The organism is Mesorhizobium sp. P2_A8 (assembly GCF_056404935.1).
The window spans coordinates 1-56,321 of sequence record NZ_JBFUDB010000009.1 but is presented as its reverse complement, the minus strand read 5'-3'; the positions used below and the strand labels follow the sequence as shown (position 1 = coordinate 56,321).

The 56,321-nt window shown below is 61.0% G+C and carries 55 protein-coding genes and 1 tRNA gene (1 of these 56 running past the window's edge); 30 read left to right on the top strand and 26 right to left on the bottom strand.

What is annotated here, in order from left to right:
* The 6 genes from pcsA to AC1D10_RS25350 form a co-directional block, all read left to right on the top strand.
* On the top strand, positions 1-613 hold the 3' portion of the coding sequence (pcsA, locus tag AC1D10_RS25375; RefSeq protein ID WP_477276749.1) for a phosphatidylcholine synthase. The gene continues 209 nt to the left of window position 1, outside the view; the window shows 613 of its 822 coding nt (coding positions 210-822); its start codon lies off the left edge, out of view; the stop codon is at positions 611-613.
* Positions 614-640: 27 nt separating this feature from the next.
* Positions 641-1,618 carry a quinone oxidoreductase family protein gene (locus AC1D10_RS25370; protein ID WP_477276747.1) on the top strand — a complete coding sequence of 326 codons (978 nt, stop codon included), beginning with the start codon at positions 641-643 and terminating at the stop codon, positions 1,616-1,618.
* A 277-nt stretch (positions 1,619-1,895) separates the two neighbouring features.
* Positions 1,896-3,473, top strand: coding sequence for an ABC transporter ATP-binding protein (locus AC1D10_RS25365; RefSeq protein ID WP_477276745.1), 1,578 nt, complete (start codon positions 1,896-1,898; stop codon positions 3,471-3,473).
* Positions 3,470-4,600: an ABC transporter permease gene (locus AC1D10_RS25360; protein WP_477276743.1), complete on the top strand. Its 1,131-nt coding sequence runs from the start codon at positions 3,470-3,472 to the stop codon at positions 4,598-4,600. Before AC1D10_RS25365 ends, AC1D10_RS25360 begins: the two co-directional genes overlap by 4 nt.
* Complete coding sequence (locus AC1D10_RS25355) at positions 4,600-5,520, top strand: ABC transporter permease (RefSeq protein WP_477276741.1); 921 nt, start codon at positions 4,600-4,602, stop codon at positions 5,518-5,520. The genes AC1D10_RS25360 and AC1D10_RS25355 overlap by 1 nt, the downstream gene beginning before the upstream one ends.
* A gap of 50 nt (positions 5,521-5,570) precedes the next feature.
* On the top strand, positions 5,571-6,638 hold the full coding sequence (locus tag AC1D10_RS25350) for a BMP family ABC transporter substrate-binding protein (protein ID WP_477276739.1): 1,068 nt from the start codon (positions 5,571-5,573) through the stop codon (positions 6,636-6,638).
* 47 nt (positions 6,639-6,685) lie between these two features.
* On the opposite strand, the gene AC1D10_RS25345 is transcribed toward AC1D10_RS25350, so the two are convergent.
* From AC1D10_RS25345 to AC1D10_RS25315, 7 genes are all read right to left on the bottom strand, one after another.
* Entirely contained in the window at positions 6,686-7,795 is a 1,110-nt protein-coding gene (locus tag AC1D10_RS25345; protein ID WP_477276737.1) for an acyltransferase family protein, read from the bottom strand.
* A gap of 100 nt (positions 7,796-7,895) precedes the next feature.
* Positions 7,896-9,209, bottom strand: coding sequence for a 30S ribosomal protein S12 methylthiotransferase RimO (rimO, locus tag AC1D10_RS25340; RefSeq protein WP_477276735.1), 1,314 nt, complete (start codon positions 9,207-9,209; stop codon positions 7,896-7,898).
* Between the two features lie 148 nt (positions 9,210-9,357).
* Positions 9,358-10,017 (bottom strand): TerC family protein, encoded by a 660-nt coding sequence (locus AC1D10_RS25335; RefSeq protein WP_379098011.1) that lies wholly within the window; start codon positions 10,015-10,017, stop codon positions 9,358-9,360.
* A 185-nt stretch (positions 10,018-10,202) separates the two neighbouring features.
* Positions 10,203-10,610 carry a DUF930 domain-containing protein gene (locus tag AC1D10_RS25330; protein WP_379098008.1) on the bottom strand — a complete coding sequence of 136 codons (408 nt, stop codon included), beginning with the start codon at positions 10,608-10,610 and terminating at the stop codon, positions 10,203-10,205.
* A 56-nt stretch (positions 10,611-10,666) separates the two neighbouring features.
* Positions 10,667-11,365 (bottom strand): DUF2161 domain-containing phosphodiesterase, encoded by a 699-nt coding sequence (locus tag AC1D10_RS25325; RefSeq protein WP_477276732.1) that lies wholly within the window; start codon positions 11,363-11,365, stop codon positions 10,667-10,669.
* A gap of 136 nt (positions 11,366-11,501) precedes the next feature.
* Positions 11,502-12,296 (bottom strand): sterol desaturase family protein, encoded by a 795-nt coding sequence (locus AC1D10_RS25320; RefSeq protein WP_477276730.1) that lies wholly within the window; start codon positions 12,294-12,296, stop codon positions 11,502-11,504.
* A 105-nt stretch (positions 12,297-12,401) separates the two neighbouring features.
* A complete protein-coding gene (locus AC1D10_RS25315; RefSeq protein ID WP_477276728.1) occupies positions 12,402-13,325 on the bottom strand; it encodes a hypothetical protein in 924 nt (307 codons plus the stop codon).
* Between the two features lie 215 nt (positions 13,326-13,540).
* Here AC1D10_RS25315 and AC1D10_RS25310 point away from each other — a divergent pair, with 215 nt between their 5' ends.
* Genes AC1D10_RS25310 through AC1D10_RS25300 form a run of 3 tightly spaced genes read left to right on the top strand, consistent with a single transcriptional unit; the run spans position 13,541 to position 16,919 of the window.
* Complete coding sequence (locus AC1D10_RS25310) at positions 13,541-14,227, top strand: TylF/MycF/NovP-related O-methyltransferase (RefSeq protein ID WP_477277372.1); 687 nt, start codon at positions 13,541-13,543, stop codon at positions 14,225-14,227.
* A 14-nt stretch (positions 14,228-14,241) separates the two neighbouring features.
* Complete coding sequence (locus AC1D10_RS25305) at positions 14,242-16,269, top strand: glycosyltransferase (protein ID WP_477276726.1); 2,028 nt, start codon at positions 14,242-14,244, stop codon at positions 16,267-16,269.
* Positions 16,269-16,919 carry a class I SAM-dependent methyltransferase gene (locus tag AC1D10_RS25300; protein ID WP_477276724.1) on the top strand — a complete coding sequence of 217 codons (651 nt, stop codon included), beginning with the start codon at positions 16,269-16,271 and terminating at the stop codon, positions 16,917-16,919. Before AC1D10_RS25305 ends, AC1D10_RS25300 begins: the two co-directional genes overlap by 1 nt.
* A 73-nt stretch (positions 16,920-16,992) precedes the next feature.
* Here AC1D10_RS25300 and AC1D10_RS25295 read toward each other — a convergent pair whose 3' ends face one another.
* From AC1D10_RS25295 to AC1D10_RS25230, 14 genes are all read right to left on the bottom strand, one after another.
* Entirely contained in the window at positions 16,993-18,333 is a 1,341-nt protein-coding gene (locus AC1D10_RS25295) for an HlyD family type I secretion periplasmic adaptor subunit (protein WP_477276722.1), read from the bottom strand.
* Positions 18,333-20,126 carry a type I secretion system permease/ATPase gene (locus tag AC1D10_RS25290; protein ID WP_477276720.1) on the bottom strand — a complete coding sequence of 598 codons (1,794 nt, stop codon included), beginning with the start codon at positions 20,124-20,126 and terminating at the stop codon, positions 18,333-18,335. The genes AC1D10_RS25295 and AC1D10_RS25290 overlap by 1 nt, the downstream gene beginning before the upstream one ends.
* A gap of 17 nt (positions 20,127-20,143) precedes the next feature.
* On the bottom strand, positions 20,144-21,634 hold the full coding sequence (locus AC1D10_RS25285; protein WP_477276718.1) for a calcium-binding protein: 1,491 nt from the start codon (positions 21,632-21,634) through the stop codon (positions 20,144-20,146).
* 171 nt (positions 21,635-21,805) lie between these two features.
* Positions 21,806-24,499: a M10 family metallopeptidase C-terminal domain-containing protein gene (locus AC1D10_RS25280; protein ID WP_477276716.1), complete on the bottom strand. Its 2,694-nt coding sequence runs from the start codon at positions 24,497-24,499 to the stop codon at positions 21,806-21,808.
* A gap of 684 nt (positions 24,500-25,183) precedes the next feature.
* Entirely contained in the window at positions 25,184-27,694 is a 2,511-nt protein-coding gene (locus tag AC1D10_RS25275) for a CAP domain-containing protein (protein WP_477276714.1), read from the bottom strand.
* 487 nt (positions 27,695-28,181) lie between these two features.
* Positions 28,182-28,529, bottom strand: coding sequence for a c-type cytochrome (locus tag AC1D10_RS25270; RefSeq protein WP_477276712.1), 348 nt, complete (start codon positions 28,527-28,529; stop codon positions 28,182-28,184).
* A gap of 61 nt (positions 28,530-28,590) precedes the next feature.
* Complete coding sequence (locus AC1D10_RS25265; protein WP_477276710.1) at positions 28,591-28,893, bottom strand: hypothetical protein; 303 nt, start codon at positions 28,891-28,893, stop codon at positions 28,591-28,593.
* Between the two features lie 381 nt (positions 28,894-29,274).
* Positions 29,275-29,490: a hypothetical protein gene (locus tag AC1D10_RS25260; protein WP_477276708.1), complete on the bottom strand. Its 216-nt coding sequence runs from the start codon at positions 29,488-29,490 to the stop codon at positions 29,275-29,277.
* A 167-nt stretch (positions 29,491-29,657) separates the two neighbouring features.
* Positions 29,658-30,368 carry a pentapeptide repeat-containing protein gene (locus tag AC1D10_RS25255; protein WP_477276706.1) on the bottom strand — a complete coding sequence of 237 codons (711 nt, stop codon included), beginning with the start codon at positions 30,366-30,368 and terminating at the stop codon, positions 29,658-29,660.
* Positions 30,369-30,528: 160 nt separating this feature from the next.
* Entirely contained in the window at positions 30,529-30,996 is a 468-nt protein-coding gene (locus tag AC1D10_RS25250) for a hypothetical protein (protein WP_477276704.1), read from the bottom strand.
* Positions 30,993-31,151 carry a hypothetical protein gene (locus tag AC1D10_RS25245; RefSeq protein ID WP_477276702.1) on the bottom strand — a complete coding sequence of 53 codons (159 nt, stop codon included), beginning with the start codon at positions 31,149-31,151 and terminating at the stop codon, positions 30,993-30,995. Before AC1D10_RS25245 ends, AC1D10_RS25250 begins: the two co-directional genes overlap by 4 nt.
* A 103-nt stretch (positions 31,152-31,254) precedes the next feature.
* Positions 31,255-31,344, bottom strand: a tRNA-Ser gene (locus AC1D10_RS25240).
* A gap of 97 nt (positions 31,345-31,441) precedes the next feature.
* Positions 31,442-32,599: a tyrosine-type recombinase/integrase gene (locus AC1D10_RS25235; RefSeq protein ID WP_477276700.1), complete on the bottom strand. Its 1,158-nt coding sequence runs from the start codon at positions 32,597-32,599 to the stop codon at positions 31,442-31,444.
* On the bottom strand, positions 32,589-33,104 hold the full coding sequence (locus AC1D10_RS25230) for a hypothetical protein (RefSeq protein ID WP_477276698.1): 516 nt from the start codon (positions 33,102-33,104) through the stop codon (positions 32,589-32,591). Before AC1D10_RS25230 ends, AC1D10_RS25235 begins: the two co-directional genes overlap by 11 nt.
* Positions 33,105-33,267: 163 nt before the next feature.
* On the opposite strand from AC1D10_RS25230, the gene AC1D10_RS25225 reads away from it, so the two are divergent.
* The 11 genes from AC1D10_RS25225 (at position 33,268) to AC1D10_RS25175 (ending at position 42,349) form a co-directional block, all read left to right on the top strand.
* Positions 33,268-33,456: a helix-turn-helix domain-containing protein gene (locus AC1D10_RS25225; protein ID WP_477276696.1), complete on the top strand. Its 189-nt coding sequence runs from the start codon at positions 33,268-33,270 to the stop codon at positions 33,454-33,456.
* A complete protein-coding gene (locus tag AC1D10_RS25220; RefSeq protein ID WP_477276694.1) occupies positions 33,456-33,656 on the top strand; it encodes a hypothetical protein in 201 nt (66 codons plus the stop codon). The genes AC1D10_RS25225 and AC1D10_RS25220 overlap by 1 nt, the downstream gene beginning before the upstream one ends.
* 309 nt (positions 33,657-33,965) lie before the next feature.
* The gene (locus tag AC1D10_RS25215; RefSeq protein WP_477276692.1) at positions 33,966-34,844 is read left to right on the top strand and encodes a hypothetical protein; all 879 of its coding nucleotides are present in this window, start codon (positions 33,966-33,968) and stop codon (positions 34,842-34,844) included.
* Positions 34,841-35,350 carry a hypothetical protein gene (locus AC1D10_RS25210; protein WP_477276690.1) on the top strand — a complete coding sequence of 170 codons (510 nt, stop codon included), beginning with the start codon at positions 34,841-34,843 and terminating at the stop codon, positions 35,348-35,350. The genes AC1D10_RS25215 and AC1D10_RS25210 overlap by 4 nt, the downstream gene beginning before the upstream one ends.
* Complete coding sequence (locus tag AC1D10_RS25205) at positions 35,347-35,745, top strand: hypothetical protein (RefSeq protein WP_477276688.1); 399 nt, start codon at positions 35,347-35,349, stop codon at positions 35,743-35,745. Before AC1D10_RS25210 ends, AC1D10_RS25205 begins: the two co-directional genes overlap by 4 nt.
* Positions 35,746-35,836: 91 nt before the next feature.
* Positions 35,837-36,934, top strand: coding sequence for a hypothetical protein (locus tag AC1D10_RS25200; protein WP_477276686.1), 1,098 nt, complete (start codon positions 35,837-35,839; stop codon positions 36,932-36,934).
* Positions 36,935-37,108: 174 nt separating this feature from the next.
* Positions 37,109-37,552: a hypothetical protein gene (locus tag AC1D10_RS25195; RefSeq protein ID WP_477276684.1), complete on the top strand. Its 444-nt coding sequence runs from the start codon at positions 37,109-37,111 to the stop codon at positions 37,550-37,552.
* Positions 37,553-37,761: 209 nt separating this feature from the next.
* On the top strand, positions 37,762-38,358 hold the full coding sequence (locus tag AC1D10_RS25190) for a hypothetical protein (protein ID WP_477276682.1): 597 nt from the start codon (positions 37,762-37,764) through the stop codon (positions 38,356-38,358).
* A gap of 38 nt (positions 38,359-38,396) precedes the next feature.
* Positions 38,397-40,628, top strand: a complete 2,232-nt coding sequence (locus AC1D10_RS25185; protein WP_477276680.1) for a phage tail protein — start codon at positions 38,397-38,399, stop codon at positions 40,626-40,628.
* Positions 40,625-40,927: a hypothetical protein gene (locus AC1D10_RS25180; protein ID WP_477276678.1), complete on the top strand. Its 303-nt coding sequence runs from the start codon at positions 40,625-40,627 to the stop codon at positions 40,925-40,927. The genes AC1D10_RS25185 and AC1D10_RS25180 overlap by 4 nt, the downstream gene beginning before the upstream one ends.
* A gap of 72 nt (positions 40,928-40,999) precedes the next feature.
* Positions 41,000-42,349 carry a hypothetical protein gene (locus tag AC1D10_RS25175; RefSeq protein ID WP_477276676.1) on the top strand — a complete coding sequence of 450 codons (1,350 nt, stop codon included), beginning with the start codon at positions 41,000-41,002 and terminating at the stop codon, positions 42,347-42,349.
* Between the two features lie 520 nt (positions 42,350-42,869).
* Here AC1D10_RS25175 and AC1D10_RS25170 read toward each other — a convergent pair.
* Positions 42,870-43,142 (bottom strand): hypothetical protein, encoded by a 273-nt coding sequence (locus AC1D10_RS25170; RefSeq protein WP_477276673.1) that lies wholly within the window; start codon positions 43,140-43,142, stop codon positions 42,870-42,872.
* 82 nt (positions 43,143-43,224) lie between these two features.
* Here AC1D10_RS25170 and AC1D10_RS25165 point away from each other — a divergent pair, with 82 nt between their 5' ends.
* Together AC1D10_RS25165 and AC1D10_RS25160 are read left to right on the top strand one after the other, a co-directional pair.
* Complete coding sequence (locus AC1D10_RS25165) at positions 43,225-43,884, top strand: hypothetical protein (protein WP_477276671.1); 660 nt, start codon at positions 43,225-43,227, stop codon at positions 43,882-43,884.
* Positions 43,878-44,162, top strand: coding sequence for a hypothetical protein (locus AC1D10_RS25160; protein WP_477276669.1), 285 nt, complete (start codon positions 43,878-43,880; stop codon positions 44,160-44,162). Before AC1D10_RS25165 ends, AC1D10_RS25160 begins: the two co-directional genes overlap by 7 nt.
* A gap of 100 nt (positions 44,163-44,262) precedes the next feature.
* Here the strand turns inward: AC1D10_RS25160 and AC1D10_RS25155 are convergent, their stop codons facing one another.
* The gene (locus tag AC1D10_RS25155) at positions 44,263-44,649 is read right to left on the bottom strand and encodes a hypothetical protein (RefSeq protein ID WP_477276667.1); all 387 of its coding nucleotides are present in this window, start codon (positions 44,647-44,649) and stop codon (positions 44,263-44,265) included.
* Positions 44,650-45,221: 572 nt separating this feature from the next.
* Here AC1D10_RS25155 and AC1D10_RS25150 point away from each other — a divergent pair.
* The 4 genes from AC1D10_RS25150 (at position 45,222) to AC1D10_RS25135 (ending at position 49,543) form a co-directional block, all read left to right on the top strand.
* Positions 45,222-46,466 (top strand): septal ring lytic transglycosylase RlpA family protein, encoded by a 1,245-nt coding sequence (locus AC1D10_RS25150; protein ID WP_477276663.1) that lies wholly within the window; start codon positions 45,222-45,224, stop codon positions 46,464-46,466.
* Between the two features lie 103 nt (positions 46,467-46,569).
* On the top strand, positions 46,570-47,736 hold the full coding sequence (locus tag AC1D10_RS25145) for a D-alanyl-D-alanine carboxypeptidase family protein (protein ID WP_477276661.1): 1,167 nt from the start codon (positions 46,570-46,572) through the stop codon (positions 47,734-47,736).
* Between the two features lie 80 nt (positions 47,737-47,816).
* Positions 47,817-48,491: a dTMP kinase gene (tmk, locus tag AC1D10_RS25140; protein ID WP_477276659.1), complete on the top strand. Its 675-nt coding sequence runs from the start codon at positions 47,817-47,819 to the stop codon at positions 48,489-48,491.
* On the top strand, positions 48,488-49,543 hold the full coding sequence (locus AC1D10_RS25135; RefSeq protein ID WP_477276657.1) for a DNA polymerase III subunit delta': 1,056 nt from the start codon (positions 48,488-48,490) through the stop codon (positions 49,541-49,543). Before tmk ends, AC1D10_RS25135 begins: the two co-directional genes overlap by 4 nt.
* Positions 49,544-49,698: 155 nt before the next feature.
* Here the strand turns inward: AC1D10_RS25135 and AC1D10_RS25130 are convergent, their stop codons facing one another.
* Positions 49,699-50,565 (bottom strand): hypothetical protein, encoded by an 867-nt coding sequence (locus AC1D10_RS25130; protein WP_477276655.1) that lies wholly within the window; start codon positions 50,563-50,565, stop codon positions 49,699-49,701.
* Positions 50,562-51,662 carry an aminotransferase class I/II-fold pyridoxal phosphate-dependent enzyme gene (locus AC1D10_RS25125; protein ID WP_477276653.1) on the bottom strand — a complete coding sequence of 367 codons (1,101 nt, stop codon included), beginning with the start codon at positions 51,660-51,662 and terminating at the stop codon, positions 50,562-50,564. The genes AC1D10_RS25130 and AC1D10_RS25125 overlap by 4 nt, the downstream gene beginning before the upstream one ends.
* A 331-nt stretch (positions 51,663-51,993) precedes the next feature.
* Between AC1D10_RS25125 and metG the strand changes: the two genes are divergently transcribed.
* From metG to AC1D10_RS25110, 3 genes are read left to right on the top strand one after another with little or no spacing between them, the layout of a single operon-like run.
* Positions 51,994-53,547 (top strand): methionine--tRNA ligase, encoded by a 1,554-nt coding sequence (gene metG, locus AC1D10_RS25120; RefSeq protein WP_477276651.1) that lies wholly within the window; start codon positions 51,994-51,996, stop codon positions 53,545-53,547.
* Complete coding sequence (locus AC1D10_RS25115; RefSeq protein WP_477276649.1) at positions 53,547-54,341, top strand: TatD family hydrolase; 795 nt, start codon at positions 53,547-53,549, stop codon at positions 54,339-54,341. The genes metG and AC1D10_RS25115 overlap by 1 nt, the downstream gene beginning before the upstream one ends.
* A gap of 3 nt (positions 54,342-54,344) precedes the next feature.
* The gene (locus AC1D10_RS25110) at positions 54,345-55,163 is read left to right on the top strand and encodes an MBL fold metallo-hydrolase (RefSeq protein WP_477276647.1); all 819 of its coding nucleotides are present in this window, start codon (positions 54,345-54,347) and stop codon (positions 55,161-55,163) included.
* Between the two features lie 16 nt (positions 55,164-55,179).
* Here the strand turns inward: AC1D10_RS25110 and AC1D10_RS25105 are convergent, their stop codons facing one another.
* Complete coding sequence (locus AC1D10_RS25105; RefSeq protein WP_477276645.1) at positions 55,180-55,941, bottom strand: GNAT family N-acetyltransferase; 762 nt, start codon at positions 55,939-55,941, stop codon at positions 55,180-55,182.
* Between the two features lie 212 nt (positions 55,942-56,153).
* Between AC1D10_RS25105 and AC1D10_RS25100 the strand changes: the two genes are divergently transcribed.
* On the top strand, positions 56,154-56,321 hold a 168-nt coding region (locus AC1D10_RS25100; RefSeq protein WP_477277370.1), incomplete at its 3' end, for a helix-turn-helix domain-containing protein.

The window sequence follows — 56,321 nt, the reverse complement described above, 5'->3', positions numbered from 1 at the left end:
GTTCGTCGACGGCATCGATGGGCCGATCGCCAGAAAGCTGGAGGTGAAGGAGATCCTGCCGACCTGGTCGGGCGAACTGCTCGACAACATCATCGACTACGTGACCTACGTGTTGATCCCGGCCTTCGCGCTTTACCAGCGCGGCTTCATGGGCGAGGGACTGTCATTCCTGTCGGCGGCGATCATCGTCGTCTCCAGCGCCATCTATTATGCCGACACCGGCATGAAGACGAAGGAGAATTTCTTCAAGGGATTCCCCGTGGTCTGGAACATGGTGGTGTTCACGCTGTTCGTCATCGAACCGGGACAGTGGGTTTCGTTCGCGGTGGTGGTGGTGGCCGGTATTCTGACTTTCGTGCCGATCAATTTCATCCATCCGGTGCGGGTGGTGCGGCTGCGGCGCATCAATCTGGCGATGACCCTTTTGTGGTGCGCTTTCGGCGCGCTTGCCCTGGCGCAGGCGGCACTCGCTGCCTTCTACGACCAGATCGGCGTGCTGGGCGAGCAGGTCAGCACTTTCACCAAGATCGGCATCACCATCACCGGGCTCTATCTTGCCTGTATCGGTGGCATCATGCAGTTCTTTCCAAATCTCGGTGCCAAAAAGGCCTGATCAGCCACTCCTTGAGGAAGCCCAATCATGTCCAAAGCGATCCGCATCCACGCCCATGGTGGCCCAGAAGTTCTGACCTATGAGGACACCGATCCCGGCAAGCCGGGATCGGGGCAGATCCTGATCCGGCATACGGCGATCGGCCTCAATTTCATCGACGTCTATCACCGCACGGGCCTTTATCCGCCGCCTGGCGGATTTCCGCTGATCCCAGGCAGCGAGGCTGCCGGCGTCGTGCTGGAGGTTGGCCAGGGCGTCGACTGGCTGAAGCCGGGCGACCGGGTCGCCTATTCGACGAATGTCGGCGCCTATGCCGAACAACGCGTCATTGCCGCCGACAGGGTGGTGAAGATTCCGGACGGCATAAGCGACGAACAGGCGGCCGCGATGATGCTGAAAGGCATGACCGCCGAATACCTGCTGCGCCGAACTTTCAAAGTGAAAGCAGGCGACACGATCCTGTTTCATGCTGCCGCCGGCGGCGTCGGGCTTATTCTCGGGCAATGGGCTAAACATCTCGGCGCGACCGTCATCGGCACCGCCAGCTCGACCGACAAGATCGAGCTCGCCAAGGAGCATGGCTTCGATCATGTCATCAACTACAAGGAACAGGATTTCGTCGCGGGCGTCGCCGCGATCACTGGCGGCCGCAAATGCGACGTCGTCTACGATTCGGTCGGCAACGACACGTTTCCGGCTTCGCTCGACTGCCTGAGGCCGCTCGGCATGTTCGTCAGCTTCGGCCAGTCCTCGGGACCTATCCCACCGTTCAGCATGTCGTTGCTGGCCCAGAAGGGCTCCCTGTTCGCCACAAGGCCGACCTTGTTCGTCTACAATGCAAAACGCGAGGACCTCGACGCCTCAGCAGCCGCCTTGTTCGAGGTCGTGCTCAGTGGCGCCGTCAAGGTCAAGATCAATCAGCGCTATGCGCTCAAGGACGTCGGCAAGGCGCATTCCGACCTTGAAGGCCGCAGGACAACAGGGACGACCATTCTCATCCCTTAGACTATGTTGAGATTCAGGTGACACCGGCCTGCAAATGGCGGCTTCCTGCGCTTCCGGTGCTCACGTACTTCAAATGCGCTCCGCTCCGGTGCTCGGAAACCAGCATTTTCGGCTCGGCCTGACCTGCATCTCAACACAGCTTCGTCCCTTCTGCCTTGCTATCCCTTGAATTTCCGCTGAAATTCTTGAAGCTCTTTCAAGACGCGTGCCGCTTTCCGATGGGAGCAGGCCGCGCCTACCATGCTTGCGGGAACACAGAACATATCTGGCTAACCAGATGGGAGGCACTGTGAGTGCAAATCAGGACGGTACGAACCTGCTCGAGGTCCGTGGCCTCACCAAGATATTCGGTACGCTGACCGCGTGCGATCATATCGATCTCGACATCGCCAGGGGTGAAATCCACGCTCTGCTTGGCGAAAACGGCGCCGGCAAGTCGACGCTGGTCAAGATGCTGTTCGGCTCTCTGGAGCCCAATTCCGGCGAGATCTTCTGGAACGGCCAGGCGGTCAGGATTTCCAGCCCGGGCTTCGCCAAAAAGCTCGGCATCGGCATGGTGTTCCAGCACTTCTCGCTGTTCGAGGCGCTGACCGCGGCCGAGAACATCGCGCTGTCGCTGGATGACGGTTCGCCGATCAGCAGCATCGCGGCGAAGGCGAGAGCGCTTTCCTACAGCTACGGCCTGCCCCTCGATCCTGAATCGATGGTCGGCGACCTGTCGGTCGGCGAGCGCCAGCGCATCGAGATCATCCGCTGCCTGCTGCAGACACCGCAGCTCATCATTTTGGACGAGCCGACCTCGGTGCTGACGCCCCAGGAGGCCGACAAGCTGTTCGAGACGCTGGAGCGTCTGCGCTCGGAAGGCAAATCCATCCTCTACATTTCGCACCGGCTTGAAGAGGTCAAACGCATCTGCGACCGCGCCACCGTGTTGCGACATGGCAAGGTGGTCGGCCACTGCAATCCGCGCGAGGAAACAGCCTCTTCGCTGGCCCGCATGATGGTCGGCAACGAGGTCCAGGCCGTGGTGCGTGCGCCGGTCGAGGGGATCGACAAGGCGCAGCCGCTTCTCGAAATCCGCAACCTCAGCCGCAAACCGGCAACGCCGTTCTCTATACCGCTCAAGAACATCAGCCTGAACGTCCGCGCCGGCGAGGTGATTGGCATCGCGGGTGTCGCCGGCAACGGCCAGGGAGAGTTCTTCGAATCCGTCTCCGGCGAGGTGTTGCAGCAGGATGCCGCTTCCGTGCGCATTCGCGGCAAGGATGCGGGCGGCCTCACCATCACCGGACGCCGCTTGCTGGGCGCCGCCTTCGTGCCGGAAGAACGCCTCGGCCACGGTGCCGCGCCGCGCATGAAGCTTTCCGAAAACCTGCTGCTGTCGCGCCATGCCACTGACGGCAAGGCGTTTGTCGGCTCCGGCGGAATGGTCAAGAGCGGCGCCATCTACGCCGCCGCCCAACGCATCATTGAGGCGATGGACGTGCGCAAGAGCGCGCCCGATCCGGAGGCCGCGGCACTTTCCGGCGGCAATCTGCAGAAATTCATCGTCGGCCGTGAACTCGACCGCCGGCCAAGCGTCATGGTGGTCAACCAGCCGACCTGGGGCGTCGACGCGGGCGCTGCCGCCCACATCCGGCAGGCCCTGATCGAATTGTCGCGCAGCGGATCGGCGGTGCTGGTGATCAGCCAGGATCTCGACGAGCTGTTCGAGATATCGGATGCGATCGCGGTCATGCACAATGGCGAGCTGTCCAGGCCGCTGCCGATCGCCGAGGCGACCTTCGAGAAGGTCGGCTTGCTGATGGGCGGCGCTGAACCCGGCCACGCCGAACACACGCTGGAGACGGCATGATGCGCCTCGAACTCGTCAAACGCCCGCAGCGCTCCGCGCTGTTCTCGGCCCTGTCGCCATTCATCGCCTTCGCGCTGACGATCATCGCGGGCGCCATCATGTTCGCGCTGCTCGGCGTCAATCCGTTGACCGCGTTCCGGATCTACTTCATCGAGCCGGTGAGCCAGGTCTGGCAGCTGCATGAATTGGCGATCAAGGCGGCGCCGCTCATCCTGATCGCTGTCGGCCTGTCGGTCTGCTACAAGGCCAACATCTGGAACATTGGCGCCGAAGGCCAGTTCATCCTGGGCGGCATCGCCGGTTCGATCATTCCGGTGCTGTTTCCGCAGTTCGAAGGTCCGCTTGTGTTGCCGCTGATGCTGTTGCTCGGCATGGTTGGCGGTGCCGCCTATGCGGCGATCCCTGCTCTGCTCAAGACGCGCTTCGGCACCAACGAGATCCTGACCAGCCTGATGCTGGTCTATGTCGCCCAGCTTTTCCTCGACTGGCTGGTGCGCGGACCGTGGCGCGATCCGCAGGGTCATGGTTTCCCGCAAACGATTCAGTTCAACGACTCGGCCGTGCTGCCGGAGCTGCTGCCGGATGCCGGGCGGGCAAACTGGGGTTTTGTGTTCGCGCTGGTCGCCGCCGTGCTGGTCTGGATCCTGATGAGCCGGATGCTGAAGGGTTTTGAAGTTCGCGTGCTGGGCTCAAGCCCGCGGGCAGGGCGTTTCGCCGGCTTCGGCCTCAACCGCATGGTGTTCTTCGCCTTCCTGCTGTCGGGTGCCTTGGCAGGCCTTGCCGGCATCTCGGAAGTCTCCGGCGCCATCGGCCAGCTGCAGCCCGTCATTTCGCCCGGCTACGGCTTCACCGCCATCATCGTGGCGTTCCTTGGCCGCCTCAACCCGCTCGGCATCGTTGCCGCCGGCCTGGTGCTGGCGCTGACCTATCTCGGCGGTGAGGCGGTGCAAAGCGCGCTCGGCATCTCCGACAAGGTGGCGCGGGTGTTCCAGGGCATGCTGCTGTTCTTCGTGCTCGGCTGCGACACGCTCATTCACTACCGCATCCGCCTGATTGGCCTGGCACTGACCAAACCGGAAGGTGCCGCGAAACTCGAAGCCGCGCCAAAGTTGAAGGAAGCCCGTTGATGGACATCACCATAAACATCCTTCTGACCATAGCCACCGCGGCAACGCCGCTGTTGATCGCGGCGATCGGCGAACTGGTGGTCGAGCGCTCCGGCGTGCTCAATCTCGGCGTCGAGGGCATGATGATCATGGGCGCCGTCGGCGGCTTCGGCGCCAGCTATCTCACAGGATCACCCTGGATCGGCTTGTTGGCGGCAATCGCCATGGGCGCGGTTTTCTCGCTGCTGTTTGCCGTGATGACGCTGTCGCTGGCCACCAACCAGGTGGCGACCGGCCTGTCGCTGACCCTGCTCGGCCTCGGCCTCTCCGGCATGATGGGGACGAGCTTTGTCGGCCAGCCCGGCGAAAGGCTGCCCAACCTCGACATCCCCGGCCTGACTTCGATCCCTGTCATTGGCAGATTGCTGTTCGGTCAGGACCCTATCTTCTACATCTCGATCGCCCTGACCGCCGCCGTGATGTGGTTCCTGTTTAAGACCCGGACCGGACTGACGCTGCGCTCGATCGGCGACAGCCATTCGTCAGCCCATGCACTGGGCATCCAGGTGATCCGCTACCGCTATCTCGCGGTGATCTTCGGCGGCGCCTGTGCCGGTCTCGCCGGCGGCCATCTGTCGCTGGTCTACACGCCGCAATGGGTCGAGAACATGAGCGCTGGCCGCGGCTGGATCGCGCTGGCGCTGGTGGTGTTCGCGTCGTGGCGGCCATGGCGGGTGCTGGCCGGCGCCTACATCTTCGGCGCGGTGTGGATCGGCCAGCTTCATGCACAGGCTTTTGGCATTCCAGTGCCTTCACAGTTTCTTTCTTCGCTACCCTATCTGGCAACCGTCGTGGTTCTCGTTCTAATCTCGCGCAACAAGCGTCTGACGATGATGAACACGCCGGCTTCCTTGGGGCAGCCATTCGTTCCGGATCGTTGACAATAAAAACAAACGGGAAGCTCCAAGGCTTAACACAGAGAGGTAACACAATGAAAAAACTGCTTATTGCCCTGATGACCACGACAGCGGCATTGTCGCTGGCGGCGTCCGCAGAGGCAGCCGACAAATTGAAAGCCTGTTGGGTCTACACCGGCCCGATCGGCGATTTCGGCTATTCCTACCAGCACGATCAGGGCCGTCTCGAGGTGGAGAAGGCGCTCGGCGACAAGGTCGAAACCGCCTATCTCGAAAACGTCTCCGAGGGCCCCGATGCCGACCGCGCTTTCGAGCGCTTGGCGCGCGAAGGCTGCAAGATCATCTTCGGCACCTCCTTTGGCTTCATGGACCCGGAAGTGAAGGTGGCCAAGAAATTCCCCAAGGTGATGTTCGAGCACGCAACCGGCTACAAGACCGGTGACAATCTCGGCATCTACAACGCGCGTTTCTATGAAGGCCGCTATGTGCTCGGCCAGATCGCCGCCAAGGAATCGAAGGCCGGCGTCGCCGGTTACATCGTTTCCTTCCCGATCCCCGAAGTGGTGATGGGCATCAATTCCTTCATGCTCGGCGCGCAGTCGATCAACCCGAACTTCAAGGCCAAGATCGTCTGGGTGAACTCGTGGTTCGATCCGGGCAAGGAAGCCGACGCCGCCAAGGCGTTGTTCGACCAGGGCGCCGACATCATCGTCCAGCACACCGATTCGACCGCCGCCCTGCAGGTGGCGGAAGAGCGCAAGCTGCACGGCTTCGGCCAGTCCTCCGACATGATCAAGTTCGCGCCGAACGCGCAGCTGACCTCGCTTACCGACGAATGGGGGCCGTACTACATCAGCCGGGTCCAGGCTGCCCTCGACGGCACCTGGAAGCCGGACAATGTCTGGCTTGGCATCAAGGACGGCGCGGTCAAGCTCGCGCCCTACACCAACATGCCCGACGACGTGAAGGCGATGGCCGAAGCCACCGCAAAGAAGATCGCCGGCGGCTGGAATCCCTTCACCGGACCGATCGCCAAGCAGGACGGTACGCCGTGGCTGAAGGATGGCGAGGTCGCCGATGACGGCACGCTGCTCGGCATGAATTTCTATGTGAAGGGTGTCGACGACAAGCTGCCGCAGTAAACGGCACAGGATACCAAAAAGAAAAGGGCGCCGTGTGGCGCCCTTTTTCATTCGGCGGCTTGCGTCCCGGCTTGGGTGCGGCGAAATCTCGCCGAGCTGCCGACATCGACCGCGCGGCCGAGCCAAATCCTGAGCAGCCGCTGCGCCGGTTGTTCGCAGCAGCGCCAGATCGCCCACGAAACAATGAGCATGAGTGCGATGCAGCCAAAGGCAGCAAGCCATTTGCCGACCAGAGGAGCTGCGGCATTGATGGCGAGATAGCCGATGTTCTGGTGCAGCAGATAGAGCGGATAGGTCAGCCCGCCGAGAGCCAGGGTGAGGGCCGATGACTGGACACGATGGCGCAACAGCACCGCGCCGATGAGCGCGCCATGCATGACGACATTGGCGACGACGAGATTGGCCGACGAAACAGCAAGGCCGTAGTGGTCCAGCATCCAGTGCTGCGTCACGGATAGCGTGCCGCATGAGATCAGGAACGCGGCTGCAAGCAGCAGCAAGGCGGGCAGGGAACGGCCATGCGCATGGAGGTGGTGGACCAGCACGCCGGCGGCGAAGAACGGCCCGAACTCGGTGATGAACAGCAACCTTGCCGCGCCGCTGCCGAGGAAGAATTCGTTGAAAGCCGAGATCGCCAGCCAGATGAAGATCAGCTCCAGCTTGCGTCTCTGGAAGAGCCCGGTGAACAGGGCCAGCGTCACCCAACCGTAGAAAACCAGTTCAAGAACGATCGACCAGTAGACGCCATCCATGAAAGGCTGGCCGAAGGCCGGCGCGAACATCGACAGATTGGCGGCATATTGGACAAAAGAGGCCGGAAGCAGCGGTGTGCCGGAAAGGATGACGATCGCGAAAGTGATCGTCATGCAGAACAGGAAGCCCGGATAGAGGCGAACGAAACGCGCCATCGCGAACTGGTCCCAGCTGCGGTTTTCCGCAGACCAGGCAATGACGAAGCCGCTGATCAGAAAGAACAGATTGACGCCGAGATAGCCATGGATGGCGATCGGTGCGGCAAGCGGATATCCCTCCGAGAGAAAGCCTTCGGCGGCCGCACCACGAAAGAAATAGTGAAAGAGCACGACAGCCAGCGCCGCAGCCAGCCTGAGCAGGTCCAGCGTGGCGATGTAGTCCTGCCTGGCGGGGCTGACGTCCATCCGAATTTTCCGCATTCCCGGTCGGGAAGCCATACTGCGGATCGTGGCGGAGTGGGTTAAAAGGCCGAACTATTGCTGAATGTAGTAAATGCGCGGAGCGTCAGACCGCCGAGCCGTAGAGGTCATAGGCATCGGCGCGGTCGATCTTGACGGTGACGATGTCGCCGGCACGCAGCGGACGGCGCGACTGGATGTGCACCGAGCCGTCGATTTCGGGCGCATCGTATTTGGTGCGGCCTTTTGCCGATGTGCCATGCGCTTCATCGATCAGCACCGGCAGGCGCTTGCCGACCTTCTTGGCCAGTTGCGTCGCCGAGATCTTCTGCTGGCGCTGCATGAAGCGATGCCAGCGCGCTTCCTTGATCTCCTGCGGAACCTGTTCGAGACCGAGGTCGTTGGAGCGGGCGCCACGCACCGGCTCGTATTTGAAGCAGCCGGCGCGATCGATCCTGGCCTCGTCCAGCCAGTCGAGCAGCATTTCGAAATCCTCGTCCGTCTCGCCGGGGAAGCCGACGATGAACGTCGAGCGAATGGCCAGATCCGGGCAGACCTCGCGCCAGCCGCGAATGCGTTCGAGCGTCTTTTCGCCATGGGCGGGCCGGCGCATGTTCTTCAGCACCTGCGGCGAGGCGTGCTGGAACGGAATGTCGAGATAGGGAAGGATCTTGCCCTCGGCCATCAGCGGGATCACGTCCGCGACATGCGGATAGGGGTAGACATAGTGCATGCGCACCCAGATGCCGAGCTTGCCCAGTTCCTCGGAAAGATCGAGGAATTTCGCCCGCACTTCGCGATCGCCGAACATGCTGGTCTGGTACTTGATGTCGATGCCGTAGGCGCTGGTGTCCTGCGAGATGACGAGGATCTCCTTGACGCCGGCCTTGGCCAGTTTCTCGGCCTCGCGCAGCACATCGGCCGCGGGGCGCGAGACGAGGTCGCCACGAAGTGCTGGAATGATGCAGAAGGTGCACCGGTTGTTGCAGCCTTCGGAAATCTTGAGATAGGCGTAGTGGCGCGGGGTCAGCTTGACGCCTTGTGGCGGCAGCAGGTCGATATAGGGATCGTGCGACGGTGGCGCCGCTTCGTGAACGGCAGCCATCACGCTCTCATAGGCCTGCGGCCCGGTGATCGCCAGCACATTGGGGTGCCTCTCGCGAATGACGTCCGGCTCGGCACCAAGGCAGCCGGTGACGATGACCCTGCCGTTTTCCGAAAGCGCGGAACCGATGGCGTTGAGCGACTCGTCGCGGGCGGAATCGAGAAAGCCGCAGGTGTTGACCACGACCAGGTCGGCGCCGTCATGCTTGCGTGCTATCTCGTAGCCCTCGGCGCGCAGGCGCGTGATGATGCGTTCCGAATCCACAAGGGCCTTCGGGCATCCAAGACTGACAAAACTCACGCGAGGAGCGGACATATAGCGTTTCCGGGCTTTTCAGGATTGCCGGCGCAGTACCACACTTATTGCGGCATTGGTATGGGCACGCCTTCGATGCGGCAAAACGCACGGCGATTGCGCTGCGGAACATACTTTTCCGGATCGAAGAAGCGGCAGGAGGGGGGCCTCAGCCGACCGCGCCGTTTACATGCGGCCAGACTTCCACTGCGCCACGATAGACCATGTCCACCGCCACATAGAGAATGATCAGCAGACCGATATAGGCGATCCAGCGGTGGCGATGCAGCAGCTTGGCAATGAAAGTCGCCGCGAGCCCCATCAGTGCAATCGACAACACCAGGCCGATGACCAGCACCGGGAAATGATCGCGCGCAGCACCCGCGACGGCCAGCACGTTGTCGAGCGACATCGACACGTCAGCGACGACGATCTGCAACGCTGCCTGGCCGAGCGTCTTACGTTTCGTCTTGCCGGCCACCATCTTGTCGCTGTCGAGATCGGAGTTCGACAGCGCTTCGGTCGCTTCCAGCTCGTCGGCATGGGACGTGCGCAGCTCGCGGTACATCTTCCAGCAGACCCACAGCAGCAAGATACCGCCGGCCAGCAGCAGGCCGACGATCGCCAGGAGCTTGACGGTAACCGCGGCAAAGCCGATGCGTAGCACCGTTGCCGCCAGCACACCGATGAGGATCGCCTTCTTGCGCTGTTCGGTCGGCAGGCCGGCGGCAGCCAGCCCGATGACGATCGCATTGTCTCCCGCGAGCACGAGGTCGATGGCGATGACCTGGAGCAGGGCGGTCAGGCTGGCAGCGCTGAAAATGTCCATCGACCGGAAGCCCTTGCTGATTTGCCGAGTGTTCGTCGATTATCCAGACGGCCCTAACTTGGTGGTCCCTTGACGTCAAGGGATCACTCGTTACGACGTGCCCGAACCATCTTTGCGCCGAAGCCGGATTGAGGATCGGCGGCGCTCGCCTGCAGCCGGGCAAAACCACCACTGCCGATCAAAAATCAGTCGTAGAGATTGTACTTTGCCCAATCGGCTTCCGGAATCTCGTCGCCGATCCGATAGCGGAGCTGCAAGACTTCCATATGATCCGGCGCCGTCTGACACTTGAATTTCAGCCGGTACCATTGCCCCTTGCTGCGAAATGCGGCACCCGGGCTCCTGATTGCATCAGCGCCCATCTCGGGTGTCGCGAAGGCGTAGGCGACGACGCGATCGGCCTTGAACTTGCGATCGTCGTGGGTGATCCGGTCGAGCACTTCGGCGTCGCAACGCTGTTCGAGCCGGGTTTGGGGATCGAGTTTCAACAACCCGGCACGCAATGCACTGTCCATTGCGTTGGCTGGAAAACTCAGTGTCACGGACGCCAGGGCGGTCATGCAGAGCTTCTTCATGGGCGGGAGAAGCAGCATATTTTGTCGGAGAAATCAACCAAGGGGATCACCTCGGACCCGGCATGCATCCTCAATTAGATGGCCGGAGCGTTCAACATTACGTGTCGAGATTCATCGTGCGATGCCTGCGGCCAACGGACCAGCGAGGCGCGGCCGGCATCCGTGAGATCATAGAGGCCGCGGTCGACGCGCGCGAACCAGCCATAGACATTGTGCCGCAGAATTTTCGGCGCGATCGGCGTCAGCGCCTTCAGATCGCGCGGGCGCTTGGGTCCATCCACCATGGCGGCGGCGCAGGCGAGGGCGCTCTGGCGATAGGCGGTCATGATCGGATTGCGCGATCCTCCTCCCGCGACAGGATCGCCGCGACGGCGCTGGTGCTCGTCGACCAGGCGAGAGCGACGGTGCGTATTCTTGCGCGGCGCCACGGCGATCGGGCTGAGAAGCACCTCGACCCGGTCATTGGCGGTAACGCCAAGCAGGCCGAAGCCAAGCCGGCGGCAGAGATTGCGAAACCGCGCATCGCCTTCGCGTCCCTTGCCCCGGGCCGACAGGCGCGCGGCCAGCCACACCTCGTCGCAGGCCGTCGCGCGATCGACACCTTGCAGCACCAGTTCAAGATTGAACTGCAGCTTCAGCTCGCAGATGACGACGATGGGCGGCTCTCCGTCGCGCAGCGCGACGATGTCGCAGCCGCCGATCTCGCCCTTGACGACAAAGTCGAGGGTTTCGAGGAACCGCTTCACCGGCGCATAGAGTGAGGTCTCGTTCATGCCTCAAGGCTTAGCCGATTCGGTGCAAAAAGCCTTCCAGCTGTGCGGCGTCTTGCGACCTGCCGAAAGCAGGTTGGTATGAAGCGCCGCGTATTGCGTTCTCAGGAATGACCCAGGTGCCCGTCGATGTTGGCCATCAGGCTTCGGTGCTCGGCGCTGTTCGGTTCGACAGCTTCCTGCGCAGCAGCGGATAGCCGGTCTGACCAAAGTAGGTAGAGGGGATCGGATCATCGACGCCGTACTTCTCCGGCACCTTGTTGCCGGTGGCATTGTAGGTGCCGAACACCACGTCCAGCAGAGGCAACTGACCGGCGAAGTTCTTGTCGTAGGCTTCGCGCTGGTTGGCATGGTGCCAGCGATGGAATTGCGGGCTGGCGACCAGCCATTTCAAGGGTCCAAACGAAATCCGCACATTCGAATGAACAAGCAGCGTGTGCCAGAAGTAGATGCCCGAAAAGACGGCGATCGAGGCTTCGGAGAAGCCAAGGAAAAAGATCGGTGTCAGCGATATTGCCTTCGTGAGGATGGCGTCGATCGGATGGGAATGGAAAGCCCCGAGCCAGTCCAGTTCGTCAATGCCGTGATGAACTGCATGGAACTTCCAGAGCGCAGGGATTTCGTGGAAGGCCCTATGCGTCCAATAGACGCCGATGTCTGTGATCAGGATGATTTCGGCAACCTGCAGCCATATGGGCTGACCACTGACGGCCTGGGTTATCGATTGCGGGACAAGGATTGCAGCGGCGCCGAGGGCACTGGCCGCCATCATGATGATGGCTGCCTTTATGATGAAGCCGTTGAACAGCACATAAATCAGATCGACAGCCAAGCCCTTGCGGAAGATCTTCTGCGGCCGCTCGGCAAACAGATGTTCGAACGGAATGAAGATCAGCGCGCAGATCAACAGCGACTTGATGCCAAAGATATCCATTCGCCCGCCTCTGTCGCCTTGTCTTCGCCAGTGCGCCACTTGCGCTTCCAGCTCATGAGAAGAACCACATCTCCCTTTCAAAAGGCTGAAGCGGTCTCCCGCCAATCAGCGTGCAAAGCCACGTTTGATACGATCGACCACCGCCCTGACCGGGGTAGATGCACGCCACGTCGTGCTCGACAACATGGCGTCCAGGCGAGCTTGCGCGTCCCGGCACGCCTCTCGCGTACGTTCAATCTCCTCGACCAAGCGCGAATTGTCCGAGCGCAGATGCTCCAGCTCGGCATCATTTTGGCGCGAGTGCACGCTGGCTATGTGAGACCATAGCTGCCGTTGCCATCGGTCCAGGGAAGTCTCCCGGTCCAACGCGTGAGGCTGGAGCTGATCCCGGACCGCGGATGCCAGCCTGCCGAGGCCTATCACGGCCACGGTGTCTGGAAGGAACACCGTCTCGTGCGTGATGCCGAGACGATCGAGAAAGCGCTCCGCATTGACAATCGCGTCCGCGATCAGGTTGGCGTCGTGGAAGGAAACGATGCAGTCCGGTTTCATAAGCGACAGGACGCCGACAAAGTCCGAAAAACAGGCCGTGTTCGTGTGCTCTGCGTCGATAAGCGCGAGCGTTGCCTTGGGCCCGATCGACTCCGGAGGTACAGCGGAGACGTCGCTATCAATGGTGGTCAGTTTGGCCAATGCGGCGGGCGGAAGCCTGTCCGACAGCAGGGCGATCATCCGGGCCGCGGTGTTGTCGGGGTAGTGAAAAACCTCGGCACGTTCGTCGGGCTGGGTCGCTGGACGCAGATCGACCGATATCGCCGCCTCACAGGTCGGATCGATCAGGTGCGGTAACAGGCTGCCGCCGATATCCGAGCCAACCTCGAGGTAGACGTAGCGGCCGAGCATCGATCGGGCGAAGTTCTGCACGCGCAGGAAACTTGTTTGGTCACTGAGCGTGCTTCCGCTATTGACTTGGAAAACAGCAGTGTCGAGCGTCTCGATCATGCCCATCGCTTGATTGGCGGTTAGCATTCAGGGGACTCCGTTGGACAATTAGTTGCAGCTCGCCTGCATCGCGCGGCTGGGCTGGATCGTGCAAATCCTGTTGCACTTCGGCTGGATATCCGCAACAGCGTATTTCGATACGGAACCGGTGATGCCTTGAAAGGTCGACGATGAACCGCCTCTATACAGATCTTCTGATCAAGATCATCGCCAATACAATCTACGGCTCTGGTTCGCAGGTGATGGATCCCTCGAAAATGGGAGAGTCGACCCCTTTCAAGCGCGAGGATCGCCTCGTGGGTCGCGATTGGCCGACGGTTGCTCATTCGATGGCGGGCATCAGGCGTCTGACGAATGTGCGCGATCTCGTCCAGCGCGCCATCGATGAGAACGTGCCCGGGGATTTCATTGAAACCGGCGTCTGGCGCGGCGGCTGCTGTATTCTCATGAGAGGTGTGCTTGCCGCCAACGGGATCAAGGACAGGAAGGTCTACGTTGCGGACTCATTCGACGGTTTGCCACCGCCGGACCCCGAGAATTTTCCGGCTGATCGGGGTGACACGCTGCACGAGTTCCGGCAGTTGGCGATCGATCAGGCACAGGTCGAATCCAACTTTGCCGCCTATGACCTCTTGGACGACCAGGTGGTCTTCGTCAAAGGCCTGTTTGGAGACACCTTGCCTGGCCTGAAAGCCGGTCCATTCGCCCTGATTCGACTGGACGGCGACATGTATGAGTCGACGACGGACAGCCTCGATGCGCTCTATCCTCGGCTGTCGCCCGGCGGATTCGCGATCATCGACGACCTTGCGCTTCCTCCATGCCGGCAAGCGGTCGAGGACTACCGCGCGCGCAACGGCATCAAAGCCGAGCTCCACGAGATAGACTGGACAGGCGGTTGGTGGCAGAAGCCAATGGCTGACAACTGAGCCACGGAAGCGCGATGAAAACGAACTACCTGTCCGTCGTCGTTGTCGCCTACAACATTCCCCGAGAACTGCCGCGAACCTTGCTTTCGCTCGCATCGCCTTATCAGCAAGGCGTGACGGCGGACGATTACGAGGTCATCGTCATCGACAACGGATCATCACCGGCCGTTGGCGAGGGTTTGGTTGCGGACTATGGGCCGAACTTTCGGCTGTTGCGCATCGACGACGCGTCACCCTCGCCCGCTGCTGCCGTCAACCGCGGGATCAAGGAGGCGAGGGGGGACAAGATCGGCGTGATGATCGACGGCGCGCGGATCGTGACGCCCGGGTTGGTGCATTTCGCTCGCATCGGCCTGGGCATGGCTCCGACGGCAGTCGTGGCCGCGCCTGGCTGGTATCTTGGCAGCGACACCCAGGTGAATGCCCGTAGCAATGGCTATACGAAGGCCATCGAGGATTCGCTTTTGCAATCGATCCGATGGCCGGAAGATGGGTATCGGCTGTTCGAGATCGGGACGACGGACGAGTCGTCGGTCGATCCGTGGTTCACCCCGATATCCGAAGCCAATGCCCTGTTCATGAGCCGGGAGAGCTGGCAGACGATCGGCGGCATGGATGAGCGCTTCACCTATCCGGGAGGCGGCTTCGTCAACATCGACACGCTGGAACGTGCGATGGAGATGCCGCGGGCAAAGCTCATCCTCACGCTTGGCGAGGCTACATTTCACCAGTTGCATGGAGGTGTCGCCACCAACGCAACCGTCGAGCAGCCCAAACACTGGCTCCTCTGGAAGGCCGAAAGGGACGCGTTGAGGGGTCGCGAGGACTTTAGCTTTCACGCCCCCTCGGCTTTCGTGGGATCGCTGCCTCCAGCGCTTGCGCCGCACCTTGCCCGCGCCCTGATTGTGTCTCCACACGGCGCCGGGCCAGCCACGGCCGCGGGCTTCAGGGCGCAATTGAAACCGTCGGAAGAACCCGCGCCGACCAACCAGGCAGCCGCGGTGCTTGTCGAGTTGGCCAAGGTCGAGTTGGAGCGCGGGAATTACAAGGCGGCGGCAGACGTCGCCCGCATGGCAAGCAGCCATGCACCCGCCGAGCTGGCAACGTCGCGCGTGCTTTTGGCCGCCGGCGTTCTTTCGCGGTACAATCAGCATCGGGATGCCGCCTATTTCACGGCCATGGGTGATGCGCACCGTGCCATCGGCGAGAACGAAGCGGCTGATAGTCAATACCGCAACGCACTGGCGCTTGCCGCCGATAGCGTGGGTGCCCATACCGGCTTGGCCAGCATGCGGATGTCGGGGCCCTTCTACTACGACTGGCTGGAGCGCCTTTATGCAGAGCTGAAGCCCGCCGTGGTGGTGGAGATAGGCGTCTTTGACGGCGTATCGCTTTCCAAGATCAAGGCTCCAACCCTTGCAATAGGCATCGATCCCAATCCACGCGCGACGGTGGTGCTCGGCGCGGAGACGCACATTTTTCCGGAGACGAGTGACGCCTTCTTTGATCGCGGTGGAGCGGACGCCTTGCTTGCCGGCCGCCCGGTCGGCGTCGGATTCATCGACGGTTTGCACACCTTCGACCAGGTGCTGCGCGATTTCGCGAACCTTGAACGCTATTGCGACGCCGGCTCGGTTCTGCTCGTGCACGACACCGCCGCCCTGGACGATGCGACGCAAAAGGTTCCGCCAACAACGCAATTCCACACCGGCGATGTCTGGAAATTGGTTCCGGCACTCAAGACGCTGCGGCCGGACCTCGACGTGTTCACCATTGCCACGCCCTGGACCGGGCTCACCGTCATATCTGGCTTCGGCAAGGGCAGATATGATCGTTCATGGATTGTCGACGCGGGCCAACGCTTTGCAAACATGAAGTTTGCCGAGATCGAGGCAAATCTTGGCGAAGCGCTTTGCCTGGTTGCAAACGAATGGGAGCCCGTGTTTGCGCGGCTCAGAGCCAACCTCGCCGGCAAAGGCGGTGGCAGTCACAATAAGGGCAACTGGCGGCGGCAAATTGCGAAGCTGATGAAGAGGCTATGATGGGCGGGTTCCTGCATCAGTACTTTTTGAACAACAGCGGCAAGGAGATGTACAAGTGGCTGCACTATTTCGACGTCTACGAACGCCACTTCGAACGGTTCCGAAACCGAAGGCCGGTCGTCGTTGAAATCGGCGTCTACAAGGGAGGATCGCTCGAGATGTGGCGTGCCTATTTTGGCGAGGGCGCGCGAATCGTCGGAATAGACATCGATCCTGCATGCAAGGCGCACGAGTCCGAAGGGGTTGAGGTCTTCATCGGGAGTCAGGACGACCCTCAACTTCTCGATCGGATCGTCGGGAAATATGGCCCCATCGACATCGTCATCGATGATGGCAGCCACATGATGGATCACGTCATCGCGACATTCGAGCATCTCTATCATCACGTGCAGCCGAACGGGGTCTACTTCGTCGAGGACACGCATACGAGCTATTGGGATGACTATGGCGGCGGGCTGCGCAAGCCGGGATCGTTCATGGAATTCGCCAAGGGAAAGCTCGACGAGATCAACGCGCATCACACGCGCGGCGCCTTGCCGCCGAACGCCTTCACCAATGCAACAGACTCGATCTGTGTCTATGACAGCATTGTCGTCTTTGAAAAACGGCCGCAGGGCAAACGTCAATCCCTCTTCACAGGACAGGGATAGAATCCGCTCACGGGCACACGCCTGCGGGTCGGTCCGAACTGGAGGTAATCTGCGCCTAACGATCTTGGGGCAATTATTCCCTGAAGGCCCGGGAGAGCTGATCGGTGATGGGTTTCATCAGATAAGACCAGACAGTGCGGTCACCGGTCTGGATATGCAATTCGGCAGGCATGCCCGGAATGAGCCGGGTTGCCGTTTTCAGGCAGGTCGCCTCGTCTGTAATGTTGATGCGGGCCTCGTAATAGGCAGTCTTGTTGGCTGCGTCCTTGACCAGATCGGGGGAGATCCGATCCACCGTTCCATGACACTCCGGCGTGGTGTTGCGGTCGAAGGCCGAGAAGCGGATGACGACCGCCTGGCCAAGGCTGACATCGTCGATGCGCAAGGGCGGAACCTGGGCATCGATCACCAGATCGTCCGTCTGCGGCACGATCAGCATCATGGTCTCGCCAGATGCGACAACGCCGCCAACCGTGTGGATCGCAAGTTCCTGCACCACGCCTGATTGCGGGGCCTTTATCGTCATATGGCCCAGCTGGTCTATGGCCACCTGCTTGCGCTCCACCAGTTCGGCCTCCTTGCCTTCGGCCTCGCGCAGGTCGGCATTGGCGCTTTTGCGAAAGTCGTTGTCGAGCTGGATCCTGGCCAGCGCGTTCTCGCTGATGCGCCCTTCTACTTCGGCGATCGCAGCCAGGAGCCTTCCAGCCTCGCCCTTTTGCTGGATCGTCTGCGTCTTCAAAGCGGTCAGGCGGTCCAACGATGCGAACCTCTTGGCGTAGAGATCCTGGATAATGGTGAGATCGTTGGTCGCCAGGTCAAGAGCTTCCAGGGCTGCGGCGCGCTGGGCTTTGAGGCCTTCGATCTGTTCGCGATATTGATCGTTGCGGGTTCCAAGCTGCGCCTTCTGGCTTTCCAGAAGCGTCATGTTGCTTTGATGCAGCGCGTTTTCACCCGCGATGAGGATCGCCATTGCGGGATCGCTGGCCCGGGCGGACAGATCGTCCGGGATGATCATCTCGTCGCGGCCAATGGTCTCTGCCTCCAGGCGGGTCATTTGCAGCCGCGCGCGGTCCAGCTGTTGGCCGACGATGCCGAGATTTGCGCGCGCCACCGTATCGTCGAAGCGAACCAGGATCTGGCCGGCCGTAACCTTGTCGCCATTTCGCACAAGGATTTCGCTGACGGTTCCGCCGGTCTGCTCCTGCACCTTCTTCACATTCGATTCCACCACCACCGTTCCGTTGGCGATGACCGCACCGGCAAGGGATGTGGTCCCGGCCCAGATGCCGATGCCGCCAACAAGTGCCGCGACAACGACAAGGCCGGTTCCAATGGTCGATCGAACTCCGTCATCGCGCATCGACGGGCGTTGCAATGCGGGCAGGGTTGCTGCGTGCGTTGCCGCCTGGGTCATCAGGGCCGCCTGTCATGCAAGGTCACGACCGTTGGTACACGCTCGCCGCCCGGGTTCTGTTCAGGCCGCACATTGGCCGGGCGCGTCATCTTCGCCAGCACTTCGTCCCGTGGTCCCATCGCCTGTACCGTTCCGCCGGCCATGACCAGCACGTTATCGATATTCGCCAAAGCTGCGGGCCGATGCGCGATGACGACGATGATGCCACCTCGATCGCGCACGCCCCTTATGGCGGTGCCCAAGGCGATGTCGCCTTCGCCGTCCAGATTGGAATTCGGTTCGTCCAGTACTACGAGGAACGGGTCGCCATACAATGCCCTCGCCAGACCTACCATCTGGCGCTGGCCTCCGGACAGCGCGGAGCCGCCTTCGCCGATACGCGTCTGGAAGCCGTCGCTCAGCCGGAGGATCATCTGTTTGACCCCGGCAGCTTCTGCCGCCGCAACGACGGCATCCGCGCTCGCATTGGCATTGAAACGGTTGATGTTCTCGGCAACTGTACCCTCGAACAACTCGATGTCCTGCGGCAGGTATCCGATGTCGCGTCCAAGTGCTTCTTCATCAAATTGATCAAGTGCGGCCGCATCGAGACGCACAGTGCCGCGAAGCGGGGTCCATGCGCCGACGAGCGCGCGCGCCAGCGTGGACTTGCCTGACGCGCTTGCTCCGATGACGCCCAGCCCGGCTCCCGCCTGCAAGGAGAACGCCACATTCTGGATGATCGGTTTTTGCTGGCCGGGAGCACCGACCGAAATGGCCTCGACCGACAGCGTCTCCCGCGGTCGCGGAAGCGTCAGAGGCGCTTCTTGTGCATCGGCATTGCGCAGCATCTGCTTGAGCCGGCCATAGCTCTGTCTGGCAGAAACCCATGGCCGCCAATTGGCAATGACGAGATCGACGGGCGACAGTGCCCTGGCAAGCATGATCGACGTCGCAATCATGACGCCAGGCGACGCCTCGCCTTCGATCACCAGGTAAGCGCCAAGTCCGAGCATCAGCGATTGCAGAATCATCCGCCACGTACGGGACACGGTCCCGGTGGCGCCGACGACGTCGGTAATGCGCAACTGATTGGCAAGATACGCTTCGCTCCGGTCTTGCCAGAGACGGCTGATACGAGGTCCCATGCCAAGCGCGCGGACCACCTCCGCATTCCGGCGCCCGGCGTCGGAAAGCTGCCTGCGGGAAATGGACGATTCCATCGCTCGTTTGGCGGGTCCCCGGCTTAGCCCTTCGGCAACCAGCGTCAGCAGCACGCTCACGATCGCGCCGCCTGTCGCAAGCGCTCCAAGCAGCGGGTGGAGGAAGAAGATGCCGACCAGATAGAAGGGCAGCCAGGGTAAATCGAAGAATGCTGTCGGCCCCGATCCCGAGATGAAGCTGCGTATCTGGTCGAGATCGCCGATCGGCTGAAGCCGTGTGCCTTCCTGGCCGGACCTGAGAGGGAGCGAGACAGAGAGAGCAAAGACAGCGGGTTGCAGGCTTGTATCGAAACGCCTGCCGATCCGTGCAAGGAGCCTGAGCCGCAGGAGATCAAGCAAACCATAGGCGATATAAAGACCCGCCATGGCGATCGAGAGCACTGTCAGGGTTGGAATGCTATGCGAAGGCAGGACGCGGTCATAGACCTGAAGCATGTAGAGCGAGCCGGTCAGGCCAAGCAGATTGATCATTCCTGAGAACAGGGCAACGCAAACCAGCGCCGCGGCGCACGACCTCAGCGCCCGGCTGGGCGCGGACAGGCCCGTTGGGGCGGCACGGGAGCCGCCACGGTTCTGTATCTGAATTGCCACGTGCCCCCGCTTAAAGTTCAGACTACGACGAAATCGGCATTCGTCAGCGCCAGGTTTGCGGCGAGAGTGGCGAAATGGGTCGAGCCGCCCGCCGCATTGCCGTTGCTGTCATAATAGAGCCAGCCGGTGTCGGTCTCGTAAATGATGTGATCGTTGCCGTCGCCGGCAAGACCCGTGGTGTTCTTGATGAACTGGTCGGCCGTCAGCGTGCCGTTGCCGCCAAGCGCTGCAAAGATCAAATTGTCGACCTGGATGGTGTCGTCGACCACCGAGAAGTCGGTGATGTGGTCGACATTGGTCGATGCATTGAGCGCTGAGGTGAAGACGAAGCTGTCCTGACCCTGAGCGCCGGACAGCGTGTCGTTGCCGCCGAGCCCATTGATGATGTTGTTGCCGGAATTGCCGCCGATGACGTTGGCGATGGAATTGCCGGTGCCGTTGATGTTTCCTGCGCTGCGCAGCTGCAGGTTTTCCAGCTCCTGGCCGGAGAGATTGAAGCTGACATAGGCCTGCACATTGTCGGTGCCTTGACCAATCACATCGACCACGTGATCGCCCGCATTGTCGACATAATAGGTGTCGTTGCCCTGAGCGCCGCTCATCGTGTCGGCGCCGCCAAGGCCGTTGATGATGTTGTTGCCACTGTTGCCGTTGATAATGTTGGCAATCGAATTGCCGGTGCCGTTGATGGATGCGGCGCCGCGCAATTGCAGGTTCTCCAGCTCCTGGCCGGAGAGGTTGAAGCTGACATAGGCCTGCACATTGTCGGTGCCCTGGCCGATGGTCTCAATGACATGGTCGCCGGCATTGTCGACATAGTAGGTGTCATTGCCTTGAGCGCCGCTCATCGTGTCGGCGCCGCCCATTCCGTCGATGATGTTGTTGCCACTGTTGCCGTTGATGACATTGGCAATGGAATTGCCGGTGCCGTTGATCGAGGCCGCGCCGCGCAGCGCCAGATTTTCGATCTCCTGGCCGCTCATGTTGAAGCTGACATAGCTCTGCACATTATCCGTGCCCTGGCCATTCACCTCAATGACGTGGTCGCCGACATTGTCGACCCAGTAGGTGTCATTGCCGATGCCACCCTGCATGGTGTCGGCGCCTGCGCCGCCATTCAAGGTGTCGGCGCCGCCGAATCCATAGAGCACGTCGTGCAGAGGCGTTCCGTTCAGCGTGTCATTGCCACTCAGCGCAAGATTGAGCAGGCCCATCGTGTCATTGGTCAGGACGAAGCTCACAACGTCGGTGGCTGCTACGTTCAGGCCCGTGATCTGCAACACCGTGCCGCCAGCCACGACATACAGGACGGATGTGATCGTTCCACCGGTAGGGACGCCGGCGCTATAAGTGAATCCAGAGCCCTGAAAGAGTGTGTAATTCGACGCGTCGTCAAAAAACCTTGCATATTGAGGCTGCGGGTCCTCGAAGTCGTAGTCGAGCAGTGCTCCCACCTGCAGCGTATCGAAATTCAGCCCAAAAACCGTACCACCGCTGACCACAGCCATGACGTTCTCCCAGCCAAGATTAATACCCCACCGTATAACTTACGAGGTTTTCTGAACCAGTACAACTGACCGTTTTTACTTGCAGTTGGCCGGCGAGGGTAGGGACGGATTCGTTGCGATGGACTTTGGCGGCGGTGGCCACCTCCGCTTCGGACGAACCGGCAGACCTCTTTACACCACGACGAAATCGGCGCTGGTCACCGCCAGGTTGGCGGCCAGCGTGGCAAAAACGGTCGAGCCGCCTGCTGAACTACCGTTGCTGTCATAATAGAGCCAGCCGGTGTCGGTCTCATAGATGATGTGCTGGCTGATATTGGCAGCGGTGCCCGACGCGTTGGCGACAAACTGATCGGCCGTCAGCGTGCCGTTGCCGCCAAGCGCTGCAAAGATCAAATTGTCGACGCATATGGTGTCGTCGGCCACCGAGAAGTCGGTGATGTGGTCGACATTGGTCGAGGCATTGAGCGCCGTTGTGAAGACGAAGCTGTCCTGACCCTGCGCGCCGGACAGCGTGTCGTTGCCGCCGAGCCCATTGATGATGTTGTTGCCGGAATTGCCGCCGATGACGTTGGCGATGGAATTGCCGGTGCCGTTGATCGAAGCTGCGCTGCGCAGCTGCAGGTTCTCCAGCTCCTGGCTGGAGAGATTGAAGCTGACATAGGCCTGCACATTGTCGGTGCCCTGGCCGATGGTCTCAACGACATGGTCGCCGGCATTGTCGACATAATAGGTGTCGTTGCCCTGTGCTCCGCTCATCGTGTCGGCGCCGCCAAGGCCGTCGATGATGTTGTTGCCGGAATTGCCGTTGATGATGTTGGCGATGGAGTTGCCGGTGCCGTTGATGGAGGCCGAGGTGCGCAGCTGCAGGTTCTCCAGCTCCTGGCCGGAAAGATTGAAGCTGACATAGGCCTGCACATTGTCGGTGCCCTGGCCGATGGCCTCGACGACATGGTCGCCGGCATTGTCGACATAGTAGGTGTCGTTGCCTTGAGCGCCGCTCATGGTGTCGGCGCCGCCAAGGCCGTCGATGATGTTGTTGCCACTGTTGCCGTTGATGATGTTGGCAAGAGCATTGCCGGTGCCATTGATGGATGCGGCGCTGCGCAGTTGCAGGTTCTCCAGATCCTGACCGGAAAGGTTGAAGCTGACATAGGCCTGCACATTGTCGGTACCCTGGCCGCTGGTCTCAACCGCGTGATCGCCAGCATTGTCGACATAGTAGGTGTCGTTGCCCTGAGCACCGCTCATCGTGTCGGCGCCGCCGAGGCCGTCGATGATGTTGTTGCCGGAATTGCCATTGATGATGTTGGCGATGGAGTTGCCGGTGCCGTTGATGTTCGTTGCACCGCGCAGCTGCAGCTTCTCCAGCTCCTGGCCGGAAAGGTTGAAGCTGACATAGGCCTGCACGTTGTCGATGCCCTGGCCGATGATCTCAACGATATGGTCGCCGGCATGGTCGACATAATAGGTGTCGTTGCCCAGGCCGCCCCGCATCGTGTCGGCGCTGGCACGGCCATCCAGGACGTTGTTGCCGGAATTGCCTATCAGCGTGTCGGTGCCGAAACCGCCGTTGGCATTCTCGATTGTCGCCCCAAAGGCAATTGAAACATTGCCGCGGAGGCCGCCGATATTGGAGAAACTGCCTGCCGCCAAACTGATGAGCTGGGCTTGGCTGAAGCCGGACGCATCCAGTGTATCGACACCACCGGCATCCCAAATGCAGATCGCAGGCGAGGTGTTTATGGCGAAGTTGTACACGTCTCCTGCATTGGAACCAAAACCGTAGACGGTGTTGCCCGTCCGCGTCGTCATATTGGCGCCGTAGAGCTGCTGAACCGCCAGAATGTCATACAACATCAGTGTGTCAGGGTAGTCATTTAAGTCCGATGTCCCATAGGCCGATGCCCCGGTGTTGGTTTCGTCAAAATAGCTCATAACGGTGTATTGGTTGCTGTCCTGGATGAACTGGGCGTCTTGGCCGTAGCTGAGAGTCTGTCCAGGCGTGGTGTTGTAATCGCCGGGATGTGACAGGCCGATCGCGTGGCCTGTTTCGTGCAGGATCGTCTGATAATCGTAAGAGCCGATCGGCAGACTTTCCGTGTGGATGGCGTCGGTGTTCAAATACACGTCCCCGGAAATGTCGCCCGGCGCCGTCGTTCCCGGATAGATTGCGTAGGCTCCTGCAGGATCCTCCTCCGATGTGTAGTTTCCAAACAGCATCGTCGCGTTGTTGCTGGTGCCGCCGGGATTGACTTGCGTGAAAGTCAGGCCGCAGACAGACGAATACATGGCAAGCACAGACTTGACGGCAGCGACTTCCGCGGCAGTCAACTGGCTGAAGGGGGCAGCAAACCCTTGCGAGTCCGTGCAATTGACGTCCGTCGTACGCACAGCCCATGTCACGGTCGCCGGTTGCCCGGGCGTCGTGCTCCAACTGCTTTCGGGCGTCAGGATCGCGCCGGCGCCCATCAATTCGTCATAGCTAGCCCGGGTTCCGCTCACCACGGAAACGCCATACTGCCCCGCATACCAATCGAATGATGAGCCGGCATTGATGAAGTAGTCGCCCGTGGCCGTCGCCGTGTAGGTAACCGTCGAATAGTAACCTGGGCCGCTGTCATCGTCGGCCGCGATCAATGTTCCGGCCGCGTTCATGAGAGACAAATAGGTATCACCGACATTGTCGCCGAGCGCGCCCTCGCCGACTTGCGCAAATGTATAGGTCTGGCCCGCCACCAGATGGACCCGGTACCAATCATGGTCGCCGCCGGAAGACAGATGGCCGGTCGCCGTCTGGCCCACTGCCAGGGTGTAGCTCGTGGCGGTGGACGCTGCCGCATCCGTTGTTTCGGTGACGTTTGGCATTGCCTTCCCCGTTTGCCCTTCCAGCGGCCGTACCGCTTAATTATCCATAATGGCCGCGAGGTTCAGAACCTGCGCCTGTCCGACTGCCTTATTCGCTGTCGTTCGCCTTGCCCTAGCCGCACAGACGTTCTGCCACTTCGAGTGCCCCCCGAAGAACTTCCTGATGTTTCGCTGCCGGCGCTGCGGATCCGCGGGGACAGGGTCGTGCTTGTTGAGGTCCGACGAATGCCACGACGATAGCGCCTTTCCGTGGACCGGCCTGGTCTTGACCCGGCGACCGTCCAAAATTTCTCGGCTTGGTGACAGTAGCGACCATCCATGCCTGCCGCCATCATGATCGGCCAAAGTCGCATTCCGAAATATACAATCGTTTTCCGCGCAGCCGAATGCTGACGGTCAACTGCTGAGCATCTGTTTTCGAAATCCTATGCCCAAAGCCCGCTAAATTGGTACTGTATGTCGTGCATGCGTTCAACGCGGTTCTTACTGACAGGCTGAAATTCTGCTTAATTCACGTATGTACCGCCGCGCTTTGACGGTGGTTTGTTGTTGCGTACGAGCCGGGTAGTCCGTTGCCCTTGCGAGAATCTGAACGATCCAGTCGCAATTCTTGCGCATCACAAATTCTGAGCCATTGAGGAAGCCGGGTGGTTTCCTGCTTCTCATTGTTGGATGAGGCTTCCCTCACACCACGACGAAATCGGCGTTGGTCACCGCCAGGTTGGCGGCCAGCGTGGCGAAATGGGTGGAGCCGCCCGCGGCGTTGCCGTTGCTGTCGTAGGTGAGCCAACCGGTGTCGGTCTCGTAGATGATGTGCTGGCTGGCATTGGCAGCGGTGCCCGACGCGTTGGCGACAAACTGATCGGCCGTCAGCGTGCCGTTGCCGCCAAGCGCGGCAAAGATCAAATTGTCGACCTGGATGGTGTCGTCGACCACCGAGAAGTCGGTGATGGTATCGACATTGGTCGAGGCGTCGACGGCGGTGGTGAAGACGAAGCTGTCCTGACCCTGCGCGCCGGACAGCGTGTCGTTGCCGCCGAGCCCATTGATGACGTTGTTGCCGGAATTGCCGCCGATGATGTTGGCAATCGAATTGCCGGTGCCGTTGATGGACGCCGAAGTGCGCAGCTGCAGGTTTTCGAGTTCCTGGCCGGAGAGGTTGAAGCTGACATAGGCCTGCACATTGTCGGTGCCCTGGCTGATGGTCTCAACGATATGGTCGCCGGCGTTGTCGACATAATAGGTGTCGTTGCCCTGAGCGCCGCTCATCGTATCGGCGCCGCCCATTCCGTCGATGATGTTGTTGCCGGAATTGCCGTTGATGATGTTGGCAAGAGCGTTGCCGGTGCCGTTGATGGAGGCGGGGGTCCGCAATTGCAGGTTCTCCAGATCCTGACCGGAAAGGTTGAAGCTGACATAGGCCTGCACAGTGTCGATGCCTTGGCCGATGGTCTCAACGACATGGTCACCGGCATTGTCGACATAATAGGTGTCGTTGCCCTGAGCGCCGCTCATCGTGTCGGCGCCGCCAAGGCCGTCGATGATGTTGTTGCCGGAATTGCCGTTGATGATGTTGGCGATGGAATTGCCGGTGCCGTTGATCGAAGCTGCGCTGCGCAGCTGCAGGTTTTCGAGTTCCTGACCGGAAAGATTGAAGCTGACATAGGCCTGCACATTGTCGGTGCCCTGGCCGATGGTCTCCACGACATGGTCGCCGGCATTGTCGACATAATAGGTGTCGTTGCCCTGTGCTCCGCTCATCGTGTCGGCGCCGCCGAGCCCGTCGATGATGTTGTTGCCGGAATTGCCGTTGATGATGTTGGCAATGGAGTTGCCGGTGCCGTTGATGTTCCCTGCGCTGCGCAGCTGCAGGTTTTCGAGTTCCTGACCGGAAAGATTGAAGCTGACATAGGCCTGCACATTGTCGGTGCCCTGGCCGATGGTCTCGATGACATGGTCGCCGGCATTGTCGACATAATAGGTGTCGTTGCCCTGAGCGCCGCTCATGGTGTCCGCACCGCCCATGCCGTCGATGATGTTGTTGCCACTGTTGCCGTTGATGATGTTGGCAAGAGCATTTCCGGTACCGTTGATGGAAGCGGAGGTGCGCAGCGCCAGGTTCTCCACCTCCTGACCGCCCATGTTGAAGCTGACATAGGCCTGCACATTGTCGGTGCCCTGGCCAATGGCCTCGATGACATGGTCGCCGGCATTGTCGACATAATAGGTATCATTGCCGATGCCGCCGCTCATCGTGTCGGCGCCAGCCTTGCCGTCCAGGAGGTCGCCTCCCGAGGAACCATGTATGGCCTGGGTGCCGTCGGTGCCGGTCAGCGTCAAGGCATTCGTGCCAAGTCCGACAATGGTCGAAATGCCGTTCACCGCTGTCACCGATACCGACGTGCGGATGGTCGATTGGCCCATCAAGTCGATCTTGGCGTTGAAGCCGGCAGCGATCGTGGCGGTGAGAACCACCGGCGTCACCTGATCGCCACCAGAAAACGTGATGGTTTTGAGACCGGCTGTCACCTCTTCGGAATAGCCGCCGGCGCTGCCGCCGGCCGTGCTCGGTCCGCCGCCAACGGAGACCGTTATGCCGGCGCGCCCTTCGCCGATCGAATAGAACTGGTCGGCAGTCACGGTGTCGTTGAAGGCGACACCGGTGAGAAACTGGCGGTTGGCGCCTGGCCGGCCAAGATCTTCGGTCAGCATCGTCGCGTTCAAGCCCTCATAGAGGCCTTGGGCCTGACCGACACCAACCTCCTGAAAGTCCGGATTCATCAAATTGACCCGGTGGCCACGGTCAGGGATGCCCGCATCGACAAACAGATCTTGATGGAGCTGCAGCGTCATCGCCGGTGTGAGAACGCCGGAAGTAGATCGAAACGCGATGTTTTCGCCGGCCCGATCGAAGCTGTAGCCAGCGGCCGTCATCCGTTCGAATGGATCGTGGCCGCCCAGATCGTCATGCGCGAAGTAGTCGTTGTCGATCATGTCCTGGCTATGAGCCCGCGCCACACTGAGCAGCGTATCGTTCATCGCCAGCGGCTGCTTCATGGCCGTGGAGATGGTCTCGTCGGCCGGGACCCCCTCATTGAGGCTGATGCCATATCGTGCGGCCTCCGCAGCAGGGTCGAGCCGCGCGCGATTGACCAGCTCCAGGACTGCCTGCTCGATAGCACTCTGATTGGCCATGGCCTTTCCCCATTCAGTATTGTCCGAGTATTATGTTAGGCAAAATATTGCCGAACACCAGTCGGCTCGGAGCGGGCCTGCGCAAAAAGCCTTGCCGCCAACGCGTGAACCGAAGCTGACATGGCTGACTGGTCGCGGGCATCCTCGACAAGGGCAGCTGGCCGACCTCGCCGGCGCATGTTCTTGTTGGTAGCTATTGATCTTGTTGCTTTTTCTTCGATTTTTCTGGCGGAGGAAGTGTCCGACAGATGCTTGATTGCGCCCGACTGGCGAGTTATGCGGGCCTTTAGGGCCGCCAACCAAGGGACTTCAGCCTCAATTGCGTGACCTCTAATATAATATAAACTTGTCCGAGCGGGGCCTTTCCCGCTGTCGCAGTGGCCGGTGCAGAGATGCTTGGGTGGGAGGCGCCCGCACCGGCCATCCCCTTGGGCGTTTACCGAAGTCCGCCGCCCTGATTCCACATCGCTGGCCTTGGTTATACTTGTCACTGCGGAGCTTCGACGGTAATCTTGATCGCGGCATAGTAAGCCGCAACATTGGCGATGTCTTCATCGCTCAGCTTCTTGACGACGAGCGACATCATTGAACTCTTGCGCTCTCCGGCCTTGTAGGCCATCAGCGAGTGGACGAGATAGTCGTACTTCTGACCGGCGATATTGGGCGCTTCGCCGCCGACGGGCATAGCTCTGCCGAGGCCATCCTTGCCGTGGCACGATTGGCATTTCGCCATTACTTTCCCGCCGGCGATGCTGTCGCCTGCTGCTTGCGCAAATGACGAGGTGACCACGAGGGCAGTCAGGCCAGGGATCAAACCACGCATACTGTTGATCATCGAAGTCCTCCCATCGGTTCACGAACATATGTCTTTGCCATTTGCTCCCAGTTCGCGGCCTCTATAAGTGCTTGTCGAGCAGCGGCTCTGTACCCTTCGGCCGTCGGAACTTCCTCACCAACTCGACCGTAGTGGCTTCGACCGTGACACGCCCGAGCACCTGCACGGTGACACGGCCCAGACCCTCGTCGACAAAGACGACATCGCCCTCGAATCTCATCCTGTCGCCTGGCTTCGCCTTTGGATCGACGATCGAACAGGGATTGTTGGCCGTAAGGATGTGCAGGGTCACGCGATCGTCGATGCGTTTGCCCACAGTGGCGAAGATTGCCACCCTGTCACCGATATTGATTTCCCGCGCCATGGATAGATTCTGGCGCGGCGCGGCTGGCAGTCAAGGGCTTGCTAATATGCGCGACAGTAATCTGATCGAGCGCCGAGCGGCGCGTTCAAGACGGTGGATGACACGCCTTCAAACCCGATTTCTTCCGCAACCTCACGCCAGCGCCGCCGGCCACCAGCAGTCCGCCGCGTGCCCCCACGCGACGGACCTCCTGATGGGAGCGGCTACATCCCAAGGGAATCAACCGCTTGTAGTGTATTGTGAACTGCGGGATCGCGTTAGCCTATGGTGTGATCGCGCAAGTAGGTGCGGGTCGAGGAGATCACGCCGAAGGTGAAGAGGCGGTGATCAAACCGGCCAATGCCATACCGATGGCAATTTCCCTCCGAACCGGAATAGTTTTCAGTTACGGTTCGGCGGCTTGTAGCTCTCCCATCGCGATAGATGGGTCTCGATGTCGAAGCGGGACGCCTGGAAGTTGGTCCCGGCGATGACATTGGTTTTGCCGTCGATCAGCCGATACAACTCGTCCTCGACATCGTCGACAGGGTGGGTCGATCGCACCACCCGCAGCCATAGCGATCGTGCTCGATCGCAAACGTCCTTGACCCGGCTCATTTCTTCCTCCCGTGCTCGGTCGGTGCGTTCAAGTTGCGCCTGACCTGTGATCCCGTCAATGTCTTCGCATCCAGATCTCGTCGTCCTTCAATCGAGTTTCGCCAAAGCTTCGCCCCCGCAAGGGCGCGCTTGACGATTTCAGCCCCGGCAGCGACACGGCGCCGAGCCTATGGCTCGCTACAGGGCCAATCTTCAGGCCTCGTCAAGCCAGAAGGCAACTCGGTCCGGGCGTCTCCGCAAGCCATGTTGATCTGCCACTGGGATAGACCCGCCGAATTGGAAAGATCGAGGCCCTCGATACGGGTCAGAAAGAAAAAAGCGCGGTCAAAGTCTATCGGCGCGGTGAACGTCGCTCCTCGGAAGTCCGCCCGCGCGAGATTGGCAAACGAAAAGCGGCTGCCGCTGATATCGGCGTGATGGAACTGCGCTCGCCCCAATTCCGCCTTTGTGAAATCAACATTGGTCAGATTGGCGTCCTGGAAATTCGAGCGCTGCACTTCCGCGCTCGTAAACACAGCGCCCTGCGCGTCCATATGGCTGAAGTCGGTCCTGTAGGCCTCGATTTTGTCGAACCGGGCGCCTTTGGCGGTCGAGTCGGCCAGGGAAGCACGCACAAGCGTTGCCTTCTCAAAATTTGCCGCAAGGAGATTGCTGTTCCTGAGGTCGGTCGAAGTGAAATCAACACCGATCAGGTTCGCCCCGCTCAGGTCCTGGCCTTCTAGGATGAGAAGCTTTTTGTCACAGTCCTGCCAATTGACGCCAGGCGTCGCGGCTGCGTCGCAATCTTGAGCGGCAGTGGCGTTCTGCCAAGCAACTACAATGCAAACCGCTAGAACCAAGCCGGATGTGCCGTAAGCTCTGGTTCGCCTCAAAGTCATTGTTGCTGGACCTCTGCTACTCGCCGACAATCAACCTTACCACATCTGCTGACACTCGAAAGCGACGGCATTTTGCCCGCTAATCCCGCCTAGTCCCCACAGCCAAATGAAAAGCCCGCCACCGTGAGGCAGCGGGCCAAAATGAAAACCGTTTTCGATTTCAGTAGTGGTCTGGCTGCTCTGCCATTTCCCCTGCGTCTTGCTCGCCGTCTTCGAACCACACAGATGCGACCTTCATGCTCAATCGCTGGTCAATATGGTTCGTCCAGCCAAGCGATGGCTCGCTGTCCTCCCATGTTTCGCCAAGCTGACCGCCTTGCGCCTCGTCGTTGGTGTCGCCGCCATACTCGTTTTCGGCCTCGCATTCGTCATGACCTGGGAGCCTTGGGCGATCGCCCGCCCAATCCTCTTGCGAGCCGCTACGCAGTTCAATGGCGCCCATCATTGGCTCGTCGTCGCCGCCGTCTTCTAGATCGCAATCGGCTTCCATGAGATCCAGCGCCGTTATCAGGCTCATGGCGCGGTCGAGGTGATCGTTCAGGCGCTTCTGGACTGACTGGCGCCATTCGCGAGGGTCCATTCCCTTGGGCATTCCAAGGGGCTGTAGAGTGGGCGTGTGAGCGTTCATTGCCCGATCTCCCTCTGCACCTGATCAATAACGCGGCCACCAGCGGCGCCCAGGGCGTTCGCGGCGCGCAGCAGTCGGCGTGCAAGGTGAAGACGCACGACGCGCGTGCGTAGGGCCGCTGCGGCAAGCAGCAGGCATATGGCGAGGTGGATCATTTCCCTGTCTCCTTCGGTTGCATTTTCCTTGGGAAACGCATTGGGAAGGAGGCAAACGGCGCTGACAAATACCTTACAAAATCAGCCTGTTAGGCGATACATCTGGCGGAGGAAGTGGGATTCGAACCCACGGTGAGCTTGCACCCACGCCGGTTTTCAAGACCGGTGCCTTAAACCGCTCGGCCATTCCTCCGTCGTGATTTTTCAATCACTTAGGCTTTGCGCTGCTGGCCGCTTTTGACCTGTTGGCACCGGATTGGCACCGAAGGCGTTCCCGACTGGTTCGCGCTTCATTCCTGTAAAGCGGCATTGAGGGCCGCGTCAACCACCGCTGCGGCGCCTTCCTGCTGTCCTGGCAGCAAGTGCGCATAAATGTTCAGCGTCACCGATGGGTTCGCATGGCCGGCGCGGGCCGAGACGACATGCACAGGAACGCCGCTGCGCAATAGATGCGTGATGTGGGTATGCCGAAGGCCATGGAAGGTGACTTGCGGAACGCCTGCGGTTTCGGCTTCACGAGCGAACTCTTTCGAGAACGGGCGAGGGGTCCGAATGCGACCGTCCCATGTCGGGAACGCCAGATCCTTCTCATCCTTGCCCATGCCGAGTTTCAGACGATGCTCAGCCAATTCCTTGCGGTGCCGGCGCAGCTCGACCACCAGACGCGCGGGCAGGGCGATCGTGCGGCGGCTGCGGTCGGTCTTCGGTTCCTTGATGGCAATACCGGCCTTCGTTTCCTCGACGACTTGGACAACCTGAAGCGTGGCGCGGTCGAGATCGATATCCTTCCACCGCAGAGCCAGCACCTCGCCACGGCGCATTCCCGTCGACGCAGCCATCAGCACCGGCATGTAGATCGAACGGCCTTTGAGGTGGCCTAGGAGGGCTTTCAATTCGTCGTCATCGAGCACTTGGATTTCTTCGCGGCGCACCTTGGGCGTCGTCTGCACAGCCGCCATCGGCGATTGGCGCAGCTTCCTTGCCTTCACCGCTGACGACAGGATTTGCGAAAGCAGCCGGTGAATGTGCTGGATGGTTTGCGCGGCCAAGCCGCCCTTGCCATCGCGGCGCCCGGCGGTGCGCAGATGCTCATAGAACTGATCAATCCGCGTGCCGTCCAGCTTCTGCAGCGCGACGGCGCCGACCTGCGGGATGATGTGTTGCTCCACGATCTCGCCATAGCGCTCCAACGTCTTCGCCGCCGTCTTCGATGGCGCGATGGTCTTCAACCAATGCCGCGCATATTCGGCAACCGTGGACATGGATCGCTCGACGAACGTGCCTTCGTCGATTTGATTGAGGCGCTTGGACAGCTCGGCCTCGGCTTCCTTTTTGGTGCCCCGAACGGTCGCGAACTGTGTCAGTCGTTTGCCGGTAACAGGGTCAGTGCCGAGATCGAACTTGAGGCGCCAGGAGGCTTTGCCGCGCCGCGTGATGTTACCGCGCATCGTCGTCGCTCCTCGTGCTGTCAGCGCGAACGCGTAGGATGTCGATCTCGCGGACCATTGCAGTCAGATTGATCACGAGCGCCCTGCGGACGCCGTCGACACGCACACTGCCTGCTTCGCGCCACGAGTATTCGAAGCCCAGACCGCCACCGGAAAGCGGAGCAGCCATAAATCGCGGCTCGGAGCAGAAGCAGAGTTCTTTCGTACCCTGCCGCCCGCGCGCCTCTTTGAAATGCCGAAAGATGTCGGCCCACGAGTCCCGGATGAACCCCACGACCGACGTAGGATCAATACCGAATTCCGCCAATTCCAGGCAGAAGGCCCACTGGTAAACCTGCTCGTCGTGATACCAAATTTTGGTCCCGCGACCAGGGTTTGACCCGAGCGGAACGCCTAGCCTTTTTAGATGCTTCAGCCTCGCGCGGAACGCCTTCTCCTGCACGTTTGAGTCGAGGCCATACATCCCGGCAAGAACCGCTTCGGCCGCTGAATAGGTCAGCATCATTTCCGTTTCCTCTCCCAACCCGTGGCGCTACGTCCCGCGCCGTCATTGTTGGTTAGTGTAAGTGCGCACTTGACGTTTGTAAAGCCCTCGCTTAGTTATTAGTGCATTCTTACACTAACCCGTTCGGGATGGTCCCGACGGGAATGAAACGGAGAAACTGACTATGACTGCAGTTACCGAAAATGCCCGTCAAACCATCACTGTCGCCGAAGCGGCCCAAGCTCTCGGGATTGGACGTAACGCCGGCTACGAAGCCGTGCGCAGGGGTGAGATCCCCATCATCAAGATCGGGAAGCGACTGTTGGTCCCGAAGGCGGCGCTCGACCGCATTCTGAAAGGGGAGGCGGCATAATGGGCCAGACCGACCTCGATCCCAACTTCGTCATCCAGGAGGCGGCTCGTTTCATTGTCGAGACGCCGAAGGCGCAACGGCCTCGGCCGGCCGTCGTCGAGTTGAGAGAGCGCTACCCGCTCGACCTGCACGGCGCTTGTGAAGCTGTCCGCCTTGCCAATCTCATCCGGGCAGGAGGCGCAAATGCGAGCGGCACCTGAAATGCGAAAGCCCGCCGGCCAGGGCGAGCTTCGCGAAGACATTCAAAGCAGCAATGACATCGACAATATCGCGAAGCCCCTTTCCAAGCAACAGCGCTGGCGCAATCGACATCCTGTCGCGGCATGGGCGCACTCGGCGACGCAATCGGCGATCAGGAGGGGCATCATCGCTCCGCAAGCATGCTCTCGCTGCGGCGCCGCCGAGGCCGAAGCCCATCATCCCGATCACCGGCAACCACTCCTTATCGAATGGCTTTGCCGCAAATGCCATAAGGCTGAACATCGCCGGCTTCGGCAAGGCGGTGCGGCATGACAGAGCAAATTCAACCGGGATTGAAAAAGGTCCGGGGCATGGCGCAAGCCTCGCTCGACATGATCGAGGCGATGCACAAGATCGCCGAGGAGATGCAGCCGATCACCGGCCGAGGCATCGGCTACAAGCTGTTCACGGCCGGGCTGATCTCGTCGATGTCGACCAACGACATGCAGAAGGTCTATCGCCTCCTGCGGATTGCGAGAGAGCAAGACGACATCCCGTGGGATTGGATCGTTGACGAGACCCGAGAACTGGAGCGGGTTTCGACCTGGGACGACCCTGCGCAGTACGCCCGCGTCGTCGCGCTGTCCTATCGTCGCGACTTCTGGAACCAGCAGCCATATCGCGTCGAGGTGTGGTCCGAGAAAGGGACCGTTCGCGGCGTCCTGAAGCCGGTGCTCGACCACTACGCTGTCGGCTTCCGTGTCATGCACGGCTTCGCCAGTGCGACCACGGTCAACGACATCGCCACAGATGATGACGGGCGACCTCTGATTGTCCTCTATGCCGGGGACTTCGATCCCAGCGGCATGTACATGTCCGAGGCCGATCTGCCGCGGCGCCTCGTTGAGTATGGCGGTGCGCACGTCAGGTTCCGGCGCATCGCTCTGACACCAGAACAGACGCAAGGCCTACCGTACTTCCCTGCGTCCGACAAACGCACTGACAAGCGCTACGACTGGTTCGTCCAGAACCACGGGGCGCATTGTTGGGAACTTGATGCTATGGACCCGCGCGACCTGCGCGAGTGCGTGCAGCAGGAGATCGAAAAACTCATTGAGCCGGAAGCCTGGGCTCGCTGCGAAACGGTAAACGCGGCCGAGCTGGAATCCCTGCAGACGATCCTGTCGGGCTGGAGGGCGACGGGATGAACCGCAAGCCGCAGCCGCCGGGCGAGCACTGGACGAAGCTAATCCGGCGCACCCATGAGGAGCCGGCTTGGCGGGCTCTCAGCACGACGGCGCAGGCCTTGTATCCGTGGCTGAAATTCGAATGGCACGGCGTTGAAAACAACAACAACGGCAAGATCCGTCTGAGTGTCAGGCAGGCGGCTGCCCGGATGGGAATCCGACCGGGCACCGCAGCAAACGCCTTCCATGATCTCCAGCGCAAGGGCTTCATTGTCCAGACCGAACAAGCCTGCCTTGGCGTTGAGGGTGCAGCGAAGTCGCCTGCCTATGAGCTCACCGAATTGAAGATGCCGGGCACACAGGGTGACGGGAGGAAGCTCTATCGCGAATGGCAACCCGCCCGGGATTTCCATGTGCAAACGACCGGCTCGAACAACCCTCTTGGCCGCAACGGAAAAACAAAACCCTGTCACGAAAAGCGTGACGGTCCTGTGTCGAAAAGCGTGACGGAAAGGGCGAGCCTGTGACGAAAACCGTAACACGCTGTGTCGAAAACCGTGACGAAATAGGCCATTCGACCAAACAAACCGTCACGGAAAGCGTGACATCCTTATCCTACCATATCCCCAACGGTGCCCCGGACCCGCTCGACCTCCTCGCCGAACATCTTCGAGGCCTTTCCGACCAAGTGGCCGCCGCCGTGACACTGGTGGGCACTATGCGGGCCGAGCGTGACGCGACCGCAGCAGACGAGCAGTTTCCAGACGACCTAATCGACCTCGCCGTCGCGGCTCAGGAATTCGACATGGAAAAGGACACGCTCCGCAAGCTGTGTCGCGACAAGCGCATCGGCGTCAAACACGCCGGCACACGCTGGATGGTCAGCGTCTCCAAGCTGCGAAGCCTTCGTCAGAGCAGATAGCGTCGTCGCGTTTGTCGCGTTTTAGGGGCTTCGTTCGTCGCGTTTCGCAGTGCACCCTCAATCCAACAACGAACACCCAAGGGAAACCTCAATGGCCTACGACGAACGCTACACTGGCATGTATGGCCGCACATTTGACGATAGCCGGCGCCTGGCACGAGAGGCGGCCGATCGCAACGCTCCAGGCTGGCAACGCGCGATCGAGCTCACCAACGCCACAGAGCACGGCGTGACCATGCAGCAGTTTGGCGCCGCGCCTGACGCAGCCGACATGCTGCCCGACGCAGCTCGCACCAAATTGGTGAGGCTGCGCGAGACGCGAGAGGATGCCCTTAGCGCCTATCGCGGTCTTGATGATGCGTTTCGTCACGCTCAGTCGACACGGACCGAGGCGCAGTTGCTTGTCCGCAAGCTGACTGATCCTGAAACGGCGATGACGATGGGGTATCCCCGGCCTGTCCGAGACAGCGATGGCAGCGACCCATCGTATGTCGTCGAGGCTCGCGCCAAGTTGGCGGCGGCGGAAGCAAGCCTGGCACAGATCAACACGCGCCGCGATGTGCTCGCTCATAAGCAGCAGCAGGCAACGGCCTTCGTCGAGCGCTCAGAGCGCTATCTGGCAGCCGCGTGGCCTGGCCAGCCGTTCGAGGCCTTCACCGGCAAGTTGCGCAAATTCGCTACCGTCGATGCCGCACGCGCCGAACTCGCCAGCCTGAAAGGCGAAATGGAAGCTGCATGGGTCGCACCCTGGCCGAGCGCGGTAGCCAAGCAGAAGATCCGCGCCGAGATCGGCAAGCTCGCAGCAAGGGGCAAGCCCGGTGTCGACGCCGTTGTCAACCATGGCGACGAAGTGCGGTGGCCGACGCAAGCCGTAACGATTCCAACTTTCAAAAGCGACCTTGTCGGCTGGCTAGGCAAGGGCCAGACCGCCGACGCGCTCGGGCTTATTTGCTGGGCAATAGGCGACCAGATCGCCAAGGCACTCGACAAGGAGATCGACGCCGTCGCCAACGACGGGATCGCGATGGACGATGAGCAGCGCAATGCCGCTCTCTCCAGGCTGTCCGACCAGATCCTTGATGTCGAGCGTGCCGAAGTCTCCCTGGCCGAAGCGGCCGGCATCGATCACCGACCGGATGCAGACGTACGAGCACTGCTCGGCATCGTCGGCCCGGCCATCGAAGACTGAGGTTTCATGCATGGTGCGGTCCTTCACCATCGAGCAAGAGCCGGGCGAGGCCATGCGCACCGCCCGGCTCACCTATTCAGCAATGGCGCAGTCACGCTTCAGAGACGTGGCAGCACCACGCGGCCAGGTTCGTTGTTTCCGGCCTGGCCGCATCCATCCCATAGGAGCCCGGCAATGATCCCCACAACCTTCCCCCCGCGTTGGCGCGCCGCAGTTGAGCGCGGCGATGCTTCCGGCTTCAACAGCGCTGAAGATGTCGTCGCGTTCTTCGATGCGACATCCAATGCCGGCTGCTTCTTCAGCCTCTCGGATGACCAGCGCGAGCATGTAGCAGACCTGCGCAGCCGAGATGACCTAGCGAACCTGTTCACGGCAAGCGCACAGGCCCGACATGCCAGAGAGCGCAAGGCTGACACCATCCAGGCTAATGCAGCCGCGCCCCGCTTCATCCTCGGCCGCACCACACCAGACCATATCCCGACGCTCAGCGAGTTGAAGCCAGAGCTTGCGGCTATCGACGCCGAGATCAACAGGATGCCCAAGGCCACGTCATGGGCGAAGGCTGTCTCGCGGACCAACGCCCGGCTCGATGCCCTGCACGATCACGGGAAGGCCTGACCGATGAACACGAATGGCGCGGCCAAGGACATGGGAATCTCCTCAATGGCTTTGCGTCGCGGGCGGACCGGCTTCCGGGCTGGTCCGCCTGCATCGCGTCTCCGGGTCCTCCCGGCCGGTCAAACTGTATGCGGGGCGGCTGAGCACATGACACCTCTAGGTGCAGATTCAAAAATGTCGTTTCCGTTTCCGCTTGGGAAGGCAAAGCCGTGAATTTCAAGACTTTGACTGTTACCGCTTCGGAAGTCGGGGATGTTCTGGATCTCACCGATCGGCGCATTCGACAGCTTGCCGAGGAAGGTCTGTTTCCGCGCGAGAGCCGAGGCAAGTACGGCTTGCGTGACTGCGTGCTGGCCTACATCGCCAGCTTGGCAGATGGCGCCGATTCCGACGATTTACGGCGCGAGCGCATTGCTCTGATGAAGGCTCAGAGGCGCCGCATCGAACTGGACAATTTCGACCGCGAAGCAACCGAACATGACCTCGATTTTCAACTGTCGGTCGTCAGCGTTCTGGTGGCGTGGTGGCAGCTTCAACAAAGTCCGGTCGGCTCTTGGCTACATCAAAAATGTACCGAACTAGGCTATGGAAACGACGCGGTCCTCATCGCCGGGGCGGTCGAGGGCTGGATGATCGGGCTTCGTGCCCAAATCGAGACGGACCTCCGCAAGGCGGTCGACGCGGCACGCCGCAAGAAGATCGTTATCAAAGATTTCGACACCCTCTACCGCCTGCTCGGCAAAGGCAAAGACCCCTATGCAAACGACTACGACCAGGCGGAACCGCCCACGGCGGCGCGCGCATGATCGCGACCGACAAAGCCAACAAGAAGTGTGACATGTAGATGGCCAAGAACACGATCACGCAAAGGATTGCGCTGGACGGTGGCGACACCATCGAGAAGCAACTGAAGGCGCTCGGCGATGCCGGCGAGAAGGCGTTCAAAGACATCCAGGCAGCCGCCAACAAAGCGAATTTCGACAAGTTCGCGGCCTCGCTCTCCAAGGTCAAAGGGGACCTTGTGACTGTCGGCAAGAACCTAGCATTGCTCGGCACCGGCCTGGCGGTCGCAGCGGGCGGTGCTGGTGTGGCACTGTTCGGCTTGGCCAAGTCTTCCGGCGAAGTTGCCGACAATGCCGGGAAAGCAGCCGAAACGACGGGTTTGCAGACCGAGGCTTTCACCAAACTCCAATTCGCCGCTGAAATGGCCAACGTCTCAAACGAGCAGTTCGTTTCGGGAATGGGCAAACTCAACAAGGCGATCGCCGAAGCGGCCAAAGGAACCGACAAGGCCGGCGACACGATCGACGCGACCGGCGTATCGGTGACCCGTTTCGGCGCCAAGACCAAGGATGCTGCAAAACAGGTCGACACCGCCGGCAACATCTTCACCAAGCTCGGCGTCAAGGTCCGCGACGCCAACGGCAAACTGCGGACCAACGAAGCGATTTTGCTTGATGTGGCCGACGCCTTCGCGCGGATGCCGGACTCGGCGTTGAAGAGTGCGCTTGCAATTGAGCTTTTCGGCAAAGCGGGCGCCGAGCTTTTGCCCTTCCTGAACGAAGGCAAGGCGGGATTGTTCGAACTCGGCGAGCAGGCCAAGAAACTCGGCGTCACCCTGACCGATGCACAGGCGGCGATCGGCGACGACCTCGGCGACAGTCTCGATTCGGTGAGTAAAGCAGCTGCCGGTGCGCGTCTTCAACTCGGCCTGATTTTCGCGCCTGGTCTGACCGCTCTGGCGAATGGCTTCGCCGACCTCATCGCCAACAACCGCGATGCACTGGTCCAGTTCGGCCAGGTCATTAATCAGAAAGTGCTGAGCGTCCTCGGCGATCTTCTGCACCTGCTTTCCGGCAACTCAGCCGCGGTCAAAAACCCTTGGATCAAGGAGTGGTCGGCTGCCGTCATTCAATTCGGCAACGATGTCTCAGGTGTTTTCACCGGCCTGATCTTGCCGGCATTCAAGCTGCTTCGCGAAGGGGCACAGTTGGTTGCCGATCAGATCAACCGGATTTTCGGAACCGACATCACAGCCGGCGAGTTGGCGCTTGGCGCGGCCATCCTGTCAGCCGTGGGTGCGTTCACCCTGCTCGGCTCAACCATAGGCGCCGTTGTGGCCGGTATCGGCCTTCTGGCAGGAGCGGTGGGCGCCGTCCCGTTGGCAATTGCGGCTGCGGCTGTTGGCGCAGGTATCGCCATCGCCGTTTTCTGGGAAGACATCAAAGCCGGCGCCGCAGCGACCTGGCAGTTCATCACCAGCGGCGCTGCGGCAGCTTGGCAAGCGATCGTGCAGGGCGCGACTGACTTGTGGTCGCAGATCGTCGGCGCCTTTCAGACGGGCCAGCAATCGGCCGTGGACGCCTTCAACGGCATTGTCGACGCCATTGTCGCAGCATGGGGCGGCCTGGTCGAAAGCCTCGGATCGATCGCGCAGCAGATCGTTGACAGGATCGCCGGCTGGTTCGGCACCTTGCCGCAGCGGATCACCAGCATCTTCAACAGCCTGGTCAGCATCGCCAGTGGCGTGCTCAGTCGCATATCGTCCCTGGTCGATAGCATTGTTTCGAAAATCCAGTCGGCCATCAATCTGGCGAAACAGCTTGTCGGGCTTGGCGGCGGCGACAGCGGCGGCTCGTCGGCCTCTGGCTTTGCCGGCGGCGGCTCGGTTCGCGGTCCCGGCGGGCCTCGCACGGATTCGATCCTGGCGCGGCTTAGTGCTGGCGAATATGTCATCCAGGCAAAAGTGGTGAGGCAACTCGGCGTTGATTTCTTCCACAAGCTGAACAACGGGTTCTTGCCGGCGATGGACAGCTTCCGGGGCTTCAGCCTTGGCGGGCTGGCTGACAATTTCAACCGATCCATGCAGATCCCGCGCTTCGCCGCTGGCGGCCTCGCCGAGTTGGCGCCTGCGGGCGGGGCCAGCAAAATGGTTAGCCTCAAGCTCGATTTCGGCCTCGGTCCCAACGACGTCTTTGACCTGATCGCCGCCGATAACAGCGGTCTGAGGAAACTGCAGCGCTTCGCCGTCGCAAGCTCGCTGCTGTCGAACGGCAGAAAGCCGAGGCGCGGATGACCGAGAAACTTGAAGCATGGTGGCGCGCACCGCCCGAGCATGCCGAACGCGTCGAGCAGAATCGCCAAGCGTTTATGGCGCAGTTCGGCGACTTCAAAGCCGTGGCATCGAGCGGGATGTGGCTGGGTTGCTCGCCGGACGGGCAGTACCTCGGGCTCCAGTTCGATCTACCGGACGGAGTCCACCGGATCGCGCTTCCCTGGCAGGATGTAGACGCTTTCTTCACCGAGCTGGCCGGGGCGATGGAGTATATGGGCCTGCGCCAGCTTGCCCATGTCGAGCCGGGCGGCAAGGCATGATCGCCTGGCTCGCCTTCACCCTTTCCGCCGCCGTCGTCCTGGCGCTGGCCTGGCCCTTCTAGGAGATCACCCATGTTCATTCACATGCTAGGCGGTCGCGGCAAGGGCGCCGTGGTCTCAGTCGGCGGCGGCAATGGCGACAGCGACGGCGGGTTTATCGACCCGCCAATTGTCACAACCACGGCCAGCGGCAACACGACTGTCACCGGCAAAGTGAAACCCGGCTCGTTCGGGAAATTCGTTTATCCCATGGCTTCCATTGCCGCCGGCCGCCAATACACGTTCCGCACGACCGCCAGTTTTTCCCAGCTCTCCAAACAGGGCAAGCTTGCAATGGTCGGGTTTGGGGTCAAGAACGGGAATGACTTCCATCTTGCCGGCCTGCGCGGTGACGGCTCGACCGGCTGCACGGTCTATGAAGTCTACGGCACGCCCCCTAATGGCTGGAACAAGGAAACAGGCCACACAACGGCAGATAGCGGCGCTCCGGCCCATGGAACGCAGTACAGCGCCTATCACCGGCTGACGACCTCCGCAGACGGCACCACGGCCGATTATGCCACGTCGGACGATGGCGTGGCCTGGACCGAGGAGCTTTCCGACTTCGCCTTGACGCCGTTCACCAATGTCTCGGGCGTTGCCACGTTCGGTATTGCACTTTGGTTCAACAACTCAGACGCCGGGCCATTCTCGATCCTCATCGATCAGTTCGCCGACGCAGCGGCGCCGACATATTTGCTTGATGGTCTTTCGCCGTCCGGTGCGTGGTCCATGTCACGCGATCTGTTGACTTCGTTCGTCGGCGGCTCGCGCTACACGGGCACGTCAAGCGCCTCTTCTTTCAACGATCAGACCGGGCAGGGTTCCCGAAATATTGCGGCGTCTCCTACGAACATATCGGTCACTACGGCTGGGCCGAACAGTCGAACCTGCCTCCACTTCGATAACGTCAATCAGCTCATGACCGGCGGGGTTATGTCCAGCCTCATAACGGCCACGGCGGGCTACCTGATCGCGTCGTATGCAGAGTGGTCGGCCAGCGGCTCTAACAACCTTGTTTTCGGCGACGGCAATACCAACTTCGGCATCTATCTGAATTCGAGCAAGGTCAACGCGTACAATCAAGGGGCGTGGGCTCCGGGGTCCGGCTCGGGTTTCGCGCAAGGGAGTCTCGGCACCTGTCATGTCGTCGAGTGGCGGCACGAGGGCGGCAACCTCTACTGCCGTCAGGACGGCGGTTCGTGGTCGGCAGCGACGGGCTCTGGCAACACCACGCTCACCGGGGCAATCAACTTCGGCGGTAAGGGCGGTTCCGGTCAGGCGGCCATTAATCTCTTCGAGGCCGTCTCGTTCTCCACCATCCCGGCAACCGGCGTTCAAGATGCTGTCGTGGCGAACATGAAGACGTGGATTGGAGCTTAGGTCACCAGCGTCTACAGGCGCGTTGTCCAGTCTGGTGCATCCGCCTGCACGAACAGATAAATGGCGACCAAGATCAGCACCGCCGCCAGCAACAGCACAATCCAGAGCGTGAGTTTCGTTCGGTTCATGAGGCGGTAGGTAAGCTGTCACCGCCAGCGCCGCAATTCAAATGGCCGTGTGTTGCGCTACGGCTGGGTAGCGAAACCTTATATTAGATTTTGCTAAAATACGGAACGTCCAACGGACGATACCGGAACTAAAGCGGTTACGTCAGACCTTAGTCCAATAGAAAAGGCCCACTACCGTCGTGCCAATCTCACCCCGGCACCGCCGCCATTCTCGGCGATGAACTCGACGCCGGCAGATTCGAGGGCAGTGCGCATTTTGTCGACACTGCTCACGCGGGCGTCCTGGCCGGCCTCAAAACGATTGACGGTATTCCCTCCAACTCCGGCCGCTTTGGCAAGATCGAGGGTGCTCCAATTGAGGGCTGCACGCCCCATGCGACATTGAACTGGCTTCATATGGTGTTTTTATCACCAAACATTATTGACATCAAATCGGGTATGGCATTACCGTTAATGGTGTAAATGTCACCATTTGGAGTTACCGCAATGCCGAAACTCACGTTTCCGGCTGCCGGCGAAGCTATGCCAGCTGCCGAAGTGATAGCAATCATCGGAAGGTTTTCCGGCCAAATGCTGCTCGTCCAGCGGAGGCTGACATGACCTACGCCGCAATATGCCTGCTGCTGGCCGCAGCGGCGCTCCGCACGCGCCTTGGGCGCCTGCACCTAGCATTGAGGCTCCTTCGCCTCTCCAACGCCCTGCACGACGCTGGCGCCCGCATAATCGACAATGCGGAGGCCGACCGCCATGGATGACCTCGATCTCACCAAGAAGGCCGAGGCCTACGTCGCGGCATCGCTGGCCGCTGATCCCGAAACCCTGCTCGTGCCGCTCACCAACCGGAAGGCCATCGCGGATTCGATCGAAAGGCTGATCGATATGCTCGACGCCATGTCGCCTGATCCTGACCTTGAAGACACAGCCGACGACGAGCCGTGGCTTGGCTGGGGCAACGGCGGACCGCGCTTCTACAGCACGTTAAACGACGACGGTCGCGGCAGCCCTCACGATGACCGTGAAGCCGACGACAGCGACTTAGAGGAAAGCGGCGACGAGCACGACGCTTCCGCTACCGCCAATTGGTCAAAGGGCGGGCACTGGTGCGAAGACGTCGAGGAAGAGAACGAGCACGGCGGCGACATACAGGATGAGCCGCACGACGACCAGGGCGAGGCCGAGCCGTACCTAGGCTGGGGCAACGCCACCGGACAGACTGGCGTAGGAGTTGAAGGCTGGACTGCCACCGACAACGAGCAAGCGGGCTGGAATGGTGGTCTTGGCTTCACCGGAGAAGGTCACGACCAAGGCAGGGAAATGCTTCGCAGCCTTGGCCGACGTCGCACCGGTCGCGATCCCGATCAACTAACGATCATCGCGCCGGGCATAGCGAGGATAGGAAGATGGTGATTTCTCAGACCCTCGATGATCTGCAAGCGGACGCAAAGCACCTGCACGATCTGCTCGACGTCATCTGTGGCCGGGTTTTCGCCAAAGTCGACCACGACCGCGACCAAGCCGTCGATTCTATGCTCTGGATTGCCCGCGACCTTGCGGAGAAGATGGCCGGCGATGTGCCGGTGTCTCCCTGCCTTCCCCAGTGGCGCGGCGAGACCGCTGGCGAGTTGAAGCTGGTCGCGCCGGGGATTGTTCCCGTCGACGGGAAGTTTCAGAACGTTCCGAAATAGGTCCCGACGTCGGGACCTTTCTGCCGACAGTCGGCAAAATCTCTAACAACCTCCCGCCGGCGGGAGGTTCTGGCCCGCTGCCTCACGGTGGCGGGCTTTTTCATTGTGCCGTCTGGATAATAGCGCCCATCCAGCCGCCAACGAGGGCGCCTATCTTGCTGTATGTGTCTGAGCTGAGGCCACCTTCCGGCTTCGCCTCTACGGTTTCGCGGATGGAGTTACCGTCGAACGTTCCCTTCTCGACGGCAGCGATACCTTTGGAGGTAAGTTGGACGCCCGCATAGCCACCATTAACAAAAGCAGCTTGGCTAGTGATCAGCCCTTCGGCGTGCAACCAACTGACTACGTCAACAAAGTGGTGTCGCTTTTCTGTGTTGAGGTCCGTCATAACGTGGTCGGCCTCAAGACCCTGCCTCCGCAGCCCGCTAAGAACTAGCTTTGCGAGCACTCGCCCAATGACCTCATAGGACTCGGTAAGTGTCGCCATTTGCTGCCTCGCCAGTGTCGCGTCCATTTCGCATGGACTAGCCGATAGTTGTTGCAGGAAAGACTTGGCACCGCAATTGGCACCGGACACCAAGGGAAGGGCAGGGACGGGGTAGGATGACGGGCTGATGACGGCAAAGAAAAAGCCCGGAAAACCGGGCTATTCGGGACCGTCAAAGACCAGTAGGGATGGCTTTCACCACGTTTCAAGACCGGTGCCTTAAACCGCTCGGCCATTCCTCCGGCAGTCGCGGTCCACTGCTCTAGTGTGCTCGGCAAAGACCTGTCAACCGGCAGGCGTGTCCCGGCAGAAGTTGGGGAGGAGCCCTGCGGCAGGGGACGACATGACTTTCACGCAGCACGACGAAAAAAATCGTGACTTTTCAGGATGCTCAGCCAGGAGCCCCGCCACAATCTTGCCCGGTTCCGGCCACAATCGGTTAATACCGTGATAAACAATTCCTGCGCACAAAGGATCGGGGTTCAAGGCGTCGTTGGTTGATCGAGAGAGTGTGTTGGCTCCTCTGATGCTCAAGCGGCGTCTTGGCTGAGACTGTAGGGGACATCAGAAAAATGCAGGCTATGACGCGCCCGCGTCTTCGTCGCGCTGCTACCGTCGCGTTGTTGGCGGTCTCGGCTGCCTTGCTGGCGGCTTGCGCGTCGCAGCCTGAACCGAAAGCGATGGTCTACAAAAAGACCCGCTCCAAGGAATATTTCTCCGAATCCGAATATGGCGTGAAGGCAAGCCCGCGCGTGGCCTTCCGGGGCGGGCGTCTGCAGCGTGGCGGCGGCCGGGACCAGCTCGGCAAGCCCTACCAGGTCCGGGGCAGGTGGTATTACCCCAAGGAAGACAAGCACTACGCCAAGGTCGGTCTGGCCTCCTGGTATGGCGACGCCTTCCACGGCCGGCTGACCGCCAATGGTGAAGTCTACGACATGACGCATCTGACGGCGGCGCATCCGACCATGCCCCTGCCAAGCTATGCCCGCGTCACCAATCTCAAGACCGGCAGCTCGGTCATTGTTCGCGTCAACGATCGCGGCCCCTATCACGAAGGCCGCATCATCGATGTGTCGGAGCGCGCTGCCCAGATGCTTGACTACGCCAACATCGGCACTGCGCAAGTGAAGGTCGAATATGTCGGCCGCGCTCCGCTCGACGGCGATGACGATCAGTATCTGATGGCCTCCTACCATCCCGGCAACAGGGCGCCGGATCCGTCGGATGGACTGCCGACCGGCGTCATGGTCGCCATGAACGGGCCGTCGCCGAGCCTGCCTGTCGGTGTCGCCGCCGTACCGTTTCCGGGCCAGTTGACCGATTCAGGCCAATCGACCGATTCAGGGATGGTTCAGCCGGTCATGTCGGCGCAGACGCCGGCCTATGGCGATCTGGTGTTGCCGGATTTCGGCCCGATCGTGCCGGAACGCCCGGAGATCAACCTGCCGCCGCAATCGCCGTTTGCCGTGGCCTCGCTGTCCTATGCGGACGAGCGGGTAGAACGCGCCTCCAACGCCTTGGCAGCGCTCGGCGGCGACGGCATGTCACCGGCCGATGTGCTTCAATCGTGGAAGCGGCAGTCGCCACCGGCCGGTTCCGACTACGTAGCGGCGGGTTCGTTCGAGGATGCGGCGGAGGCCAGGCGCATTGCCGCTCAGCTTGCCGCATTCGGCAAGATCGAGATCCAGCGTTCAGAACTCGATGGCGAGGATTGGTATTCGGTCAATCTTTACCCCGATGGCCACCGCAATCTGGATGACTTGCTGCAGGCGGCCTGGTCGCATGGCGCGCCGGACGCACTGGCCGTGCGCAACTGAGCGGAAGCCAGTTCGTATTTGCGCAGCGCGGTTGATCCGCCGCGGAAAAAGCCCGATACTTTTTGCGGGCTTGCCGGACGTTCCGGCCAACGGGTCGAACATCATGCAACTGCGCTTGCTCCAGCCTTTCGCCGGGCTTCTGGTTTTTTGCCTGCTCTTGCTTTCCCTGGCTCCAGCCAGCGCGCAGCTTTTCGAGACCAAGGCCACGCAGGTCTTCATGATCGACGCCGAGACCGGGACGGTGCTGTTTTCGAAAGATGCCGACAAGGCGATACCGCCGGCTTCGATGGCCAAGCTGATGACAATGGAAGTGGTTTTCAACGCCATAAAGTCCGGACGCCTGAAGCTCGACGATACCTTCGTGGTCAGCGAAAACGCCTGGCGCAAAGGCGGTGCGCCTTCGGGAACATCGACGATGTTCGCCAAGCTCAAATCCTCGATCCGACTCGAGGACCTCATTCAGGGCGTAACGGTGCAGGCGGCCAATGACGGCTGCATCGTCATCGCCGAGGGCATGGCCGGATCGGAGGACAATTTTGCCGCGCAGATGACCGAACGCGCCCGCCAGATCGGCCTCAAGACATCGACCTTCGTCAATTCGACGGGCCTGCCGGCGGACGGCCAGCAGACCACCGTGCGCGAGTTGGCGCTGCTGTCCGTGCATCTGTGGCGCGATTATCCGGATTTCTATCGCTACTATGGCCAGAAGGATTTTACCTGGAACAAGATTTCGCAGCGGAACCGCAATCCGCTTCTGGCGATGGACATTGGCGCCGACGGCCTGGCGGTCGGCGCGAGCGAGGCGTCAGGCTTCGGCATCGTCGGTTCGGTCAGTCACAATGGCACGCGAGTGATCGCGGCGATGAGCGGGCTGGCCAGCGACAAGGAACGTGCTGAAGAGGCGCGAAAGCTGCTCGACTGGGGTGTTCGCTCTTTCGAGAAGACCGAAATCTTCGCCAAGGACGAGGTGGTCGGCGAAGCCCAGGTCTTTGGCGGCGCCAAATCCGGTGTGACGCTGAAGGCCAAGGGCCCGATCGAGATCTTCCTGCCGATCACCAACCGCGACAAGCTGACGGCCAAGATCGTCTACAACGGCCCAGTTGCAGCACCTGTGGAGGAAGGACAGCCGGTGGGGGCGCTGCGCGTCTGGATCGGCGACACGCTGAGCCAGGAGACGCCGCTTTTCGCCGCCGAGTCGATCGGCGTTGGCACATTGCCCCAACGCGCGCTCGACGCCGTCAAGGAACTGGCGATCGGCTGGCTGCGCTAGCGCCGTCGGCATAGACGTTTCCCCCAACGCGGACTATCTAGAGCGCAATAACACCCGCAAGCATGGCAAAGGCTTTTCGATTGGCGCGCGGATTTTTCATCACCTTCGAAGGCGGCGAAGGAGCAGGCAAGTCGACGCAGATCGAGCGGCTAGCCAGGAAGATGCGCGCCAAGCGATATGATGTCCTGCTCACCCGTGAACCAGGCGGCTCGCCCGGCGCCGAAGCGGTCAGGCATGTGCTGCTTTCCGGCGCCGCCGAACCGTTCGGGCCGAAGATGGAGGCGCTGCTGTTCGCCGCCGCGCGTTCCGACCATGTCGAGCAGGTCATCCGGCCGGCGGTCGAGCGTGGCACCATCGTGCTTTGCGACCGCTTCCTGGATTCCTCACGCGTCTACCAGGGCGTCACCGGCGGTATCGACCCGGCCTTCATGGATACGCTGGAGCAGGTCGCCATCAACGGCATGATGCCCGACATGACGCTGATCTTCGACATCGATCCGGCGGAAGGCCTCAGGCGCGCAACGCTGCGGCGCGGCGCCGAAGCAACCGCCGATCGCTTCGAGAAGGAGACGCTGGCTATCCATCAGGCCCGCCGAGAGGCGTTTCTGGCGATCGCCGCGGCCGAGCCGGAACGCTGTATCGTCGTCGACGCAGCCGCCGATCCCGACACGGTCGAGAATGTCGTCACCGCCGCGGTGTTCGCGGCGCTGGAGGAAAGAACGCCTTCGCGCAACAGGCAGGCAACGCCGGCATGATCTTCGAGCGCATCGCCCCCGAGCAGCACGACACGCTGGACGGCGTGCCCGAGCCATCCGAAACAGCCCGTCTGGTCGGACACAGGCAGGTCGCGGGGATGCTCACCGCCGCCTACCGTGCGGGAAAGCTGCCGCATGCGCTGATCTTCTCGGGGCCGGTCGGCATCGGCAAGGCGACGCTCGCCTTCCATCTTGCGCATCATCTCTTGAAGCACCCGGACTTCGCGCAAGCGCCGGAAAGTCTTGCCATTCCTGATCCGGCCTCGTCGCTGTTTCGCCAGATCGCCACTGGCGCGCATCCTTCGGTGCTGCATCTGACCCGCCCGCTCAACGACAAGACCAAGAGCTTCAAGACCGTCGTCACCGTCGATGAAATCCGCAAGGTCAGCCGCTTCCTGTCGCTGACCTCGCATGACGGCAGCTACCGGGTCGTCATCGTCGATCCGGCCGACGACATGAACGCCAATGCCGCCAATGCCTTGCTGAAGAATCTCGAGGAGCCACCGGCACGAACGCTGTTCATCCTGATCGTCCATGCGCCGGGCAGCCTGCTGCCGACGATCCGGTCACGCTGCCAGGTGGTGCGGCTGACACCGCTCGACGCCGACGAGCTGATGGCGGTGCTGGAAACGGCCGAACCGCCACCGCCGGACGACCCGGCGGCACGGGCGGCACTGGCCGAGCGGGCAGGGGGCAGCGCGCGCAGCGCGATCCTGCTGACGCAGTATGGCGGGCTGGAAATCGCCTCGACGCTCGATGCCCTGGTGGGTGCAAGAAAGGGCGATGTCGGCGGCGCGTTTCGCCTGGCCGAGGCTGTCGCCGGTCGCGACCAGGCGATCCAGTTCGACATCTTCAACCGCCGGGCGCTCGACCTTTTATCGGACGCGGCAAGCCAGGCTGCCCTGGCCGGCGATCTCGCCCGGGCCAAAACGCTGTCGGACACCTGGCATGAGGCGCTGGACGCCATATCCGAGACCGACACCTACAATCTCGACAAGAAGCAGCACGCCCTGACCATGATCGAGCGCCTGAACATCGCAATGCGGATGTGATGGTTCTTTGCGCAATCCGTTGGCCCAAAACCGGGGCCACTTTTGGCCGGCATGCACGGCCTTGGGATGGCTATCGCCATTCCGGGGAGGTTTGTCGGCATGGGCGGTCCGCTTTCAGGCGCCCGCCGTGTTCTCCTCCAGCAGTCGGATCGCGGCTATTCGGGGCGCCGTGCGTGCTGGCTCGCTCGCTGCACCGCGAGCGCGGCATCATACTTTGCGCGATTGGCCCAATAGATGGTGGCGAACAGCAGCGCCTGGTCGCGGAAAGGAACGTGATCCACCGTATCCGTGGCGGCCTCGGCTTCGATCCAGTCGGCGTGAAAGTCGGCGGCTCCCATCCTGTCGCCGCCGAGAGCCATCTGCTGGAAGCGATACATATGGTCCTCGATATCGAGGTAGCGATCGGCCCAGACGATCGACCATTGCCGGTTTTGCATGGTGAATTTGCGAATCCAGCGCTCGCTCAGGTCCATGTCGCCTTCGGGTTTGGAATACATGACATTCCGACGCGCTTCGAGCAATGTGTTGGTGGCGACGACTTCATTTTCGCGCCACAGGAGCCGCATGGCCGGATCGTTCAGAAATCGGTCTGCGTAAATGGGATGAGGAAACGCGCTTTCTCTCAGCCCATCCATTTTGAAATAGACCAGCAGTTCGGAAGCCACGCTCGCTTCGAGTTCGTTGCGCTCCATCTTGCCGTGGAAAGCCTCGAATCCGATACCCGGAATGAAGGGCATGTGCGCGGCGTGCCAAATTTCGTGCAGGAGGTAGAGATCCTCGATGGCCGCAGCCGCATAATCATCCCGGCGCATCGTCAGCCCCCACCAGGTGCAGAAGTGCGCGCGCTCCAGGCGGTCGTTGGTGGTCTCGCAGCTGAAGCGCGGCAGGCGGGCGTACTGATTGACGATGCTGTGAATATAGCCGCCTTCTCGATGCGAGGATCGGAATGCTTCTGTTTTCCAGTGCACCAAGCAGTGAGCGTGGACATCGTCGCTCGTCACAAGCGGGATCAAATGTTTCATGAAAACGGCCCCGAATTCGGGCTCGCCATGCCGATCCGCTCCGCCATGCCTGGCGTCAGGCACACGCGTGGCCGGGCATCGATCGCGCCGGGCGCGCGCGTGAGATAGGAGACCAGTTCCGGATCGGCGTCCGCGCCTGGCGACGCCTGGGCAAGAATGAAGACGTCCGCCGGCATCAAGGTTAGGCCGAGAGCCTGGCCGGCATGTTCGGCTACGCTCTGTTGAATACTGGCGTAGCGGCGCGCCATGGCGAACACGTCGAACCGCTCCATGAGCCGGATCCCCAATTGCAGCGACGTCAGATTCTTGAACCATTGATTGCCAAAAAGGCCGAGATTCTCCGATCGGCAGAACACCCCGCCTATGCGGTCGTAGTAGGCGCCGAACGGCTTGGACAGGCTGATCACCACGGCGATCACGCAAGGCGCGTCGGCGAGGATCGTCTCTGCCGGCGGTTCGGCGGTTGCCCCGACATATGTCAGATCGAGGACAATTTGGGGCGGGTTCGCGCGCACGCTCAGCCTGCGCAGAAAGGCATTGGCCTCCGGCCACACCATGCCGTCTATGGCCGAGGGTTGGCTGAGACAGAGCAGGTCCTGGGGATCAAGGGTGTCGGCGACATCGCTCCAAGCGTGGCGCTCATGTTCCGTCACCGGAACGCCGCAGGCTTCCGCGTAAGCCTTGTAGCCTTCATACTCGCCCCGAAAGATCACAAGCCGAGGTGCAAACCGTTCGACCCGTGCGCGATTGCCGTAGTCGGAAATCAGGTGAAAAAGCGGCTCGCTTGCACCGGCGGTCGGATAGGTGAATGGAAAGTCAGCCGCGTTCAGAGGTACCATCGGCCTCGCCCAGCCGAGCCACGCGTCGAAGAACTGTCTGTGCAGCGCGTTCTGCTTTCCAGTCCAGGCATGGCGAAACTGATCGAGATAGGCGACGCGGATCGGATCGGGGCCATTTCCCCCGCTATTGCCGAACAACTCGGCCTTCACTGTTTCGATCTCCGGGCTGACGAGGGCGTAGACGGTTTTGCTCGCGCCGGCCTGACGCAAGCGCAAATCAAGGTTCTGTCGCGGATCGTATTGAGAGGTCGTGGCCATGCCGGTCTGCCTGTGCACCGCCACGAAACTACGGGATCGTGGCCTCTCTTTGCAACGGGTCCCACTGGGCGTGGTCTGCGGGTGTCAGCGAAGCGCTGCTGGCTGGAAACGTCATCAAGGCAGAACGCGCGATCCGGGACTTGGCATGAGGCGCTGGACGCTATATCTGAGACTGATACCGACAATCTCGACAAGAAGCAGCACGCCTGACCATGATCGACCGCCTGAATTCTGCAATGCGAATGTGACGGGGCCTCGGGATGGCAATCGCCGCCCCGATGCGATATCCACCGCCACGCCTTTCCATTCAGACATTCATGACGGTTCATTCATGTCACGCGACAAATTCTACATCACGACCGCGATTTCCTATCCAAATGGCAAACCGCATATCGGCCATGCCTACGAGCTGATCGCAACCGACGCGCTTGCCCGCTTCCAGCGGCTCGACGGCAAGGACGTATTTTTCCTAACCGGGACCGACGAGCACGGCATCAAGATGCTGCAGACCGCGAAGCGGGAAGGCATTTCGCCGCGCGAACTGGCCGATCGCAATTCGGCCGATTTCAAGCGCATGGCAGAGGCGCTCAACGCCTCCAATGACGACTTCATCCGCACCACGGAAGAGCGCCACTACGCGTCGTCGCAGGCGATCTGGAAGGCGATTGCCGCCAATGGCGACATCTACAAGGGCGGCTATGCCGGCTGGTATTCGGTGCGCGATGAAGCGTACTACGGCGAGGAGGAGACGGAGGTCCGTCCCGACAATGTCCGTTATGGGCCGCAGGGAACGCCGGTCGAATGGGTCGAGGAAGAGAGCTACTTCTTCCGCCTCTCGGCCTATCAGGACAAACTCATTGCGCTCTATGAAAGCCAGCCCGACTTCATCGGCCCGGCGGAGCGTCGCAACGAGGTGATGAGCTTCGTCAAATCCGGTCTGAAAGACCTGTCGATCTCGCGCACCACCTTCGACTGGGGCGTGCCGGTGCCGGGGGACGAAAAGCATGTGATGTATGTCTGGGTCGACGCCCTGACCAATTACATCACCGGTGTCGGCTATCCTGATGAAAACGCTGATGATTGGCACTTCTGGCCTGCAGATGCACACATCATCGGCAAGGACATTGTTCGCTTTCATGCGGTCTACTGGCCGGCCTTCCTGATGTCTGCCGGCATCCCGTTGCCGAAACGTGTCTTCGGCCACGGCTTCCTGTTCAACCGCGGCGAGAAGATGTCGAAATCGGTCGGCAACGTCATCGACCCGTTCACCATGATCGAGCATTACGGGCTCGACCAGGTGCGCTACTTCTTCCTGCGCGAGGTGCCGTTCGGCCAGGACGGCAGCTACAGCCATGAAGCGATCGTCAACCGCACCAACGCCGATCTTGCCAATGGCCTCGGCAATCTGGCGCAGCGCTCGCTGTCGATGATCGCCAAAAACTGCGGCGGCGTGGTGCCGCAACGCGGCACCCTGACGAATGAGGACAAGGCGATCCTCGATCAGGCAAGCGACGTGCTTGCCGTGGCGCGCAAGACCATGGCGGAACAAGGCATCCATCTGGCGCTGGCGGCGATCTTCGGCGTGGTGGCGGAAGCCGATCGCTACTTCGCCGGACAGGCACCATGGGCGCTGAAAAAGAGCGATCCGGCCCGCATGGAAACCGTGCTGTGGACGACCGCCGAAGTCGTCCGGCGCGTGGCATTGCTGTGCCAACCCTTCATTCCGGGATCGGCCAACAAACTGCTCGACCTGCTGGCGGTGACCGCGGACAGCCGCGATTTCGTGCATGTCGCGGCAGACCATGCGCTCGTCTCCGGGGTTGCGTTGCCTGCGCCGGAGGGGGTGTTTCCGCGTTACGTCGAACAGCCGGACGCGGACGCCTGATGCTCGTCGACAGTCACTGCCACCTGGATTTTCCAGATTTCGCCGAGGAGCGGGCGGCCATTGTCGCCCGCGCCAAAGCGGCCGGTATCGGCCGCATGGTGACGATCTCGACGCGCGTGAAGCGGTTTCCACAAATACTTGAAATCGCAGACACTTTCGACGAAGTCTTTTGTTCGGTCGGCACCCATCCGCACAATGCCGCGGAAGAGCTGGACGTGACCTCGGCGGATCTCGTCCGTTTGGCGGCCCATCCGAAGGTGGTGGCAATCGGCGAGGCCGGTCTCGACTATTTCTATGACAAGGCGCCGCGCGAGGCACAGGCGCAGGGGTTTCGTGCCCACATCGCCGCGGCGCGGGAGACAAGGCTGCCGCTGGTCATCCATTCACGCGATGCCGATGATGACATGGCAGCCATTCTGGAAGACGAAACAGGGAAGGGCGCCTTCCCCTTCATCCTGCACTGTTTTTCCTCGGGGCGGCGGCTGGCTGAAATTGGCGTCGCGCTCGGTGGGTACGTGTCGTTCTCGGGTATCCTGACCTTCAAGAACTCGGCCGAGTTGCGCGCCATTGCCGCCGATGTGCCGCATGATCGCTTGCTGGTCGAAACCGACGCTCCCTATCTGGCGCCCGTACCGTTTCGCGGCAAGCGCAATGAGCCGGCCTATGTCGCGCACACGGCCAAGGTGCTGGCCGAGACGATTGGCGTCAGCGAGGCTGAAATCGCTAATCTGACGACGAACAATTTCTTCCGTCTGTTCGGCAAGATGACACGACCTGCCGAGCAAAGCGCCTGAACGATGACTGACCGGCTGCGCCTCACCATTCTCGGCTGCGGCTCGTCGCCAGGTACGCCGCGCATCACCGGCGACTGGGGCAAATGCGACCCGGATAACCCGAAGAACCGGCGCACGCGCGCCGCCGCACTCGTCGAGCGGATTGCCGCGAATGGCAACCGCACCAGCGTCGTCATCGACACCGGGCCGGATTTCCGCCAGCAGATGCTGATGGCCTCGGTCAGACGCATCGATGCGGTCGTCTATACGCATCCGCATGCCGACCATATCCATGGCATCGACGATCTGCGTGGTTTCGTCCTCGACCAGCGCCAATTGATCGATATCCATGCCGACAAGCCGACGATGCTTCGACTGCGGGAAGCGTTCGGCTACTGTTTCGAGACGCCGCTAGGCAGTTCCTATCCGCCGATCGTCAGGCCGCATCTCATCGACCACGCCAAGCCGGTGGTCATCGAAGGAGAGGGGGGTGCCCTCACCCTCGAGCCGCTGCCGCAGGTCCACGGCGACATCATATCGCTCGGCTTTCGCATCGGCGCGCTCGCCTATTGTCCCGACATCAGCGATTTTCCCGATGCCACCGTCGAACGGCTGCGCGGCCTCGACGTGCTGATCATCGACGCACTGCAGTACAGGACGCATCCCAGTCATTTGTCGCTTGGCGAAGCGCTGGAATGGACCGAGCGATTGGCGCCAAAACACGCCGTGCTAACGCATATGCACGTGCCGCTGGACTACGCCACGGTGATGGCTGAGACACCTGCCAATGTCGAACCCGCCTATGACGGCATGGTGATAGAAATGCCTTATGAGTCAGTATGATAGGAAGGAGTTTTCATCACAACGCTGCGCTCCTTGAGCCAAACATGAACAGCGTTCCGATCCGCTCATAGCCAACGCGAGGGTATAGAAGCGCCCCCGTGTGGGTAGCGGTCAGCACGGAGCATCTCGAACCATGGGCCTGATCGTCCCACAACATTCCGAGGAGCAGCGCCTGGCCGATGCCACGGCGCCGGTGCGTGGGATCGACAAACATGTCCGCGCACCAGCTAGCGCCGACAGCGTCGACGCTGCGCACACGCCCAACAATGTCAGCTCCGTCGATTGCCACATACTGGCGGAGTGAAGCGTCATCGCCGAGCAAATCGTCCGGGATTGGCTGCCTGCGCGTGGTCTTTCCCAACCGCGCTGCCAGGTCAGCTGTGCGCACGCGTTCGATCGAAATCGCAGTCGGTGGCGGCTTTGGAACCTGGCCCAATTGCCGCACGAAAAAGCCTTCCGTTCCGAGCAGCCGATAGCCGAGTGCCTTGTATGCGCTTCGCGTCGGCTCGTCCGGCTCCGCTGTCGCGATCATGGCGCCCACATAGAATCTTCCGCGCGCGTGCTGGCGAGCAATCGCGTCGACATCCTCGGCAGCGACGTCATACGCTATCCATTCCTCCTTGCGGTAGTCGCGAGGGTTCTTGCGCGAAGCGTCGCGCATCAACCACACAGGCCCGACGCGACTTGCCTCGTAGGGAAAGGTACGGCTTTTGCCGGCGCTGTGTCCGTGCACGAACACTTCGATCGCAGACTCAATCGCTTGGTTTGACCTCGTCATCGCAGCAGCCTAGCGTTGCCGGACGGATCAAGGCAACACGCCGGCTGGCATCAAGCCAATGGAAAACATCGGCAATTTCCAGCTTCAGCCCAATGTGCTAGTTCCATAATCTATCTTATGCGACTTTTTTATATTGCCGCAAAGTAGAAATGTCTTGATTCTGCAAAGTAGGAATGTCGCCCTGCTCGTCCATGAGCGAGGGAGATGGCGGGTTGGGACTGATCTTAATGAGCGAGCGCGAGCTGCAACGCATCGAGGTGCTGTCGAAGGTTTTGGAGCGGCGCATGACGGTTGTCTCGGCGGCGCATGTGCTGGATATGACGACGCGTCAGGTCCAGCGTCTGCTGAAGGTGTTCAGAGCCGAAGGCGCCGTAGCACTT

What these genes read in the sequence shown, in the direction of transcription:
- AC1D10_RS25310 (WP_477277372.1), top strand. Translation starts at nt 13,541, where the DNA reads ATGGATCCCTCGAAAATGGGAGAGTCGACCCCTTTCAAGCGCGAGGAT.
- AC1D10_RS25260 (WP_477276708.1), bottom strand. Translation starts at nt 29,490, where the DNA reads ATGAGCCGGGTCAAGGACGTTTGCGATCGAGCACGATCGCTATGGCTG.
- AC1D10_RS25225 (WP_477276696.1), top strand. Translation starts at nt 33,268, where the DNA reads ATGACTGCAGTTACCGAAAATGCCCGTCAAACCATCACTGTCGCCGAA.
- AC1D10_RS25270 (WP_477276712.1), bottom strand. Translation starts at nt 28,529, where the DNA reads ATGATCAACAGTATGCGTGGTTTGATCCCTGGCCTGACTGCCCTCGTG.
- AC1D10_RS25320 (WP_477276730.1), bottom strand. Translation starts at nt 12,296, where the DNA reads ATGGATATCTTTGGCATCAAGTCGCTGTTGATCTGCGCGCTGATCTTC.
- AC1D10_RS25165 (WP_477276671.1), top strand. Translation starts at nt 43,225, where the DNA reads ATGGATGACCTCGATCTCACCAAGAAGGCCGAGGCCTACGTCGCGGCA.
- AC1D10_RS25365 (WP_477276745.1), top strand. Translation starts at nt 1,896, where the DNA reads ATGGGAGGCACTGTGAGTGCAAATCAGGACGGTACGAACCTGCTCGAG.
- AC1D10_RS25155 (WP_477276667.1), bottom strand. Translation starts at nt 44,649, where the DNA reads ATGGCGACACTTACCGAGTCCTATGAGGTCATTGGGCGAGTGCTCGCA.
- AC1D10_RS25345 (WP_477276737.1), bottom strand. Translation starts at nt 7,795, where the DNA reads ATGGACGTCAGCCCCGCCAGGCAGGACTACATCGCCACGCTGGACCTG.
- AC1D10_RS25325 (WP_477276732.1), bottom strand. Translation starts at nt 11,365, where the DNA reads ATGAACGAGACCTCACTCTATGCGCCGGTGAAGCGGTTCCTCGAAACC.
- AC1D10_RS25185 (WP_477276680.1), top strand. Translation starts at nt 38,397, where the DNA reads ATGGCCAAGAACACGATCACGCAAAGGATTGCGCTGGACGGTGGCGAC.
- AC1D10_RS25230 (WP_477276698.1), bottom strand. Translation starts at nt 33,104, where the DNA reads ATGATGCTGACCTATTCAGCGGCCGAAGCGGTTCTTGCCGGGATGTAT.
- AC1D10_RS25255 (WP_477276706.1), bottom strand. Translation starts at nt 30,368, where the DNA reads ATGACTTTGAGGCGAACCAGAGCTTACGGCACATCCGGCTTGGTTCTA.
- AC1D10_RS25305 (WP_477276726.1), top strand. Translation starts at nt 14,242, where the DNA reads ATGAAAACGAACTACCTGTCCGTCGTCGTTGTCGCCTACAACATTCCC.
- rimO (WP_477276735.1), bottom strand. Translation starts at nt 9,209, where the DNA reads ATGTCCGCTCCTCGCGTGAGTTTTGTCAGTCTTGGATGCCCGAAGGCC.
- AC1D10_RS25130 (WP_477276655.1), bottom strand. Translation starts at nt 50,565, where the DNA reads ATGAAACATTTGATCCCGCTTGTGACGAGCGACGATGTCCACGCTCAC.
- AC1D10_RS25115 (WP_477276649.1), top strand. Translation starts at nt 53,547, where the DNA reads ATGCTCGTCGACAGTCACTGCCACCTGGATTTTCCAGATTTCGCCGAG.
- AC1D10_RS25315 (WP_477276728.1), bottom strand. Translation starts at nt 13,325, where the DNA reads ATGCTAACCGCCAATCAAGCGATGGGCATGATCGAGACGCTCGACACT.
- AC1D10_RS25330 (WP_379098008.1), bottom strand. Translation starts at nt 10,610, where the DNA reads ATGCTGCTTCTCCCGCCCATGAAGAAGCTCTGCATGACCGCCCTGGCG.
- AC1D10_RS25160 (WP_477276669.1), top strand. Translation starts at nt 43,878, where the DNA reads ATGGTGATTTCTCAGACCCTCGATGATCTGCAAGCGGACGCAAAGCAC.
- AC1D10_RS25180 (WP_477276678.1), top strand. Translation starts at nt 40,625, where the DNA reads ATGACCGAGAAACTTGAAGCATGGTGGCGCGCACCGCCCGAGCATGCC.
- AC1D10_RS25105 (WP_477276645.1), bottom strand. Translation starts at nt 55,941, where the DNA reads ATGACGAGGTCAAACCAAGCGATTGAGTCTGCGATCGAAGTGTTCGTG.
- AC1D10_RS25285 (WP_477276718.1), bottom strand. Translation starts at nt 21,634, where the DNA reads ATGGCTGTGGTCAGCGGTGGTACGGTTTTTGGGCTGAATTTCGATACG.
- AC1D10_RS25220 (WP_477276694.1), top strand. Translation starts at nt 33,456, where the DNA reads ATGGGCCAGACCGACCTCGATCCCAACTTCGTCATCCAGGAGGCGGCT.
- AC1D10_RS25200 (WP_477276686.1), top strand. Translation starts at nt 35,837, where the DNA reads ATGGCCTACGACGAACGCTACACTGGCATGTATGGCCGCACATTTGAC.
- AC1D10_RS25280 (WP_477276716.1), bottom strand. Translation starts at nt 24,499, where the DNA reads ATGCCAAACGTCACCGAAACAACGGATGCGGCAGCGTCCACCGCCACG.
- AC1D10_RS25265 (WP_477276710.1), bottom strand. Translation starts at nt 28,893, where the DNA reads ATGGCGCGGGAAATCAATATCGGTGACAGGGTGGCAATCTTCGCCACT.
- AC1D10_RS25145 (WP_477276661.1), top strand. Translation starts at nt 46,570, where the DNA reads ATGCAACTGCGCTTGCTCCAGCCTTTCGCCGGGCTTCTGGTTTTTTGC.
- AC1D10_RS25245 (WP_477276702.1), bottom strand. Translation starts at nt 31,151, where the DNA reads ATGATCCACCTCGCCATATGCCTGCTGCTTGCCGCAGCGGCCCTACGC.
- AC1D10_RS25235 (WP_477276700.1), bottom strand. Translation starts at nt 32,599, where the DNA reads ATGCGCGGTAACATCACGCGGCGCGGCAAAGCCTCCTGGCGCCTCAAG.
- metG (WP_477276651.1), top strand. Translation starts at nt 51,994, where the DNA reads ATGTCACGCGACAAATTCTACATCACGACCGCGATTTCCTATCCAAAT.
- AC1D10_RS25125 (WP_477276653.1), bottom strand. Translation starts at nt 51,662, where the DNA reads ATGGCCACGACCTCTCAATACGATCCGCGACAGAACCTTGATTTGCGC.
- AC1D10_RS25275 (WP_477276714.1), bottom strand. Translation starts at nt 27,694, where the DNA reads ATGGCCAATCAGAGTGCTATCGAGCAGGCAGTCCTGGAGCTGGTCAAT.
- AC1D10_RS25355 (WP_477276741.1), top strand. Translation starts at nt 4,600, where the DNA reads ATGGACATCACCATAAACATCCTTCTGACCATAGCCACCGCGGCAACG.
- AC1D10_RS25215 (WP_477276692.1), top strand. Translation starts at nt 33,966, where the DNA reads ATGACAGAGCAAATTCAACCGGGATTGAAAAAGGTCCGGGGCATGGCG.
- AC1D10_RS25335 (WP_379098011.1), bottom strand. Translation starts at nt 10,017, where the DNA reads ATGGACATTTTCAGCGCTGCCAGCCTGACCGCCCTGCTCCAGGTCATC.
- AC1D10_RS25195 (WP_477276684.1), top strand. Translation starts at nt 37,109, where the DNA reads ATGATCCCCACAACCTTCCCCCCGCGTTGGCGCGCCGCAGTTGAGCGC.
- AC1D10_RS25250 (WP_477276704.1), bottom strand. Translation starts at nt 30,996, where the DNA reads ATGAACGCTCACACGCCCACTCTACAGCCCCTTGGAATGCCCAAGGGA.
- AC1D10_RS25295 (WP_477276722.1), bottom strand. Translation starts at nt 18,333, where the DNA reads ATGACCCAGGCGGCAACGCACGCAGCAACCCTGCCCGCATTGCAACGC.
- AC1D10_RS25210 (WP_477276690.1), top strand. Translation starts at nt 34,841, where the DNA reads ATGAACCGCAAGCCGCAGCCGCCGGGCGAGCACTGGACGAAGCTAATC.
- AC1D10_RS25350 (WP_477276739.1), top strand. Translation starts at nt 5,571, where the DNA reads ATGAAAAAACTGCTTATTGCCCTGATGACCACGACAGCGGCATTGTCG.
- AC1D10_RS25135 (WP_477276657.1), top strand. Translation starts at nt 48,488, where the DNA reads ATGATCTTCGAGCGCATCGCCCCCGAGCAGCACGACACGCTGGACGGC.
- AC1D10_RS25370 (WP_477276747.1), top strand. Translation starts at nt 641, where the DNA reads ATGTCCAAAGCGATCCGCATCCACGCCCATGGTGGCCCAGAAGTTCTG.
- AC1D10_RS25175 (WP_477276676.1), top strand. Translation starts at nt 41,000, where the DNA reads ATGTTCATTCACATGCTAGGCGGTCGCGGCAAGGGCGCCGTGGTCTCA.
- AC1D10_RS25300 (WP_477276724.1), top strand. Translation starts at nt 16,269, where the DNA reads ATGGGCGGGTTCCTGCATCAGTACTTTTTGAACAACAGCGGCAAGGAG.
- AC1D10_RS25150 (WP_477276663.1), top strand. Translation starts at nt 45,222, where the DNA reads ATGCAGGCTATGACGCGCCCGCGTCTTCGTCGCGCTGCTACCGTCGCG.
- AC1D10_RS25110 (WP_477276647.1), top strand. Translation starts at nt 54,345, where the DNA reads ATGACTGACCGGCTGCGCCTCACCATTCTCGGCTGCGGCTCGTCGCCA.
- AC1D10_RS25360 (WP_477276743.1), top strand. Translation starts at nt 3,470, where the DNA reads ATGATGCGCCTCGAACTCGTCAAACGCCCGCAGCGCTCCGCGCTGTTC.